45 protein-coding genes and 1 pseudogene (2 of these 46 only partly in view) are annotated in these 57671 nt (G+C 59.2%); 21 read left to right on the forward strand and 25 right to left on the reverse strand.

Features of this window, described 5'->3' with window-relative positions:
* On the forward strand, positions 1-471 hold the 3' portion of the coding sequence (gene gpgF / locus JFT91_RS12340) for a glucosaminyl phosphatidylglycerol flippase (protein ID WP_201228271.1). Its footprint begins 525 nt before the window's first position; 471 of the gene's 996 nt are visible here — the last part of the coding sequence; its start codon lies beyond the left edge, outside the window; the stop codon is at positions 469-471.
* Between the two features lie 40 nt (positions 472-511).
* Here the strand turns inward: gpgF and JFT91_RS12345 are convergent, their stop codons facing one another.
* Positions 512-688, reverse strand: a complete 177-nt coding sequence (locus JFT91_RS12345) for a hypothetical protein (protein ID WP_164979449.1) — start codon at positions 686-688, stop codon at positions 512-514.
* A gap of 87 nt (positions 689-775) precedes the next feature.
* Entirely contained in the window at positions 776-1624 is an 849-nt protein-coding gene (purU, locus tag JFT91_RS12350; RefSeq protein ID WP_201147048.1) for a formyltetrahydrofolate deformylase, read from the reverse strand.
* 339 nt (positions 1625-1963) lie between these two features.
* Between purU and mvaT the strand changes: the two genes are divergently transcribed.
* Complete coding sequence (mvaT, locus tag JFT91_RS12355; RefSeq protein WP_007933316.1) at positions 1964-2341, forward strand: histone-like nucleoid-structuring protein MvaT; 378 nt, start codon at positions 1964-1966, stop codon at positions 2339-2341.
* A gap of 100 nt (positions 2342-2441) precedes the next feature.
* Here the strand turns inward: mvaT and sbcB are convergent, their stop codons facing one another.
* Complete coding sequence (sbcB, locus tag JFT91_RS12360; RefSeq protein WP_201228273.1) at positions 2442-3872, reverse strand: exodeoxyribonuclease I; 1431 nt, start codon at positions 3870-3872, stop codon at positions 2442-2444.
* A gap of 181 nt (positions 3873-4053) precedes the next feature.
* Between sbcB and JFT91_RS12365 the strand changes: the two genes are divergently transcribed.
* The 6 genes from JFT91_RS12365 to JFT91_RS12390 all read left to right on the forward strand — a co-directional run bounded on the left by JFT91_RS12365 (position 4054) and on the right by JFT91_RS12390 (position 10838).
* Positions 4054-4779: an RDD family protein gene (locus tag JFT91_RS12365; RefSeq protein WP_201232517.1), complete on the forward strand. Its 726-nt coding sequence runs from the start codon at positions 4054-4056 to the stop codon at positions 4777-4779.
* On the forward strand, positions 4776-5753 hold the full coding sequence (locus JFT91_RS12370) for a stage II sporulation protein M (RefSeq protein WP_201232518.1): 978 nt from the start codon (positions 4776-4778) through the stop codon (positions 5751-5753). The genes JFT91_RS12365 and JFT91_RS12370 overlap by 4 nt, the downstream gene beginning before the upstream one ends.
* The gene (locus JFT91_RS12375; protein ID WP_201232519.1) at positions 5740-7287 is read left to right on the forward strand and encodes a DUF4129 domain-containing protein; all 1548 of its coding nucleotides are present in this window, start codon (positions 5740-5742) and stop codon (positions 7285-7287) included. The genes JFT91_RS12370 and JFT91_RS12375 overlap by 14 nt, the downstream gene beginning before the upstream one ends.
* Complete coding sequence (locus JFT91_RS12380; RefSeq protein ID WP_201232520.1) at positions 7284-8447, forward strand: DUF4350 domain-containing protein; 1164 nt, start codon at positions 7284-7286, stop codon at positions 8445-8447. The genes JFT91_RS12375 and JFT91_RS12380 overlap by 4 nt, the downstream gene beginning before the upstream one ends.
* Complete coding sequence (locus JFT91_RS12385; protein ID WP_201228278.1) at positions 8444-9445, forward strand: AAA family ATPase; 1002 nt, start codon at positions 8444-8446, stop codon at positions 9443-9445. The genes JFT91_RS12380 and JFT91_RS12385 overlap by 4 nt, the downstream gene beginning before the upstream one ends.
* 61 nt (positions 9446-9506) lie before the next feature.
* Complete coding sequence (locus tag JFT91_RS12390; protein WP_201232521.1) at positions 9507-10838, forward strand: DUF58 domain-containing protein; 1332 nt, start codon at positions 9507-9509, stop codon at positions 10836-10838.
* 63 nt (positions 10839-10901) lie between these two features.
* On the opposite strand, the gene JFT91_RS12395 is transcribed toward JFT91_RS12390, so the two are convergent.
* The 10 genes from JFT91_RS12395 to JFT91_RS12435 all read right to left on the reverse strand — a co-directional run bounded on the left by JFT91_RS12395 (position 10902) and on the right by JFT91_RS12435 (position 27395).
* Positions 10902-12608 (reverse strand): hypothetical protein, encoded by a 1707-nt coding sequence (locus JFT91_RS12395; RefSeq protein ID WP_201232522.1) that lies wholly within the window; start codon positions 12606-12608, stop codon positions 10902-10904.
* A complete protein-coding gene (locus JFT91_RS12400) occupies positions 12601-12783 on the reverse strand; it encodes a hypothetical protein (protein ID WP_201232523.1) in 183 nt (60 codons plus the stop codon). The genes JFT91_RS12395 and JFT91_RS12400 overlap by 8 nt, the downstream gene beginning before the upstream one ends.
* 95 nt (positions 12784-12878) lie before the next feature.
* Positions 12879-16382 carry a hypothetical protein gene (locus JFT91_RS12405; protein ID WP_201232524.1) on the reverse strand — a complete coding sequence of 1168 codons (3504 nt, stop codon included), beginning with the start codon at positions 16380-16382 and terminating at the stop codon, positions 12879-12881.
* The gene (locus JFT91_RS29955) at positions 16375-18207 is read right to left on the reverse strand and encodes a Tc toxin subunit A-related protein (protein WP_347340630.1); all 1833 of its coding nucleotides are present in this window, start codon (positions 18205-18207) and stop codon (positions 16375-16377) included. The genes JFT91_RS12405 and JFT91_RS29955 overlap by 8 nt, the downstream gene beginning before the upstream one ends.
* Before the next feature lie 44 nt (positions 18208-18251).
* Entirely contained in the window at positions 18252-20486 is a 2235-nt protein-coding gene (locus tag JFT91_RS29960; protein WP_347340631.1) for a neuraminidase-like domain-containing protein, read from the reverse strand.
* 37 nt (positions 20487-20523) lie between these two features.
* The gene (locus JFT91_RS12415) at positions 20524-24168 is read right to left on the reverse strand and encodes a Tc toxin subunit A (RefSeq protein WP_201232525.1); all 3645 of its coding nucleotides are present in this window, start codon (positions 24166-24168) and stop codon (positions 20524-20526) included.
* A 150-nt stretch (positions 24169-24318) separates the two neighbouring features.
* A complete protein-coding gene (locus JFT91_RS12420; RefSeq protein WP_201232526.1) occupies positions 24319-24765 on the reverse strand; it encodes a hypothetical protein in 447 nt (148 codons plus the stop codon).
* Positions 24738-25640, reverse strand: coding sequence for a hypothetical protein (locus JFT91_RS12425; RefSeq protein ID WP_201232527.1), 903 nt, complete (start codon positions 25638-25640; stop codon positions 24738-24740). Before JFT91_RS12425 ends, JFT91_RS12420 begins: the two co-directional genes overlap by 28 nt.
* Positions 25641-25702: 62 nt before the next feature.
* Positions 25703-26869, reverse strand: coding sequence for an Ig-like domain-containing protein (locus JFT91_RS12430; protein ID WP_201232528.1), 1167 nt, complete (start codon positions 26867-26869; stop codon positions 25703-25705).
* A 271-nt stretch (positions 26870-27140) separates the two neighbouring features.
* Positions 27141-27395, reverse strand: a complete 255-nt coding sequence (locus JFT91_RS12435) for a hypothetical protein (protein ID WP_201232529.1) — start codon at positions 27393-27395, stop codon at positions 27141-27143.
* 471 nt (positions 27396-27866) lie between these two features.
* Between JFT91_RS12435 and JFT91_RS12440 the strand changes: the two are divergent.
* A pseudogene (locus JFT91_RS12440) lies at positions 27867-28240 on the forward strand (DUF6124 family protein).
* Positions 28241-28334: 94 nt separating this feature from the next.
* Here the strand turns inward: JFT91_RS12440 and JFT91_RS12445 are convergent.
* Together JFT91_RS12445 and JFT91_RS12450 are read right to left on the reverse strand one after the other, a co-directional pair.
* Complete coding sequence (locus JFT91_RS12445; protein ID WP_201232530.1) at positions 28335-28694, reverse strand: PilZ domain-containing protein; 360 nt, start codon at positions 28692-28694, stop codon at positions 28335-28337.
* Positions 28695-28922: 228 nt separating this feature from the next.
* Entirely contained in the window at positions 28923-29309 is a 387-nt protein-coding gene (locus JFT91_RS12450) for a tetratricopeptide repeat protein (protein ID WP_201228283.1), read from the reverse strand.
* Between the two features lie 187 nt (positions 29310-29496).
* Here JFT91_RS12450 and pyk point away from each other — a divergent pair, with 187 nt between their 5' ends.
* Both pyk and JFT91_RS12460 read left to right on the forward strand, forming a co-directional pair.
* On the forward strand, positions 29497-30948 hold the full coding sequence (pyk, locus tag JFT91_RS12455) for a pyruvate kinase (protein WP_201228284.1): 1452 nt from the start codon (positions 29497-29499) through the stop codon (positions 30946-30948).
* A gap of 189 nt (positions 30949-31137) precedes the next feature.
* On the forward strand, positions 31138-32421 hold the full coding sequence (locus tag JFT91_RS12460) for a hypothetical protein (RefSeq protein ID WP_201232531.1): 1284 nt from the start codon (positions 31138-31140) through the stop codon (positions 32419-32421).
* A gap of 73 nt (positions 32422-32494) precedes the next feature.
* Here the strand turns inward: JFT91_RS12460 and JFT91_RS12465 are convergent, their stop codons facing one another.
* The 3 genes from JFT91_RS12465 to JFT91_RS12475 form a co-directional block, all read right to left on the reverse strand.
* Positions 32495-33244: an enoyl-CoA hydratase-related protein gene (locus tag JFT91_RS12465; RefSeq protein WP_201232642.1), complete on the reverse strand. Its 750-nt coding sequence runs from the start codon at positions 33242-33244 to the stop codon at positions 32495-32497.
* A 143-nt stretch (positions 33245-33387) separates the two neighbouring features.
* Positions 33388-34323, reverse strand: coding sequence for an iron-sulfur-binding ferredoxin reductase (locus tag JFT91_RS12470; RefSeq protein WP_201232532.1), 936 nt, complete (start codon positions 34321-34323; stop codon positions 33388-33390).
* Complete coding sequence (locus JFT91_RS12475; RefSeq protein WP_201228286.1) at positions 34316-35422, reverse strand: GGDEF domain-containing protein; 1107 nt, start codon at positions 35420-35422, stop codon at positions 34316-34318. The genes JFT91_RS12470 and JFT91_RS12475 overlap by 8 nt, the downstream gene beginning before the upstream one ends.
* A 520-nt stretch (positions 35423-35942) precedes the next feature.
* Here JFT91_RS12475 and JFT91_RS12480 point away from each other — a divergent pair.
* From JFT91_RS12480 to JFT91_RS12510, 7 genes are all read left to right on the forward strand, one after another.
* The gene (locus JFT91_RS12480) at positions 35943-37466 is read left to right on the forward strand and encodes a fumarate hydratase (RefSeq protein ID WP_160389258.1); all 1524 of its coding nucleotides are present in this window, start codon (positions 35943-35945) and stop codon (positions 37464-37466) included.
* A gap of 290 nt (positions 37467-37756) precedes the next feature.
* Positions 37757-42274 (forward strand): SpvB/TcaC N-terminal domain-containing protein, encoded by a 4518-nt coding sequence (locus tag JFT91_RS12485; RefSeq protein WP_201232533.1) that lies wholly within the window; start codon positions 37757-37759, stop codon positions 42272-42274.
* Positions 42271-44628 carry an RHS repeat domain-containing protein gene (locus JFT91_RS12490; protein WP_201232534.1) on the forward strand — a complete coding sequence of 786 codons (2358 nt, stop codon included), beginning with the start codon at positions 42271-42273 and terminating at the stop codon, positions 44626-44628. The genes JFT91_RS12485 and JFT91_RS12490 overlap by 4 nt, the downstream gene beginning before the upstream one ends.
* 33 nt (positions 44629-44661) lie before the next feature.
* Complete coding sequence (locus tag JFT91_RS12495; protein WP_201232535.1) at positions 44662-44973, forward strand: hypothetical protein; 312 nt, start codon at positions 44662-44664, stop codon at positions 44971-44973.
* Between the two features lie 141 nt (positions 44974-45114).
* Entirely contained in the window at positions 45115-46875 is a 1761-nt protein-coding gene (mifS, locus tag JFT91_RS12500) for a two-component system sensor histidine kinase MifS (RefSeq protein WP_201232536.1), read from the forward strand.
* Positions 46875-48206: a two-component system response regulator MifR gene (mifR, locus tag JFT91_RS12505; protein ID WP_201232537.1), complete on the forward strand. Its 1332-nt coding sequence runs from the start codon at positions 46875-46877 to the stop codon at positions 48204-48206. Before mifS ends, mifR begins: the two co-directional genes overlap by 1 nt.
* Positions 48207-48497: 291 nt before the next feature.
* On the forward strand, positions 48498-49817 hold the full coding sequence (locus tag JFT91_RS12510; RefSeq protein ID WP_201228289.1) for an MFS transporter: 1320 nt from the start codon (positions 48498-48500) through the stop codon (positions 49815-49817).
* A gap of 122 nt (positions 49818-49939) precedes the next feature.
* On the opposite strand, the gene JFT91_RS12515 is transcribed toward JFT91_RS12510, so the two are convergent.
* On the reverse strand, positions 49940-50695 hold the full coding sequence (locus JFT91_RS12515; protein ID WP_201232538.1) for a COG4705 family protein: 756 nt from the start codon (positions 50693-50695) through the stop codon (positions 49940-49942).
* A 342-nt stretch (positions 50696-51037) separates the two neighbouring features.
* On the opposite strand from JFT91_RS12515, the gene JFT91_RS12520 reads away from it, so the two are divergent.
* A complete protein-coding gene (locus JFT91_RS12520) occupies positions 51038-51271 on the forward strand; it encodes a hypothetical protein (protein WP_201232539.1) in 234 nt (77 codons plus the stop codon).
* Positions 51272-51531: 260 nt separating this feature from the next.
* Positions 51532-52161, forward strand: a complete 630-nt coding sequence (locus JFT91_RS12525; RefSeq protein WP_201232540.1) for a flavin reductase family protein — start codon at positions 51532-51534, stop codon at positions 52159-52161.
* A gap of 4 nt (positions 52162-52165) precedes the next feature.
* Here the strand turns inward: JFT91_RS12525 and JFT91_RS12530 are convergent, their stop codons facing one another.
* Both JFT91_RS12530 and JFT91_RS12535 read right to left on the reverse strand, forming a co-directional pair.
* Positions 52166-52408, reverse strand: coding sequence for a hypothetical protein (locus tag JFT91_RS12530; RefSeq protein WP_201228292.1), 243 nt, complete (start codon positions 52406-52408; stop codon positions 52166-52168).
* Positions 52409-52452: 44 nt separating this feature from the next.
* Positions 52453-52806 (reverse strand): putative quinol monooxygenase, encoded by a 354-nt coding sequence (locus JFT91_RS12535; protein WP_201228293.1) that lies wholly within the window; start codon positions 52804-52806, stop codon positions 52453-52455.
* A gap of 368 nt (positions 52807-53174) precedes the next feature.
* On the opposite strand from JFT91_RS12535, the gene JFT91_RS12540 reads away from it, so the two are divergent.
* Complete coding sequence (locus JFT91_RS12540; RefSeq protein ID WP_201228294.1) at positions 53175-54104, forward strand: AraC family transcriptional regulator; 930 nt, start codon at positions 53175-53177, stop codon at positions 54102-54104.
* Between the two features lie 127 nt (positions 54105-54231).
* Here JFT91_RS12540 and JFT91_RS12545 read toward each other — a convergent pair whose 3' ends face one another.
* From JFT91_RS12545 to JFT91_RS12560, 4 genes are all read right to left on the reverse strand, one after another.
* Positions 54232-55287 carry an ABC transporter ATP-binding protein gene (locus JFT91_RS12545; RefSeq protein WP_201232541.1) on the reverse strand — a complete coding sequence of 352 codons (1056 nt, stop codon included), beginning with the start codon at positions 55285-55287 and terminating at the stop codon, positions 54232-54234.
* Between the two features lie 13 nt (positions 55288-55300).
* A complete protein-coding gene (locus tag JFT91_RS12550; RefSeq protein ID WP_201232542.1) occupies positions 55301-56149 on the reverse strand; it encodes an ABC transporter permease in 849 nt (282 codons plus the stop codon).
* Positions 56146-57054, reverse strand: coding sequence for an ABC transporter permease (locus JFT91_RS12555; protein WP_201232543.1), 909 nt, complete (start codon positions 57052-57054; stop codon positions 56146-56148). The genes JFT91_RS12550 and JFT91_RS12555 overlap by 4 nt, the downstream gene beginning before the upstream one ends.
* 244 nt (positions 57055-57298) lie before the next feature.
* Positions 57299-57671, reverse strand: the end of a protein-coding gene (locus JFT91_RS12560) for an ABC transporter substrate-binding protein (RefSeq protein ID WP_201232544.1). Its footprint extends 731 nt past the window's final position; 373 of the gene's 1104 nt are visible here — the last part of the coding sequence; the start codon falls outside the window, past its right edge; the stop codon is at positions 57299-57301.

A 57671-nucleotide genomic window follows, 5' to 3' on the forward strand; every position in this document is an offset into this window, starting at 1 on the left:
CTGAGCGGGCGACTCTTGGCGAGGATGAACGTCAAGGCCGGCACCCGGCGCCGTTGGGCGCGCAAACTGCTGCACTTTCTCGCAGCGTTTACCGACACGTTGAAATTGCCCTGGCAAACCTTGGTCAAGGTGTTCGCCCTGACCTGCGTGCATTGGCTGCTGCGCTACAGCGTGCTGTATCTGGCGCTGCGCGGGTTGGGCGCGGACTTGCAGTGGGCGTGGAGTTTTCTGGTGCAGATGCTTTCGCTGGGCGCCGGGCAGTTCAGTTTGTTGCCGGGCGGTGCGGGGGCGGCGGAATTGACCTCGGCGGCCCTGTTGGCGCCGATGGTGGGAAAATCGACGGCAGCGGCGGCGATTCTGATCTGGCGGGTGGTGACGTATTACTTTTACCTGCTGGTCGGTGGCCCGGTTTTCCTATTGATGCTGGGGCGGCCGTTGCTGAGGAAACTGATGAAGGTGGGGCAAGCATAAAAGATCGTCCGAAGGCTCGGGCCGCGATCGGACGATCTTTTCAGGCATCCACTGTTTCGTCATCAGACTCCGGTTTGAGTTGTTCCCACAACTCGGCCGCACCGGGAAACTCGGTGCCATCCTCCGGGCTCATGTCCTCCGGGTCGTATCGACTCAAACACCCTTCGCCCAACGTAGCGGGAGCCTTGGAAGTGGCTTTGTCGAGTGGATCGCTCATCAGGCTTTTCCTCTGGGTAGAAACGGCGAAGGGCCTGGAGCGATTGAACGCCCAGACCCTTCGTTTTTCAAGCTCGCGCAGGTTCGATCAGAACACCACAGTCTTGTTGCCGTGCACCAGCACGCGATCCTCGAGGTGATAACGCAAGCCGCGGGCCAGCACCATCTTCTCGACATCACGGCCGAAACGCACCATGTCTTCAATGCTGTCGCTGTGGCTGACACGCACCACGTCCTGCTCGATGATCGGGCCGGCATCCAGCTCTTCGGTGACGTAGTGGCAAGTCGCACCGATCAGTTTCACGCCACGCAGGGAAGCCTGGTGGTACGGCTTGGCGCCGACGAACGACGGCAGGAAGCTGTGGTGAATGTTGATGACCTTGTGCGCGTATTCGCGGCACATGTCCGGCGGCAGGATTTGCATGTAGCGCGCCAGCACCACCACTTCAGCATCGTGCTGTTTGACCAGACGCGACACTTCGTTGAACGCCGGTTGCTTGTCCTGCGGATTGACCGGGACGTGGTAATAAGGAATGCCGTGCCACTCGACCATGCTGCGCAGGTCATCGTGGTTGGAAATCACGCAGGAAATTTCGCAGTCCAGCTCATCGCTGTGCCAGCGGTGCAGCAAATCCGCCAGGCAGTGTGATTCACGACTGGCCATCAACACCACGCGCTTCTTCTGCTCGGTGTCGGTAATGCGCCAGTCCATCGAGAACTCTTCAGCGATCGGGGCAAACTTCTCGCGTAATTCTTCAATACCGAAAGGCAACGAATCGGCACGAATCTCGTGACGCATGAAGAACCAGCCGACCTGATTATCCGAGTGGTGGCTCGCTTCGGTGATCCAGCCATTGTGGGCTGCCAGAAAATTACTGACTTTGGCAACGATGCCAACGCGGTCCGGGCAAGAAATCACCAGCCGAAAAGTGCGCATGAGGGGGAAACTCCAGAACTTCGCAAAGGCCGCCATTCTAGCGACTGCGCGGAAAAACTGCAGTATTGATGAGCGCCGGCCTGGCTCGCGCGTCAGAACACGGCTTTTTGACGGCGATAAACGTCAACGTGATGGCGCCGTAATGGCACCCACTCAACACATAATTGTGAATATGGGTGATGACTGCATCACACTATTTAACTGAACAATCAATTTACGGCTATTTCCCGCAACTAATTTAAATAAAAAGTCCGGTTAAATGTTTACTTGATGAAACAGCCTGACTATTATTGCGACACTGTCCCCTGCCATTCAACACCTCCACGTAAGGTAGTTCACATGTCCTTGATCAACGAATATCGCGCCACCGAAGAAGCTATCAAAGAGCTGCAAGCCCGTTTGAAGAACCTGTCGCAAGACGACAAACTGCAAACCGAGCTGGAATTCGAAGGCAAACTGCGCACCCTGATGGGCGAATACTCCAAGTCGCTGCGTGACATCATCGCGCTGCTGGATCCAGAATCGAAAACCAAAGCACCCCGTGGCGGCGCAGTAAAAACTACTGGCACCAAGCGTGCTCGCAAAGTTAAACAATACAAAAACCCGCACAACGGCGAAGTCATCGAAACCAAAGGTGGCAACCACAAAACTCTGAAAGAGTGGAAAGCCAAGTGGGGCGGTGACGTGGTTGAAGGCTGGGCTACCCTGCTGGGCTAAGCCGCAACGCCCGTCGCTGACCGATCAGTGACAAAAAAAGAAACGCCAGCAAATGCTGGCGTTTTTTTATGCGCGCCATTTGCGCTGAACATGTTCGATTTCAAACGTCCAAACGTTTGCGCAATGTCTGGACATAACTCTGCCATTCATTGAGCACCGCGCTCTGCATCGGCGTCGCACTTTGCAGCCATTGCTCCGCGGTTTCGATAAAAGATGACACGGTATTTGGCGCGCCCCACTCCGGCGCCGACAAACGCTGCCGGCAAAATATTCTCCAGCGCTCTTGCTCTTCAAAACTCAAGGTCTCGGGAAAGTTACGCGCTCGATATCGAAAGAGTAATTCAGGCAAACGTTCATCATCGAAAGGCCATTGCTCTTGTGCTAATTGTGCCGGGTCAGCCGATCTCACTTGCTCGCACAGGCGCCGATCTCGATCACCGATAAATCCGTCGTACAACTGTTGCTCCGGGTCTTCGCTCGGGGTGAAATCTTCGCTGGCATAAATCGCTGCGACTTTATCTTTCAAAACTTGTTGTGCGGCAGTTAGCCGCAGTGCGCGTTCCTCATACAGCGCCATGTCCAGGCCCAGTCGCTGTTGATCTTGCGCACGCAATACCGACAGCGGCGCAACAACCGGGCAACGGTTGATGTGAATCAGTTTGAGCGGCACCGGCAATTCGCCTTCCAGCAAATCATCGCGGCGCGTGTAGAGGCGCTGGCGCAGCGTCTGGGCGTCCAGATCGAGCAAGCCCTGCGGATCAAGGTGCAGGTCGCAGACAATCAGCGCATTGCGGTTTTTCGGGTGCCAGGCCAAAGGCATGACCACACCGACATAACTGCGCGCCGCCGAGAAACGCCCGGAGATGTGCACCATAGGCTGCAACAGGCGAATCTGATCCATCACCTTCTGTTTGCTGCGCAACTGAAACAGCCAGTCATAGAGCTTCGGCTGTTTTTCGCGAATCAGTTTTGCCAGCGCGATGGTCGCGCGCACATCCGACAAGGCTTCGTGGGCGTGCCCGTGATCAATATTGTTGGCGGCGGTCAGGCGTTCGAGCTTGAGCGTCACCCGGCCCTCGTCATCGGTCGGCCAGACCAGGCCGTCCGGGCGCAATGCATAAGCGGCGCGCACCACATCGATCAGATCCCAGCGACTGTTGCCGCCCTGCCATTCACGCGCGTAGGGATCGAAGAAATTGCGATAGAGGCTGTAACGCGTCATCTCGTCATCGAAACGCAAAGTGTTGTACCCGGCGCCACAGGTGCCGGGCGCGGCCAGCTGTGCGTGTACCCGGGTCATGAAATCGGCCTCGCTCAAACCTTTTTCGGCGAGCTGGCTGGGGGTGATGCCGGTAATTGCACACGCCGCCGGGTGCGGCAGGATGTCTTCGCTGGGTTGGCAGTAGAGGTTGACCGGCTCGTCGATTTCGTTGAGCTCATGGTCGGTGCGAATCCCGGCGACCTGCAGCGGGCGGTCGCAACGCGGATTGATGCCAGTGGTTTCGTAGTCGTACCAGAAGATGGAAGTCACGGGCGGTTCCTGAACTGAAGATCGGCAAAGTCTAGGCGTTCAACCCTTGTCGCGGCCAGCCTCGCGTCATTTCAGTACGTTGCTTCACACGCGGTGCAATACATAGTTATGTCGTTTCCCCCCGAGAGGCTGCTAGCATCGGACGCACTTGCACTCAGAACAGGCGAACATCAGGTAGCCCATGCTCGAGCCCACAGCACCGCCAAGGAAAGCACCGCTGGCCCCGCCGCTGGATACGCGGCATCAGGTCGAAACGCCGGAAGGCATCGACTTGCCGTTGCGCCCGGCCGGGTTGATGGTACGCGCCGTGGCCTTCACCATCGATCTGGGCCTGCGTGGTCTGATCATGGCTGTGCTGTTCATTGTGCTGGCGTTTCTCGGCAAGCTCGGCATGGGCCTTGGGTCGCTGCTGCTGTTCGCGATCAGTTGGTGGTACATGGTGCTGTTCGAAGTGCTGCGTCAGGGCCGCTCGCCGGGTAAACAGTGGATGGGCCTGCGCGTGGTGCACGATGACGGCACACCCGTGGGTTGGTCGGCATCGTTACTGCGCAACCTGCTGCGCTTCGTCGATCTGCTGCCGTTCGGTTACTTCCTCGGCACCCTCAGTTGCCTGCACCATCCGGCCTTCAAACGCCTCGGCGACATCGCTGCCGGCACCCTTGTCGTGTACAGCGAACGTCCGCTGACCCGCCCGCAACTGCCCGAAGTCGAACCTCGGCGCTCGCCCGTCATCCTCACGCTCAGCGAGCAACGCGCCGTGCTCGGTTTCGCCGAGCGTCAGGGCGAATTGTCACCGGCGCGGGTCAACGAACTGGCCGCCCTGCTCGCTCAGCCGCTGCATATCAGCGCGCCGAAAGCCGTGGCTGAACTCAACGCTATCGCTCGCGGTTTGTTGGGGCCGACATGAAGCAAAGCCTTTTCGAAAGTCGCCACAAGGCCGAATGGGAGCGTTTTGCGCTGGCCCTCGAACGCCTTGAGCGCGGCAAGGACACCTCGCAGGTCGCCGCTTTCCCCAAGGCCTATCGCCGACTTTGCCAGCATTTGGCGCTGGCACAGGAACGCGGCTACAGCAGTTTCCTGATCGACTCGTTGCAGCAGCAAGTGCTGCGCGGTCATCAGCAGCTGTACCGTCATCGCAGCCGCCTCGGCGCCAATCTGCTGAGTTTCATCCTCGCCGACTTCCCGCGACTGGTGCGTGCCGAATGGCCGTTTGTACTCGTCTCGGGCCTGCTGTTCTTCGGCAGCCTGATCGGCGTCGCTGTGTTGGTCTATGTGTTTCCCGAACTGGTCTACAACCTGATCCCCGCCGATCAAGTGCGCGAGATGCAAGGCATGTACGACCCCGTCGCCGGCCACCTGGGGCGCCCCGCCGACCGCGCCGCGAGCGAAGACTGGGTGATGTTCGGTTACTACGTGATGCACAACATCGGCATCGCCTTTCAGACCTTCGCCAGTGGCTTGCTGATGGGCGTGGGCAGCGCGTTCTTTCTGTTTTACAACGGGCTGGTCATCGGCGCCGTCGCCGGGCACCTGACCGAAATCGGTTTCGGCCAGACTTTCTGGCCATTCGTCATCGGCCATGGCGCCTTCGAACTGACGGCCATCGCCCTTGCTGGCGCGGCCGGTCTGAAACTGGGTTGGGCGTTGATCGCCCCTGGGCGCCTGACCCGCGCCGAGGCGTTGAAACACGCTGCGCGCAAGAGCGTACTGCTGATCTGCGGGGTCATGCTGTTTCTGCTGATCGCGGCGTTCATTGAAGCCTATTGGTCGTCGAAAAACAGTCTGGCACCGCAGACCCAATATCTGGTCGGCGCCGGACTCTGGGGTTTGGTGGCGGCTTATCTGCTGTTCGCCGGAAGGACGCGCCATGCGCCTGAGTGACGCCACTGTCGTGCTGCGGCCGCGCACCACCTGGGAAGCCATGGACCTGGGCGTGCTCATGAGCCAGCAGCATCGACGCCTGCTGATGACCAGTTGGGCGATCGTCACCCTGCCGCTGTTCGCTCTGCTGAGCATTGTGTTCTGGGACTCACCGTCGCTGGCGGTGTTTATTTTCTGGTGGCTAAAACCGGCGTACGAACGCCTGCCGCTGTACATCCTGTCGAAAGCCCTGTTCGGCGAAACACCGACGCTCAAACAAGCGTTGCGCGAGTGGCCACGCTTGCTCAAACCGCAACTGCTGGCCAGCCTGACCTGGCGCCGCCTGAGTTTGAGCCGCAGCTTCCTGATGCCGGTGGTGCAACTCGAAGGCCTCGATGGCAGTGCCCGCCAACAACGCCTGAACGTCCTGCTGCAGCGCAATGCCGGCGCCGCGCAATGGCTGACCCTCATCGGCGTGCACCTGGAAACGGCGCTGTGGATCGGCCTGATGGTGCTGTTCTACCTGTTGCTGCCGCAGCAGGTAGAAACCGATTGGGATTGGCAGTCGCTGATTCTCGCGGCGGATCAGGACTGGCGCTGGCTCGAACACCTGACCAATGCCTTTTACGCGTTGGTGCTGGTGGTCTGGGAACCGATTTACGTCGCCTGCGGCTTCAGCCTTTATCTGAATCGACGCACGCAACTGGAAGCCTGGGATATTGAACTGGTCTTCCGCCGCTTGCGCCAACGCCTGAACAACGGCGTACTCGGTCTGCTGCTGGCGGTCTGTCTGGTACTGCCGAACGCGCCCTCGGTCTGGGCCGCCGAAGCCGATACAGGCCCCAATGCACCGCGCTTGTTGAATCAGCCGCTGACCAGCCAGGCCTCACGCGACAACATCAAAGCCCTGCTCGAACAGCCGCCGTTCAAGAATAGGGAATCCGTCACCCGTTATCGCTTCGGTGACGACCCGGCAGCGCAGGCCAAAGAGACAAAACCCGGCGAAGCACCGCCATGGCTGAAAACCCTGCTGGGCTGGCTCGACGGCCAGCACCTCGACGGTCTGGCCAAGCTCATTGAGGTGCTGCTGTGGGGCATCGTGATTGCCGCGTTCGGCTGGTTGCTCTGGCGCTACCGCGAATTTCTGCAAGCGTTTGTCAGCCGACGGCCGCGCCTGCCGGCCAAGCCACAACGCACGCTGCCGCAACAAGCCTTCGGCCTGGACTTGAACCGCGACACGTTGCCCGACGACATTGCCGCCAGCGCCGAGCAACTCTGGCCCACCCAGCCACGTGCGGCGTTGAGCCTGCTCTATCGAGGCTTGCTCAGCCATTTGCTCCACGATTTTGATCTGACGCTGAAACCCGCCGACACTGAAAGTCAGGTACTCGCGCGCATCGAGCACTTGCAGCGCCCCGAACTGCTCACCTTCAGTCGCCACCTGACCACGCATTGGCAAAACATGGCCTACGGGCATCGGGTCCCGGCGGCGCACCTGCAACAGGAATTATGCGAGGGCTGGCGCGCCTTGTTCGGCCACGGAGCCACCCGTTGAGTCGCCGTACCCTGTGGTGCGTCGGCGCATTGATCGTCGCTCTGCTGGCGGCGTTGAGCATTTTCCTTTTCCTCAAGGCCAAGCCCTATCAGGAAGAAATCGATCACGGCCCCTCGCCTGATGCACAAGCCAATCCGTATCTGGCGGCGGAACTGTTTTTGCGTGAACGCGGCCTCAACGTCAGCCATGCCGAAAGCCTCGCGGTGCTGCCGGATATCGATCCGCGCCGACACACTTTGCTGCTGTTCAACGACCGCTCACGGATGACCCCGCGTCAGGTCGATCAAGTGTTGAACTGGACACGCGCCGGCGGGCGCCTGGTGTTCGTCGCCGAATCGCTGTGGGATGAGCAGACCAAACAAAGTAACGACCTGCTGCTCGATCGGGTGCAACTGCATCAATCCTTGAGCAAGGATCTCAAAGAGCCGCCCGCCGACCTCGAACAGGACCGCTTTCCCAAGCTGACCAAGCTCTATCTGGAAGACGAGGACGCACCGGCCTACGCCGGCTTCGACACCGATTTCCACCTCGACGACCCAAAGAATCTCGCTCAGGCCTGGGCCAACAGCGCCAAGGCCACGCACATGATGCAACTGCCCTACAGCCTCGGCTCGGTCACGGTGGTCACCGACGCCGATCTGTGGAAAAACAAAGCCATCGATCAATACGACAACGCCTGGTTGCTCTGGTACCTGAGCGCCGACACCAACGTCACGTTGATCTACAGCACTGAGCACGACGGGTTGCTGACCTTGCTCTGGCGCTATTTCCCGCAGGCCATCGTCGCCCTGCTCGCCTTGATCGGCCTGTGGCTGTGGCATGTCGGCGTGCGCCATGGCCCGCTTCAGGCACCAGCCCCGAGCGGGCGTCGGCAGTTGCAGGAACACTTGCGCGCCAGCGCCGATTTCCTCCTGCGCCACAACGGTCAGCAAGCACTGTTGCAAGCCTTGCAACAAGACGTGTTGCGCCGTGCGCGCCGTCGCCATCCCGGTTTTGATCGATTGAACGTTGCCGAACAATGGTTGGCGCTGTCGCGCCTGACCCGTCAGCCGACCCGCGCCATCAGCCAGGCCCTGAGCCCTGTGCCGAACCAACGCTTGTCCAGCGCCGAGTTCTGCCGTCAGGTCGCCCACCTGCAAATCTTGAGGAATACGCTATGAGTGAACAGACCGAGCCCGGCAGCGCCAGCCACGCCGCCCAGCAACGCCAGCGCGCCAGTCAACTGGCGCAAGCGGTTCGCAGCGAATTGCACAAAGCCGTGATCGGCCAGAGCGAGGTGATCGACGACGTGCTCACCGCGTTGATCGCTGGCGGTCACGTGCTGCTTGAAGGCGTGCCGGGGCTGGGTAAAACCTTGCTGGTGCGAGCATTGGCGCGTTGCTTTGGCGGCGAGTTCGCGCGGATTCAGTTCACCCCGGATCTGATGCCCAGCGACGTCACCGGCCACGCCGTGTACGACCTGCAGACCGAACAGTTCAAGCTGCGCAAAGGCCCACTGTTCACCAATCTGTTGCTGGCCGACGAAATCAACCGCGCCCCGGCAAAAACTCAGGCGGCGCTGCTCGAAGCCATGCAGGAGCGCCAAGTGACACTCGAAGGTCGTGCCTTGCCGATCGCTCAGCCGTTCATGGTGCTGGCGACGCAGAACCCGATCGAACAGGAAGGCACCTATCCACTGCCGGAAGCTGAACTCGACCGCTTCATGCTCAAGGTGCGCATGGATTACCCCGACGCCGAACAAGAACTGAACATGGTGCGTCAGGTCAGCCGCTCGACCCGCGCCGACATGCTCGATGTGCAGCCGCTGCGCACCGTGTTGCAAGCCAAAGATGTGCAAGCATTGCAGCGCATCGCCAGTGATCTGCCGCTGGATGATCAGGTGCTCGATTACGCCGTACGCCTGGCGCGCAGCACCCGCACGTGGCCGGGCCTGACGCTGGGCGCCGGGCCGCGCGCCTCTATTGCACTGGTGCGCTGCGCCCGCGCCCGAGCGTTGTTGCGCGGCGGCGAGTTCGTAATTCCCGACGACATCAAGGGCTGCGCGCTGGCCGTGCTGCGCCATCGCGTGCGCGTCGCGCCGGAGCTGGACATCGAAGGGCTGCAGGTCGATCAGGTGTTGCAGCAATTGCTCGACCAAGTCCCGGCACCGCGCCTGTGAATCCCGTTTTGAGCAGAAAAGATCGCAGCCTTCGGCAGCTCCTACTGGGGATCGCGTTGTCATGAAACCTTCGCGGCTGCTGCTGATCTGGCTGATCGTTCTCTTGGCCATCGGCATTGCCCTCGGCACCTTGCAGGCACTCGATATCGACATTCCGCCGAGTCTGCTGTCGATCAACTGGGGGTTGCTGCTCGCCCTGCTGGCCCTGGCGACAATCGACGCGCTGCGCCTCAAGCGCCTGCCCGCCATACGAGTCAAACGGCAAATGCCCGGCAGCCTCGCGCTCGGTCGCTGGGGCGAAGTGCGCCTGGAGATCGAACACGACTTCAGCGAACCACTGGAAATACAGCTTTTTGATCACGTTCCGGATGGCCTGAGCTTTGAAAATCTGCCGCTAGGCATCGAGCTGCAAGCTGGCCGGATCAGCCACGTGGGCTACCGCTTGCGCCCCCTCAAACGCGGGCACTTCAGCTTTGAACACTGCGAAATCAACCTGCCGAGTCTGCTCGGTTTATGGTCAGGCAAACGCCTGCTCGACGTCACCGACCACACTCGCGTCTACCCGGATTTCGCCCGGTTCTACGGCGGTGAATTGTTGGCGGTGGACAACTGGCTCAGCCAGCTCGGCGTACGGCAAAAACAGCGCCGTGGTCAGGGTCTGGAATTTCATCAACTGCGCGAATTCCGTGAAGGCGACAGCCTGCGCCAGATCGACTGGAAAGCCACCGCGCGGCAACGCACACCGATCGCCCGTGAGTATCAGGACGAACGTGATCAACAAATCATCTTCATGCTCGATTGCGGCCGGAATATGCGCAGTCAGGACGATGAACTGTCGCACTTTGACCATGCACTGAATGCCTGTCTGCTGCTCAGTTATGTGGCGTTGCGTCAGGGTGACGCGGTGGGGTTGATGACCTTCGCCAGCGATCAGCCGCGGTTTATCGCCCCGGTCAAAGGCAGCGCCCAGCTCAATGTGTTGCTCAATAGCGTTTACGACCTCGACAGCAGTCAACACCCGGCGGACTATCAGGCTGCGATCCGTCCACTGATCGCCCGGCAGAAGCGCCGGGCACTGGTAGTGCTGGTGACCAATGTGCGCGAGGAGGACGATGAAGAACTGCTGAACGCGGTCAAGCGCCTGAGAAAGCAACATCGGGTGCTAGTAGCAAGTCTGCGCGAAACAACACTCGACGCGTTGCGCCATGTGCCGGTGCAGACTTTGCCGGAAGCACTGGCCTATTGCGGGACAGTCAACTACCTCAATGAACGCACGGTACTGCATGAGCGAATAGTCGCCCACGGTGTTCCGGTGATGGATGTTCGTCCCGCAGAACTGGGGGCTGAACTGGTGACTCGGTATCTGGCGCTGAAGAAGGGTGGAGGTTTGTGATTGAAAAAACGCGCCTCGTTCAACTGAAAGAGGCGCGATCGTTAAACCAGAGCCGAATGGTGCCTAGACAACACTTCCGTCGTATCGATTCAAGATTTTAAACGTGTACTCGATGTCATTGTACGAGAGGACCGTTAATTCTCCATCTTCTCGCGTGCGTTGATACGAGGGGCCGGAATTTCCACTCGTAATAGTGACTTCAACAGAGGGTGACGGCAGGTCCAGATACCTGGATATCGCGCGAATCCCGAAGTAAGTCCATATATCCCCCGAACCCGCCTCGACTGTCTTCGTCCAGCGCTCAGCCCTTACCAGGTTATGTCCCAACGACATGGCTAACGGCAATGTGACCCATTGGTGATCCCCAGCCCTCAGCCTCAATGAAAACTCTGCGTTTTTGTGACTCTTAAAGTCAAACTTCCAGCTGAGCGAACTCTCGTCAAATATTTGCTCCCGTATTAGCGCGGGTGACACCTCCACGCCAAGACTCTCGGCGGTCTCTCCCTCCCACTCCAGCCTCACAGGACTGCCCATGAGCGGGCTATCGGGTTTCACCCCAACGAGTAAGGTATGAGTCGCACCATGGCAGGGATAGGCACTCCCTCCGAAGTTCGCGGAAAAAGAGTCGAACTTGACCTCCAGTTCCTGCGCTATATTCAGTGCTTTTCCCGATAACGTCGGTGAAGCCGGAACTGCGACCAATGGCAGAGAAAATTGCAATTCAAAAGCACCGCTTTGCGCCTGCTCGCTGGTGATCGTCCAACTCAAGGAAGTTGTGCCTTTGAGCATTTCACACAGTCTTCCTAATGGGGGATCAAAAACCAACCCCTGTCCTCCTGCATCCACTTTGTATTCGAGAGCAAGAAAACCAGCGGGATTACCAATCAACCAATTGCGTTTGAAATCCAGCCCCAGCTCGATTGTCTCTCCCGCTATCAGATCCAGCTTAACGTTGGGCCAATCCACTTGCTGTCCGTTAACAAGCGGTGAGAATCCTTCCAGCCAGCTGTCAATTAATCGTCCCGGCAATGATGGTGACTTCGGTACATCGGCAAACTTTGGCAGCGCAAACTGCAATTCAAATGGACCGCCTTGCGCCTGCTCGCTGGTGATCGTCCAACTCAAGGAAGTTGTTCCCTTAAGCATTTCACACGGCGTGCCCAATGGCGGATCAAACACCAGCCCCCGCCCCTCTGCACCCTGCATGTAATCAAGCGCAAGAAAACCGGCTGGATCACCAATCAGAGAGCTGCCTTCATAGCTCAGCGCCAACGTGCAAGTCTCACCCTGCATCAAGTCCAGCTTCACACCGGACCAGCTGACTCGCTGCCCGTTAACCCAGGGAACGAAGCCCTCCGACCAATTTTCAATAACTCGCCCCGGCACAGGCGGCGATTCCGATATTTGAGGGTCCCGTGGAAGGGTAAATTCCAGTTCAAAGACTCCGCCAGGGCCTTCTACGGCAGAAATAGTCCAGCTCAAGGAAAGGCTTCCATCAGCCATCTCACACTCCACCCCCAACGGCGGATCAGAAACCAGCCTCTGCCCCTCTTCGCCCGGTTTGTAATCCAGAACCAGAAACCCATCCGGCTCGCCGATGTAGTAGCTGAGTTCATACTCCAGCGCCAGCGTGCACTCCTTTCCCTTCATCAGCACCACGCTCAGATCATCCCAGCGCACTGGCCTGCCATTGATTTGGGGTCTGAATTCCTTCTTCCAGGTCAGAGAATCAGGCGTGGACGAATCATCTATTTCAATTGACTTATTCATTGACTGGCACCAATTCAAATTCAAGAAATTGAGCATCCCAACCCGCATACCCACCGCGCACGGCGGCTTGTAGCCAGGTACGCCTGATACCGGCCAATCGGAACCTCACCTCGGCGTTACCGTTCTCGTCGGTGTAGGTCGATTCAAGATTTCGGTCCGGGTATTTCCATTCCACTTCGACACCCTGCAATGGCTCACCAGTCGAGGCCGACACCACGTTAACGGTCGCTGATACCCACGCTCCCTCTGGTCCACCTGGCTGCGGGCTGGTCAGTGAATCGATTTTCCGAGGTTCATTGAGGAAAAACGGCAACGACACCGAGTCGGAATGCAGTTCTCCCCCACCGACGCCGTCAGTTCAAGCGGCCCGGGTGTCGTCGGTACAAAAGCAATCTTCGCCACCCCATAAAAATTGCTGGTCGATTGCTTCACGCCAAGATCCGGGCTGCGCCAGGTCACGGTCACCCCGACCATCGGCCTGCCGCTGATTGCCGAGATCACGGTGATCTGCTCCGACACCTCTGTGCCCCAGAGCAACGTTTGATGGGATCGCTGGCGCTCAGCGATTTTCAGCACCTGTTCGCCCTGGCCCAGCGACATCGCATTCACCGGTGACAAGCTGGCCAGGCGGGCGGACGAGAAGCGCAATCCAAAGCTTGCGTCCTTCAAATCGCCGGTCTTGAAGGAGTAGGTCTGTCCGGCTTCAGGAAATAATCTGGGCTCCCCAAGCCTCGGCTCTTCAAACCGCATGCCCAGTTCCGCGGGTCCGGTACCGGTCATTCCTAATACCAGGTCCTTATTGAACAGGACACTACCGGCCGGCGCAGTCACATCCAGCCAGTGCTGCGTATTGCGCCGCGGGAAGAACGTGTGTGTGCCCAAGGGCTGGGGCGGCTGTTTGTCGAAGCTGACCAGCACCTCCTCCCACGGATCGCTTGCCAGCGCTTCAACCGTCATTGGCTGAGTACTCGGATAATTGTCATAACGGCTGAGTACAGACGCTGTGACTAACTGATCTCCGACGATTTTCGGAGCAAAGTCGAAGCCGCTCCAGCCATCGACCGTGGTCTGGATAACTCGTGGGCCGGTGTCGCCGGTCCAGGTCACCGGCGCCTGATCCACGGGACGGTCGGTGTAATGCGAATACACCTGAACCCACATCCAGGCAGGTTCTTGACCAATGACTGGATCGACCGCCGCTCCCCGCCATGCCTCGATCCTGACTCTGTTATGGGCCAGCGTCATCGGCTTGGCGATCGCCTCGAATTTCAGCTGCGGTAACGCCAGGGTCAGGGCAAACTCGCCAGGCGCCGTACTGGCGGTAAAGCCCAGCGTCCAATTCACGCCACCGTCGCTCAGCACCTGTGGGCGATCGAGCGTGGGCTCAACCGTCGCCCCCAATGAGTCAGCCGGAACACCCGACCATTTCAATGATGCGTCCAGCCCCACCAGCGGGCTCAATACTTTGGGTAAAACCTTGAAACGGTGAACAGCCCCCAGACACGGATAAAGGTTCCGGGCATCCAGCTCCGCGTGAATCTGATCGAGCATCAGCGCCACTTCTTCCGTCAAATCCTCGGACAGCAAGCGTCCCGAAAGCTCTCGCACGCTGGCCAGGCCGGCCAGACGCAGCTCCAATTCAAACAGACCGCTACTGCTGTCGTTTTTGTTCGAAACGAGTTTCCACTCCACCCCGCCCGCCAGCAGAGTTTTCGGCGTTGTCAGGTCTTCGGGCGTTAATCCAATGGCCGGATCGTTTCCGCGCCAATGCAAGCTGATGTTTCGTCCGATCCAGTCACTGCCAGCCTTCGGCACGACTGTCAGCGCATGGGTCTGCCCACGTCGACAGAGCATCCCCAGCGGACTCTCAACTTTTACTGTGTCCAGGCGGATTTCGACTTCACCTTTCCATGGGCTCGTGGCAACGGGTTTGACCGTAAAATCCTGTTCCACAGCTGTATCGTCCGGGTGCGCCTTGAGATAGGCCGTGACTGTCTTGTCCCCCGTGCTTTTGGGCGTATAAAGCAAACTGGTCCAACCGCCCGCCCCCGTCACGTCATGCACAGCGTCACCGTCGGGGGTCACCCATTCGACCAGCGCATTGCTGACGGGATCACCATCGCCTGCGGTCAGATAATGGATCGCCTGCACCCGCAGCAGCACGCTTTCGTCTTCGTCGACTATGGGAAATTTGTTGGCCTCACGGACCTCACCCACCCGGAGCCGATTGCGTGCCAGCGACATGGGTTTGCCCGGTGATGGCAGCAACAGTTTCGAGCATTGCAGGCTCAGTTCGAAACGACCGTCGAGCCAATCCTCGCTGGTCAGCGTCCAGAGCACATCGCCCCCGTTGAATGGCAGCGGGGCCTCGAGCGGCGGATTGACCGTGACACCCAGTTGCTCATGCCCCTCGCCGCTCCAGTGCAGCGACAGAGCCGTTCCCAGCAAGGGACTATCGGCCGGCAAGCGCACGATGACGGGATGGTTGCTGCCCCGATTGGGGTAGCCAGTCGCCTCCCATGCTGTTTCTTGCGTTCCGACAACGGCCCGCAGAGCCTTCCACGGATCGGTCGCCAACACCTTCACGGCAAAATCGTGCGTCACTTTGCCTGTAGCGTAATAAGGGCTGTCGACCCAAGCCGTGATGACAACATCACCCGCCGTCTTCGGCTCGAAATCAAAGAAAACCCAGCCTTGCTCATCAGTGACACCCGCGCCCAGCACACCTTGCGCGGCACTCGTCCAGTTCACCGTCCGGCCATCCAGCGCCTGTCTGGTGTAATGGGAAACGATCTGCACACCCAGCCGCACACTCTGCGCATATCCAAGAACGGGGTAAAAGGTCGCTTTCTGCTCGTCGCCAAACGCCAGACGGTGATGCCCCAACGACACGTCAATCGGATAAGGCTCAGCGTCATACTGGTTGAACAGGATGATCGAGAACTCGTAGGTTTTGTCTTCCGCCATCCACGGGCAGTCGAGCGACCATGGCACTGTCAGCGTCTGATCAACGCCCCAGTCTGGCGCGGTCATGATCGCCTCCAACGGGTTGTCACGAACGGTCAACGCCATCTTTGTCCCCTGCCAGGCATTGCCATCGCGCGGTTCAAACGACAGATAGTGCTGCATGTAGAGCGGGTCATCCAAGCCGTTGCCCAGGGATGCGCCCAGGCACAGATACAACTTGCGATCCGGCACCAGGTCTTGCTCATCCAGGCGCAGAGCCTGGAGCTTCAGTGGCTCCAGTTTCAGTTGCAGGTCGATCCAGGTGATCAGCACACCCGTGCGCCTGTCCGATGGATTACTCGGCACACCGCGAACCTCGAAGGTCAGCACGTCGTCGCTATCAAAGGCCAGTTGATCCAATGATTGCCGATAGCGGATCGGGTTGAACTCCAGCGGCTGCCCTGCCGCGAGGCGAGCTTGATCTTGCTCAAAGCTGCGTGAATCGCCAGCCTTGAGTTCAATGCTCATCAACACATCGCTCCCGCTGAGGATGCACAACCAGCCGGATTCGCCCGACCAGTCAAATCCGGGGCGCAGTTCGCAAAGAAACGTCAATTCGTAACTGGCGCTCGCATCGGCTTTTTTAGGGACGACGACTTCCTGCCTGGCCGAGGCGCCGACGCCGACATGCATAAAAGGGATGAACTCAAACTCGTAAAACTCGTTCTGTATTGCCACCGTCCCTTTGTCAATCCAGTGGTTAAGCAGATCCTTGAAATCACCATTGCGCAGCAGGCTTTCTTTCGCCTGGATGATCGGTTCACTCATGACTGCCAACTCCTTCGACATGTTGGCTCAGTCTGGCGTTTTCAGCCCGGGTGACCAGGTCTTCAACCTTTCGCACAAACGGCGGCTCGCCAGCCTTGGCGGTATAGCGGATGCGCAGGATGCAGTCGGTCATCGATTCAAGCAGCGCGCTTTGCTGCGGTTTCTTGAACCACGGGAAATGCAATTTCCAACTGGAGATCGCGCCGGTGTTTTCGAACGGATTGAGCAGGCCTTCATCGGGTTTCATGGCCGTCAGGCCGTTGTCGGCCAGCCCGACCGACAAGGCTATCTGCTGAGCGGCGCGTAGATTGATCACCACATCCGAAGGCGCCCCGAGCCCAGGATTGTGCAGGTACTCGACCGATTGTGGAGTGGGCCGGGTCGCCGTCATGCTGCTGATCTGAAGCAAGGTCGCCCGCACATTCTCGAACGGCCCGGTCAATACCGGCAGATCGACCTCCACCGAACTGATCTGCCGACAGAAATGCCCCGGATGATCACGATCAAACAACAGCTGGGTCAGTCTGAATTCCAGCGAGCCAGTCTTTTGCAACTGATCCAGCGCATCGGCCCAACTATCGATACCGACCTGACCTTCAACCTTGTCGTCGAACAACTGCCGCAGGGAGATGGTTTTCACCAGTTCCAGCCGGCGTTCGTGGCGTTGCAGGTATTCACGTTCCAGCCGCAGCAGATGCCCACGCAATTGCTCACCGGCGGTCAGGCCATGACGGTGATCGAGCCAGACCTGAGGCAACGCGATCTGCGCATCGTAATCGCCGGTTTCGGCGGCCAGCGAAGCCTGGGCGCTGAGGCACAGGCTGATCACCGCATCGTAGGCCTGATAGTGCAATGCCTTGAGCTGGCCGAGCATCCAGCCGAACAACTCGGCATTGCTCGCACGCTTTTTCAGGTAGTTGTAAACCGTCAGCGCCTGAGTATTGGCCCTGAGGGTTTGCGCCAGATTGGACCGGGCAGCGGTGACCGCGTGATTCTGCGCAGCGATCTGCGCATCCATGGCCCGCACCTCGGCCAGCGCCTGATCACGTTGCAACGCCCAGTCACTGCGGCGACGACGGTAACCTTCCGTGGTGCTCTGTCTGTCGGCATCGATTTGCTGCAGTGACGAGGCGACTTCCAGACCGAATATCACCGCGTCCGCCAGCTTCTCGAGGCGATGCCCGCCGTTGGAAAAGCCAAAAATACTCGGCAACGAGGCCAGCACCGCGCCCGCCGGTTTGATCGACTTGGCCACCAGGGAGAACACCTTGGACTGATGCAGGCTGTCCATGACCTGATATTCAATCGTCGAAACGTTTTCGTCATAGCGTTTTGCGTAAGCATCGGCGCGTTCCTGCGCCACCGAACGGCTTTGCTGCAACGCCGTCACACTCGCCTCCAACTGAGCGATGGACTGCTCCTGCACCGTCTCGGCGTAGCTGCCCAGTTCCACCATATGGTTTTGCTGCAACTCTTCCTGCTCGGCGCGATCGCGCCGTTCAAGCAGGTTCAGCACCTGACTGCCGTTATCCTGCAACGCTTGCACTGCACGCAACGCGACCTCGAACATCACTCGCCAGCGGAACGCATTGACCACCAACCGCCCGCCCATCGGCCTCGGCCCTGCCACGCCACCGGACGCCAGATCACGCAGTAATTGATTGGGGTCCGTCGGCGGGCTGAACAGCGGGATGTCCAGCGGTTTGCCGTCGAGGGTGAGATTGTTGCGCAGGTTATGCAGGCGTTGATCCGGCGCTGCAAACAAGTCGAGCAACGACTGATTGATCGGAATTTCAAACGGCCCGCACGCCAGCAGCCCCAGCATTGGCGCGGTGTCGGAGGCGACCGGGAAATCCGCCAGGCTGAACTTCAGGTTTTTTCAAACTGTTCGAGCCTCGGCCGAGTGCTGCTTTGTTCCAGAAGGTCTTGAACCTTCAAGGGTTGCCAGCGTGTACCGGTGTTGGCGGTGGGGGCCTTGCCCATCAAAAACCCAGCCTGGACGTAACACAGCTTGGCGGCCACCAAGCTGTCCCGGGTCAGTTGCCGGTAATACCAGTCGCCCCAGGTCATCAGGTTTTTCACGTAGTTGGTGAACACCAGGATCTGGAAGTGCGCGGGGGCCGCGTAACCGATGGCATCCGGGTCCGTGGGGTTTTGCGTCTCACAACCAGGGTCGCCCGTTTCCTTGACGATATTCAGAGGCCGGCAGCGCCAGTACTTCGGCTTGGGATTGGGCCGAGGCGGGGTGGGTGGATCAGCAGGTGCCTGCGGATCGAACAGGTAATGCAGCCAGTTCTGTGCCTCCGGGAAGCGCTCTTCGTCGCGCAGGCGTGTGGCCATCAAATGCGGCAGGTGGAAAAAGATCTCCCAGAAGAACAGACCGTTGGCACCGTTAAAGGCACCACTGGGCTCATTGATCACCTGGCCGGTCGGCGGCGGCTCCGGGATGAACTGAGTATCCCAGTCCAGCACACTCGCCACGGAATAGTTCGAGCGCTGCACCAGCTCGGGACCAAACAACGAATTGAGCCGGGTGTATTTCAACGCCAGTCCGGTCTGGTTGAAAGACAGAAACTGTGCGGCATCAACGGTGTTTTTCACCAGGCTGGGCGGGACGAAGTCCGTAAGGTTGACAATCGTCAGGTCAAACAGCCTTCTTTGCAGACCCGGTTCGGTTGTTACAGGGCCCAGTGAGAATGTAGTCGGATTGGGCCATGAGCCTTTATCTCGCTCGCCTTCCCAGGGTCCGATGTTCCAGTCACCCGCGAGAGGCAAGTTTTTGGCCACTACCTCGTTTTCATTGTCAGAAGCAAACCCCAAACGCATGTCCGCAGTACCGGGATCATCAATTCCCGTAGGCCAGCAATAACCTTTGACCGTCAGCTTATCCTTGTCCCCTACCCGCAACGCCGTGACGTCCAGTTCCAGATACGGCGCTAATACCCCCTCTGCTGGACGGGGAACAACCGTCACCTGAGGGGGCAATGGATGTTGAACCGTTTCATTGCTGACAAACCGGTCGAGTGCTGCATCCAGCCAGGACCCAGCCCGCTGTACGGGGCGCATCAGCACGTCGTAAAAGGCATGCACTCTCAACGGGCCTCCATCCGTATCCTTGCCCGACACCAAAATGCCCAGCATGCCCTTGGGGTGACGAGTGTCGACTTGCACGCTCGCGATCAACCGGGTGCCCGGCAGAAGATCATGCTCAAGGTCCTTGATACTCACCGTCAGCGGTGCCAGCCACTGGCCGTTCTGCATCATGAACGCCAGCTTGACGGTCAGTTTGTTCGGGATGTATTCACCCGCCTCCCGGCTGGCAACCTTGTCTTGCCATTCGGTCCAGACCAGACACAAGCGACCATTCCAGAGCACCGGGCGGATGTTCAGCACCTTGTCAGCGCTGGGAATTTCAATGGCTTGCCATTCGCTCCACGCAGCAGGATTCACCGCCACACTTTCAGGGCCGAGTTCAATATCCGCCGAGCGCCAGTAGTACTGAAAAGGCTGCACCCGCTGACGCCCGACAAAATAGTATTTGGCGTTGGCAGGCGTCGTACCGTCCATGTAGCAACTGATCACCTCAAGGTCGCAGGTTTGCTCGAAGACTTGCAGATACTCTTGCAGCGCGGTCTGCACGGAATCGTTGTTCAAACGCGCCTGATTGAGGTTGTTTTCCAGGTTCTTGAACAGGCTGGTCTTGCGTTGACGCACAAAGGGATTGATGAAGTTTTCCGGGTAGCACGAAATCAGCTGCACTGCAGCCCAATCGGGGTAGTTGCTGTAGAGCGCCCACGCGGCAAGATCGTCCGGGTCGAACTCGTGCGACTCGAGACCCGGCTCAAGCTTGCGATACGCCGCATGAATGAATTGCTGCGTGCAACTGATCGCTTCTGCCACCTGGGAGCTCTGCACCTGATAGCTGTCCAGCGGATCCATGCGCAGCAGTTCGAACAGATCGGCCGGCGTTTTCAGAAAATTGTATTTTTTACTGCCGGCTTTGCCGATGCTGTACTCCAGCAGCGCCGAGCGACGCTTTTCCAGCAGCCCGCCAATATTATTCGATGCCATGATCCTGCTCCTTGGGCTATGCCCCGGGGACACGCGTTCGCCAAGAGATAACGCTGACCGCGTTATCTACTCAATCGAAGGTGATGGGTTTGACGAAGACGGTTTCACTCTCGCCAGACTGAGTTCTGACACGGAAAACAAAGGTGCCCCCCGTCGCGCTCGACACAAAGACCCGAGTGAGCCCCTGCTGGTCGGTGAACCCCTGCCTTGGCCGGATAATCGCGCTGGTGAATTCCCCGGGTGGGTAGGGTGTGGATTCCCATTCCACGAGCGAGTTTTTCCCAAGGTTGCCGTAGGCGTCCTCAAGCAGCGCATAGAGCTCGACTTCCTGACCTTTTGGCACAGTCCCCAACGGCGTTGGCGACAGTTCTGCCGGTGGAAAAGTCAGGGTATTGAACTCGACGACGATATTGATGGACGGGGCATACTCAGGCTCAAACAGATCCAGCCAGTACACGGGCGTGTCCGTGCCCGTGATCGCTCCCGGCGTGAAGGTGGCCAGCACCTCACCGTCCAGGTCAGTGGCGTCTGTTTCGATGCTGCCCAAGGTGGCTTGCCAGTAAACGTTGACGCCGCTCAATGCTTTCCCTTCGGCATCGCTGAGCGTCACCTTGTAAACGACTTTTTCTCCACGCTTTTTGGCCACCACCGTGTTTGAACCCACCACGGTGCACGTGATCTTGACCAGCGCCTTGAGGTCGCCCGGCACGTGCACAATGGGTGCGCGTAAACGTTGCTCACCCAGCAGAACGAGTTCAGCGGCATCGGCATAGGCTGTTTTGTCGATGCTCCGGGGCAAACTGCCGACCAGGAAAATCGTCAACGCGTCCATGCCGGTTTCAGCCGACAGCACACGAACGCGCATCAACACATCGAGTTGACTGAGGTTCTTCAATATCTTGAGGTCGGTGGTGTCGATGCGGCTGACGCACTCGCGCACTTCCTGCACACTCCAGCCAAAATAATCGGCCAGCTTGATGGCGGCGGCCTGTTGCGCCAGCCTCCGCGCATCGCCCGTGACAGCGGGCAATGCATTGACCTGACGCAGATAATCCAACAGCTTTTGCGCCGGTTGCTCGCTTAAGCCGAACGCCCGAGTCAACGTTGTCAGGTAATACAGTGTGCGCACCGACAACTCATGTTTGCTGGCCTGATCGAACCAGGCGTGGTGCCCATACTCCAGATAGTCCAGCAACAGCGAGGCACTCAAGCCCAGCGTCGAAACGACCTCGCTGCGCCGCCGTACCTCAGCAAGCAGATCAAGTAGTGGGCTGACATTGCGGTGTGCTGTTCGGCTCGATGCCTCGGCGCTCACGTCGAACTGCTCAAGCACCTGTTGCAACAACTCATGGACTGTGGAGTTGGCCCAATTCAGAACGGGTATGGCCAGTTCCACACCGACACCGGCATAAACCGCCAGCGTCTCTTTGACCAGCGACACCTGAGCGTCCCGTACCTGCATAACCACACCGAACATGGTATCGGCGATGGACTGGCGCAATGGCGCATCGATCGCCCCCAAGGCGGTATCGACGGCCCAGGTGACTTTTGCACGAACAAGGGCCGAGTAATACTCCGGTGTCCCGTCAAAAGGCAAAACCAGACCATCGACGCCGACAACCGGCTCAACATGACCTGCGGAGGTCGCCAGGAACTCGAGCCAGTCGGCAGCCCCGGCCGGCGGCACGCCCGCCATCAAAAAAGTGCTGTTGGACAACAGCGCTGTCGGCAGCAAATTGCGAATCTGTTCAAAAAACTGCAGATCCTGCTCGGACGGCTCCAGTGCCGGTTGCGCTGCGACCACGTGTTGCAACGTCCACAAAATCGATGGATTGTTTTGCGTCGACCACTGTTCACAGCTGCGCATGGCTTCGATCAGTTCCAGCACATCCGGAGCGCCACCCGGCACGGTGTGGATAAGTGGAATGCCTGCCAGGCCGTTAACCCATGCATCCCCGCCGAGTACCGACAGCATCAGCACACCTTCAACCGGTGTGATGCTCAGCAACCGCGGCAGTCTGACCAAACGGTAAAAGCTTGAGATGATCGCCGGACTGCGCCTCAGCGTGTCGGTCAATCCATGAGCCTTGGCCACCGTGGTTGCCAGATAGAAATACGTCTGCAGGTCGATCGCCAGACCGCTGCACAGTTGGCTGATCGTCAAATCGACCTGGCCCGGCGCCGGTAACAGGGGAAACGGACCATTGTCGAGCACCAGCGGTTGAAGATAACCGTTCTGACCGTTGAAGATCTGGTCGAACTGCGAGAGCGCTTCGCCGCGACCGTACAGTGACAGCTCACCGATAAACACGGCAAAGTCAGCGGCGGTGCAGCCATAGCGCTCGTTCAGGGTCTGAAACAGCCCCAAGGCGCGAACTACGCCGGTGGATATCAACATTTCATCCGGCACAGGGAGTTTCGGGCGACTACCGCGCTCTACCGCCCTGATGGCGGCCACCAGCAACGCATCGACCTGGTCGTAAGGCAATCCCGTCCAGTTGGCCAGACGGATCATCCGGTTCATCCGGTCATAGTGATCGAAGCCGGTTTCCGTTTCGGGGTCTGCTGTCAATTGGAAATCCGAGCCCGACACATCAATGCGTACTGTGGGTATGGTGTTGTTATTGATGTAGACCGAACCCGAACGCTCACTTTCACGCTCAGGGTCCTCTGGGAGGTTGCCGGGGTAGGTCTTCACGTTGGGCGAGCGCACCGGAGCAAAATCGCTGATGGATAGCAAGGCTTCGACTTGCGTGCTGTTCAACTTTGTTCGCTCGGCGAAATACGCTACGTCGATCAGTGTCTTTTCCTCATCAGGGTCAACTGGACCAAAATTGTCGAGGTAAAATTTTTTGCGGTTTGCAAAGCTCTCACGCGCCTCGGTCAGCAATTGCCGCTGATAAGGGCCGAGCCTTGAAGCCTTGGCGAAGCCGCGACCGGTATTGGCGCCACGGGCATTGACTTGCAGAAAATAGGGGTATGCCAGGTCAACTTTGTGATCGAAGTCCCCGACCGACAGCCCCTGCAACTGCACAACGCCGTCAATCGTGACCCAGTGCTGGTAATACGGCAGGCCATTGGGGTAGCGGGCTTCGATCAAGCCATCCTCGATCGACGTCTCTTGCAGGTTCTCGGTGATGAACGCCTCCAGCACCGCAATGATGATGTCCACCGACGATATCGACTGATACACCGCGTTGAAGTCGACCTGCAGGGGCATCAGATCCATACGCCGCTCATTCAGTCGAAATTTTTGCTCACGCCCTGGAATAGACTCGATGCGGTCGCGAATCCAGCGCAACAGTTCGATCAGGTAGGCCACCGGCGACAAGATCGACTCCAGCGCATCCACCGGACACAACTTGGCAAAATCAGTGCCGATCAGATTGTGATAATCGGGACCTTCAACCATCGACAACAAGCCGCTCGAAGGGCGTGCCGCGGCCGTTTTGTCGCCCGTCAGGGTCTGCTCGATAAACTGGCGACGCACATACGTGGCCATGCTGTTGGCCCTGCGCAAAAACCGCTTTGCGTCATCCGGGCGCAATTCAAGCTCCCTGACCAGGCCTTGAACGCCCTTCTCCACCAGAGGAAAAATCGACCCCTCCTGCTCAAGGTAGGACTGCAGCTTTTTCAGCCCGGTGTTTTGTACGTGTTGGCCCTCACCAAACAACTGAGCGAACAGTTGCAGGGCGGGACGACGCGAATCAGCCATGATCAGGTTCCTTGTGTCGACAACTGGCCCGAACAGCCCGGCGTCTTCGCCAGGCTGTGCTTTCAGTGAGTACGATTTGGCGCTTGGATGCGGTCCGCGTCTACTGTCAGATATGACAGGTTCTAAGACCGTTCGTCGGGAAACGCAGACTCAGTTATCGACCGAAGGCGGCTGCGCGGGCTCGACTTCAAAGCGTGGGCTGTCGACCCAATCGGAAGCCGTTGCAGCGTCCGCACCGTCGGTGATGTCCTGCTGGAATCGGTACCAGTTGCCCGCGCCCGGCAAGGACTGCGTCGACTCGCCGGACCATTTGTCATTGGCGATGGGCACCTCCGGCACCCATTTCACGTCCGGGTTGTACCAGCTCACTACCTGGCCCCTGCCCTTGCGGCCGCGGCCGGCAAACTGCAGCGGATGCCTGACCCAGCGGCCCGCCGCCGGCTGGTCGAGGGTGGGCAGATAAGTCCCCAGCACGACCGGTCGCGTTGCGGCGAGCGAGGCAAACTCACCCAGCGATGCCACCGCTTCAAGGGTGCGCCGCCCACCTACGAGTGAGCTGAAATCCCGCGTCACCGACCAGGAGCGATCCTCCAGCACGCGTGCATTGGCCTGTATCGAACGCCCCCGGCGGCCAGCGTCACCGTGACACTGTCGCCCGGCACACCGAAGCCTGACACCACCGTCAACCGCCCGATGTGGCCGTCCGCGACCGGAGTCTCGATAAACGGCGCGGCCGGGACGACGTCATAGTTCAACAACGCGGTAATGTCCGACTCCCGCAACTTGCCGCCTTCATCAACAAACGTTTGCCGCGCCCAGATGGTTTTGCTGCCCACCGGTAACGTCACTTCAGCTTCCCATACGCCGTTCCAGCTCACCAGAATGTCAGTGAGCCAAGGCCCGTTGTGCCCCTCCAGAAAAACCTCGACGCGGCCGTTTGCCATACCGTGCCCCTCAAGCTTCGCCGTGCGGGGCAGTTTGCCATTGGTCTCCGGCTGAATAATGTCCGGGGGCAGCAACACCACTTCAAACCTGTGCAGATCACTGCGCTCAGAAGGCCGGCCCTCGAGGGTTTGCTGGGCGTCGATGGTGTAGCGTTCAAATTTCAGTGGGGGCAGGTCAATCGACCAGACGCCGTCCTGACTCAGTACTTTGGGCGCACCGAGATCACTATCAAAACGGACATCTCGCAACTGTAGTGTCGCGCCCGCCATACCGTTTTCACCCTCGACAGTGACCACACGACCGACTTTCGAATCGGCATCAGGCTTGGTGATTGTCGGTTTCAGCATGACCACGGAAACAGTAAAGGTTTTGCTCGCTTTTTCTGATGTTTGCTTGCCAACGATCTGAAAGACCTCGACGGTATGCAATATATCCGGAGCGAATTCCTTGGTTCGCTGAAAAGCCCAGTTGCCGTTCGAGACGGTTGCCAGATGCTCTTCGGGGCTGTCACTGAATTTGACCTTCACCACCGCTCCCGGCCAGCACGCGCCGCTGAACTTGGGTGACTGACCATCCTCGACCGGGTCATTCAGGCCCGGGGCCAAGGGGGGATGGTGACGGTGTGATTAATGCCCGTGGTCAGTTCCAGGCCGAGGGACTGTTTGATCAGAAGGACGCGCTCAAACGTCGGGCCCCATTCCGTCGGCGCCGTGCTTGACCATTGGTTATTCCTCACAACGACGTCGGGCAGGTCTGTGATGCTCCCATCGCCGTTCAACAACTTGACCGTAGCGCCGTCCGTGCCTGTACCGCTGATGGCCGGCTTATAGCCGGAGGTCGATTTCACGTTGCTGACTTCAGGCAGAACTTTGCTGAAGCCGGGTCTTATGGGTGCCGAAGGGATCCAGCCGCTTGCGCCGTCACCCACCTTTTGAATGATGCTGAGCGTGTAACTGCCGAAAGGCCAGTTGGTCGCCGTGGCCTCCCACTTGCCATCCACCACTGGAACAGAAGGTATCGCAGGTGCATCAGGCCCACTGACACGAGTTATCTCGACGGTTGCCCCCGAGTATCCGCTCCCCGCAAATTTTATTGAGCCGTCAGAGGGGGTGTTTATTGAGACATTCGAGACCGGCGCGGGGCGGACTTTGAACGCTCGCGGATCAGTTCTGTCGGAGTGATCGGCGACGCCAGCGACAAACTGTTCTGCCCTCAGACTCAGAGGGCCCGGCGTCATGTCCGGGACAGTGACACGCCATCCTTCTGTGCCCGCTATAGTCGAGCCAGTGGCAACAACACTGTGCTCAACCGTATCGCGCAAAATCTCGACAGTAGCCCCACGCATGCCTTTTGAACCTTCAATTGTGAAGGTTGTATCCACCACTGCGCCTGCATCAGGGGAAAGAATCAAGGGTGTCTGGATGACATCAACCCATACCGGATCGGACTCAATTACAGTGCTATCTACTCGCGCTTTGACAAGCAGCCGAACCGAACCTTCTGGCAAATCGGCATTTGGCGTTATGCTCCATTGACCATTGCTAACGAAAGCATAGCCGTACTCCTTGGTTCCGCCCGGTTCAGTACTGTAAAGAGTGACGATTGAACCGTCCAAACCATTGCCCCGAACTATCGGCGTTTTTCCCACAATCGTACTGTTGGTGGGACTTTCAATATGCGGGGTCAAACGCCGCACCGTAAAAAGGTCAGACCCGTCACTGGTCACGTTTTGAAACCAAACGACAGATAAGCTCATGTTTCTCGGCCTCCCTACCATCGAGACCGGAAATTCAAAGTTGCCGAGCCCATCAGCTCTACCCTCTCCAATAACATCACCAGTCTGGAAGTGTTTACATATCACCCTCTCACGGACCGGGCATCTACTCCCCTTCAAGGAGAATACGTCTCCCACAACCTGGTTGTTATGTTTCGGGTCGAGGACAGGGGCGCGACGTTATAAAGCGTCCACACCTCGGAATACCTATAAGAGTCCGGATACATCACCCATTGCAGAATCCGAAATTGGTTTATCCCGGGGGCAGGATATCTCTGAACGTCAGTTCAAATGACCCATCTCCGCCCATTTGCCGCTCATCACCCAAGTCTGTGTCATTGTAGGCCCCGATAATTTTTACGTTGCGTCTCGCATGGCCACCGCCAGTGACCTTGACGGGGTTTCTCACGCGCTCACCGTAGGAGGGTGTAAGGATGTAAGGCGGTGAGTCGAGGGTTTCGGCATCATCGGATGCACCGTTTACAGGCTCTTCCTCAAAGGTCGCCATGGTCAGTTCCTTCTTGTGGGGGGGCGGGATGGCTTGCCGGAAGCCTTTAAATACGCCCCCGCCCCTGCGCTACGCACCTGTAAAATCTGACAGTCCCGACGAACGGTCACGTACGAAAAATGCCGTTTTGCCCACACCGGCAACGTCCTCATCCGCAGGCTACGCCGGGTTGCGCCTTTGCCTACACATCCCTCAGAATCCGCCGGCTTGTGCGCTTTGCCGATGCCCCGTAACTTGATCCGTGCCGCTGCCAATCAGTGGTCGGGTTTAGTCGCCCGGTGGGTATACGAAGGTGCATAAGCGTCATCAAGTCGGGTATTCCCTATCCCCGCACTCGATGGTGGCTGTGCGCAGGGCGCCCTCGGGCGCGCCGGTTTTTTCGTATTCCTCCCGGTCGACTAACCTGCGTCCAGCCGCCACCCCCTCGTTTAGTCGCGAGACGGTGGCAGCCCCATTAAAAGGAAATACGACATGTGCAAAGAAACGCCGAATCCCCCGAAACCGACGACTCGGTTTCCCCCTACAAATCAGCTCAATCGAAAAAACTCCATGAAGCCGCAGAACGCGCCCTCGACCACTACCTAAAACCCGAACCGCCCTCCCGCAACTCCGTCGATCGCGCCATGCAGATGTTCATGGTCGCCCCCGACATTAACTCCGAAGCCATCGCCATCCAGACCTACGAAACGTTTTCGTCGGTGAGCATTCTGTTGCTGGATCTGGCGGACAGCTTGGAAGACAAGCCGCGGCATCTGGCGATGGCGATTTATCACTTGAGCGAGATGGGGTTGTTGCTGGCGGAGAAGACGCTGGACAGTGAACGGGCGATTGCTATAACCGTTTGAAGATCAAAAGATCGCAGCCTCCGGCAGCTCCTACAGGGTTTACTTCAATCCCATGTAGGAGCTGCCGGAGGCTGCGATCATTTGCTTTTGCAGTTCAGGCCGAGGCCGGCAGCGGCTGAAAACTGAAGTATTGCTTCAAGGCCTGCACCAGTTGCCCATACTCCGGCGGCGGCCGGTGCAGGCTGAAACCCGCGTCGTAATGTTGCGGAGTCGCGTCTTCATGGCACCACAGGCAAAAGGCCGTCAGGTCGATGACCTGTTGGCAGCCTTCATCCATGGGAATTTTCAGACGCAGGGTGAAATCGACACCGGTCATCATCGGCAACTGACTGATGAGCATCAACCCGTCTTCAGACACGTTGCCGAGAAAGCCGATCGGTTTGTCGGTGACGCTGTTGAACACTCTGAGAAAGTACGGCAATTGATGCCGTTCGATTCGGCGGTGGGTAAACATGCGCGGTTCGCCATGCAGGGCTCCATCACAGAGCCGCACTGTGCTTCGGAACGAACCTGTCTTGCAGGTACGCTCTCCCCGCTTCCGGTGTGACGGTCGCCATGACGCCGTCACCTGACTGCTGCCAGTCGCAGGTGTTGCCCCGGTTTAGAGGCCAGGCTCTAAAACGGGGTGATTCGACTATAGCTCAGCTTGTACACGCGGACAGCGTTTGTATGACAACTGCCATCAGAAACGCGTCGGGCTGACCACCGCAGCAGCACTGCGCGTTGGGTAATGGCCCAGGCTCTGCAAGGTTTCCAGGCGGGCACGGGCCCGGTAGGCATATTCGCTGTTGGGGTACGAGGCCATGATGAACTGATAGGTCTGCGCAGCATCGACAAACATTTTCTGCCGCTCAAGGCACTGGCCGCGCATCATCGACACTTCCGGCCACACGTACGGGCGGGCACGGCTGGCGCGCTCGACCTTGGACAGTTCGAGCATGACCTGCTCGCAGTTGCCGCGATCATAAGCGCTGTAGGCGTTGTTCAAATGATGGTTCATCGACCAACGGGTGCAGCCCGTGACGGCGAGGACGCTGAGGGCAAGGGCGGCAATGGGTACGAATCGCATGAGGGTTCTCCTGTCTTGAGCTCTGTATCGACCCTGCGTCGAAAATCTTCAGAACCGTTTGCGCCGATTATCGCGTCGGTGTGGTCGTCGCGTTCAATAAAGAAAACAATAAGTAGTGCAAACGAACAATGACTACACCAACGGAGCATAGTAGCCTCTGCTAGCGCTTGAACTCAGGAGTCTTTGCATGTCCGTCCGTCGTACCAAAATCGTCGCTACCCTTGGCCCGGCCAGTAACTCGCCGGAAGTTCTCGAACAGCTGATTCTGGCTGGTCTGGACGTCGCCCGTCTGAACTTCTCCCACGGCACCCCCGACGAGCACAAGGCTCGCGCGAAGCTGGTGCGTGACATTGCTGCCAAGCACGGCCGCTTCGTTGCCCTGTTGGGTGACCTGCAAGGCCCGAAAATTCGTATCGCCAAATTCGCCAACAAGAAGATCGAGCTGAAGATCGGTGACAAGTTCACCTTCTCCACCAGCCATCCGTTGACCGAAGGCAACCAGCAAGTGGTCGGCATCGACTACCCGGATCTGGTCAAGGACTGCGGCGTGGGCGACGAGCTGCTGCTCGACGACGGTCGTGTGGTCATGCGCGTTGATACCCAAACTGACGACGCATTGCATTGCACCGTGACCATCGGCGGCCCGCTGTCCGACCACAAAGGCATCAACCGTCGCGGCGGCGGTCTGACCGCTCCGGCCCTGACTGAAAAAGACAAGGCCGACATCAAGCTCGCCGCGGAAATGGAAGTCGACTACCTCGCCGTGTCCTTCCCGCGTGACGCTGCCGACATGAACTACGCCCGTCAACTGCGCGACGAGGCCGGCGGTACTGCCTGGCTGGTGGCGAAGATCGAACGCGCTGAAGCCGTGGCCGACGACGAAACCCTCGACGGTCTGATCCAGGCTTCCGACGCGGTGATGGTTGCCCGTGGTGACCTGGGTGTGGAAATCGGCGACGCCGAACTGGTGGGCATTCAGAAGAAAATCATTCTGCACGCACGCCGCCACAACAAGGCTGTGATCGTCGCGACCCAAATGATGGAGTCGATGATCCAGAACCCGATGCCAACCCGCGCTGAAGTGTCCGACGTGGCTAACGCCGTGCTCGACTACACCGACGCCGTGATGCTCTCGGCTGAATCCGCTGCGGGTCTGTACCCACTGGAAGCTGTGCAAGCGATGGCGCGCATCTGCGTCGGCGCTGAAAAGCACCCGACCGGCAAGACGTCCAGCCACCGTATCGGCAAAGTCTTCGAAAGCTGCGACCAGAGCATCGCGCTGGCGGCCATGTATACCGCCAACCACTTCCCGGGTGTGAAGGCGATCATCGCACTGACCGAAAGTGGCTACACGCCGTTGATCATGTCGCGCATCCGTTCTTCGGTGCCGATCTACGCGTTCTCCCCGCACCGCGAGACTCAAGCGCGCGCGGCGATGTTCCGAGGCGTGTACACCGTGCCGTTCGACCCGGCATCGCTGCCGCCGCACGAAGTCAGCCAGAAAGCGATCGACGAGCTGGTCAAGCGCGGCGTTGTGGAGAAAGGCGACTGGGTCATCCTGACCAAAGGCGACAGCTACCACACCACCGGCGGCACCAACGGCATGAAGATCCTGCACGTAGGCGACCCGCAGGTCTGAGTGATCGGCCGCTGAAAAACAAAAGCCCCGGCATGTGAATGCCGGGGCTTTTTGTTTTCTGAGGTAGGAGTTGCCGAAGGCTGCGATCTAGTGCATTTCCTGCTGCTGTCTACTGTCAGGTCTGACAGTAGACGAGGCCTGTATTCGGGCAGCTACTGAGTCGACAATCGTCCACTCAGGGAGAGCCCCATGAATCAGTCAAATCGCTCTGCGCAACAGGCAGGAACACTTGATGAAAGCTTTGCAGACGCCGGCATTTTCCGCCTGAGCCTTCCGTCTCTGGGACGCGAAAGCCTTTTGGCTGGCATCAAGGTCGATATCACCTCCACACGCCTGTATTTCTCAGGCCAGACACGCTCTGGAGTCACTCAGCGACCTTATGTGCTGGGCCGTCTGACACCGGATGGGGAGTTGGATACTGGCTTTGGCAAGGAAGGAATCGCCAGCGGATTTTTTGCCGGCAGCCGCGAGTCCATGGCGCGTTCGATTACCCTTACGAGTGATAGCAAAATTCTTCTGACCGGCACGGTCGGGATGCGCGAACCCGCGTTGGCGCGGTTTTCAACCGACGGTGTGCTCGATACCGGTTTTGGCGATAAGGGCTATGTCATCCTCCCACTGCCCAAAAATGTTGGCGAAGACGCTGTCGTGGAGTCCGTTGACGGCGAACAAGCTTCATCGGGGAACATCGTGCCACTGGACGATGGAAAAACTCTGGTGGTGAAAACCTATGTCATTACGCACCAGGCAGACACTCGGGCCTTCGTCTACTTGCTCAACAATGACGGCTCTCTGGACACCTCCTTCAATCAGAAAGGCTACGTCGAGGTGACTTACCCGGGTGCCACGCCCAGCGACGTGAAACTGCGCAGCGGCTTGATCGATCAGGATGGCAAGATTGTGGTTTGCGGCCAACTGGCACCACGTTCCGGTCTGTCCACCGCCCTTTTTGCGCGCTTCACTCGTGAAGGCAAGCTTGATGCGGATTTCGGCAAGGACGGCTTTGTGACTGTGTCGTTGGCGGATTCCGCCAGTCTCGAATCGATCATTCAGCAACCGAACAATCGACTGCTGGGCATCGGCAGAACCGACAAGTCTGAGGGCCTGCTGATCAGCCTCGAACCGGATGGCACTGCCAATATCCAGTTCAATCGCGGCCAACCCCTGCTGACTCGATTGGACAATGCCCTGACCTATTGGCAAAACGGGGTCATGCAACCGGACGGCAAGATCGTGTTGATAGGCAAATATCAACTGCCGGATAACACTACCCCGGCCGTCGTCGCCAGACTGCTCAGTGACGGCACGTTTGATTCAGCGTTCGCCGGTGTCGGCTGGGTGGGCACCCTTGTTGACGGAACAACGACCTTCAGAGATGTCGCGCTACAGACGGACGGGAAAATCGTCGTTACAGGAGAGCATTTCTCCCCGGATGTTCAAGGTCTGGTTCTGCGCTTTCACGCAAGCAGCTGACTGAAAACCAAGCGTCCTGTCATGTGACTGGCAGGGCTTGCTCCCGAAGACGCCGGTGCAGTCAGCGAAGATCTCAATGCCGTTTGATAAACCCGGTCAACGCCGCCAACGCCTCTGGCGAGCGTAGCCTTTGGGTGAACAAAGCGCCCTCCTCCTCAATCACTTTGCGCAGCAACTCGCGGTCCGGCGCTTTCATCAGTTGTTTGCTGATGCGCACTGCTTCGGCTGGTAACTCGTCGAAACGCAATGCCATTTCCCGCGCCTTGCTCAACGCAGCAGCGCCGCTGCCCAGCGCCTCGGTCGCAATCCCCCACTGCGCAGCCTGTTCACCGCTGAAGCCCTCACCGAGCAACAACAACTCCGCCGCTTTGGCATGCCCGAGCAAGCGCGGCAGGATCAGACTGGAACCAAACTCCGGGCACAAACCAAGATTGACGAACGGCATGCGCAACCGTGCATCGCGGGCCACGTAGACCAGATCGCAATGCAGCAACAACGTGGTGCCGATGCCCACTGCCGCACCGGCCACGGCGGCAATCACCGGTTTGCGGCATTCAAGCAGGTTGAGCATGAAATGAAACGCCGGGCTGTCGAGGTCGCTTGGCGGTTGCTGGATGAAATCAGCGATATCGTTGCCAGCGGTGAAGCACTCGGCGCTTCCGGTGATCAGCACAGCGTTGATTTCGGGGTCACTGTCGGCCTGCTTCAGCGCCTCGGCGAGGCGGTTGTACATGGCGCGGGTCAGGGCGTTTTTCTTGTCGGGGCGGTTGAGGCGCAGGGTGAGCAAACCGCGTTGGCGTTCCAGCAGGATGGCTTCGGTCATAGGCGTCACTCAACATTCCAGGCTGACAAAGTTCAGTGGCGAGGGGATTTATCCCCGCTGGGCTGCGCAGCGGCCCCAACATTTTGTGAGCGCTGCGCACTCAAACGGGGATGAATCCCCTCGCCACACAGTAGTTTCAGCGTTCAACCACGACTGAGGAACACATCGGCCAGCAGTTGATTGCGCGGTAATCCGGCCAGGTACAGACGCTTGGCAAAGGCGTCGACACTGGCGGTCGAACCGCAGACTAAGGCCAGGGTTTGTCGGGAGACAAGGCGCAGTTGCGCCAAAGCGGCGGCTGACTCGGCCGCCGTCCATAGATCGACATTCAGGTTTTCGCGCTGGGCGGCCAGTGCCGCAAGGGGTTTTGCCAGATAGTGCTCTCGCGCATCATGGGCCAGGTGAATGATGCGGATCGCGCCTTGGTGATCCTGGCGCAGAGCTTCGCGCAACACCCCGAACAATGGGCCCAATCCGGTGCCCGCCGCCAGCAGCCACAGCGGTCGGGTGTGCCAGTCCGGGTCGTAATGCAATGCGCCGCCACGCAGTTCGCCGAGGCGGACCGGGTCGCCGATCTGCAACCGCCGCGCCGCATCGCTGAACTCACCCGGCTCGCGGCAATCGAGGTGGAACTCAAGAAAGCGGTCTTCTTCCGGCAAGCTCGCCAACGAATAAGGCCGGGCGATGTGGTTGATCCACAGCACCAGATGTTGCCCGGCGCTGTAGCGTAATGGCCGTTGTGGGGTCAGGCGCAGACGCAGGACGTTGTCGCTGAGCCAGTCCAGTGCTTCGACCACCGCCGGGCGACCATCGGCGACCGGGTCAAAGGTGTGCACGTGCAAATCTTCAACCACCTGACACTGACAGGCCAGGCGCCAGCCCTGCTGCCGCTGCTCGGCGCTCAAGGCATCCGGACGATTGTCTGCCGGCAAGCCTTGTACGCACTGCACCAGACACGCGTGGCAACTGCCGGCGCGGCAGCTGTATGGCACGGCCACGCCGTTTTGATTGAGGGCATCGAGCAGATTGCTGCCCGGCGCCACCGACCACAGCCGCTCACCGACGCGAAGTTCAGGCATCGACGTTCTCCCACGCGGCCGCACAGCGATTGCGCCCGTCACGCTTGGCCCGATACAGCGCCTGATCGGCGCGCTGCAAAGCGTCGTCCAGATCATCACCCAAGGCCAACAGCGTCATACCGGCCGACAGGCTGAGATTGCGCACACTAAGGCCAATCAACTCAACATCGGTGAAGGCTATTCGCAAACGCTCACAGCAAGCGGTCAAGCGTTCGGCGTCGCAATCGGGCAGCAACACGACAAATTCTTCACCACCATAACGCGCCAGCACGTCGCCATCGCGCAGACACGCCTGCGCGACAGCGGCGAACGCCTGCAACACCTGGTCTCCGGCGGCATGGCCGTGCAGGTCGTTGATGCGCTTGAAATGGTCGAGGTCGATCAACGCCAGGCCATGCACCACATCGCTGTCCAGCGCATTCAGCTCACGTGAGGCCAGGCGCAGAAAGTGCCGGCGATTGAACAGCCCGGTCAGTTCGTCAGTGGCGACCAGGTCTTCGAGTTGGCGCATCATCCCGCGCAGGGTGTCCTGATGCGCCTGCAAGGCAAACCGGCGCTGGCGCATGCGTTGCCGCGAGGTCTGTACAAAGCGCGCGTAAAGCACCAGCCACGCCAGCACCATCGCCAGAATGCCCACCTGTAATGCAGCCAGCGCCGGCTCTGGCAGAAGAAAGTGGTAACCGTCCCAGAGCGTGATCGCGCAGAAACTGAAAAACACCATCAGCGCGCAGCGAATGAACGCGCGTCGACTGAGGTGAAACAGGCCAAACAGCAGGATCAGTACATAAAAAACCAGAAAAGCGCCGCGCGCCTCATCCAGATGGGCAATCAGCCAGGTCTGCCAGCCGAGGCCGAGCAGTACTTGCACTTCGGTCAGGCTGGGGTCGGCGTAACGTTGGTTGCGGCCGGTCCAGAACATCACAAACAGGGCCGCCTGAGTGATCACCACCAGTGCGCTGCCGATGGCTACAGCACTGAGGGTCTGGTCGTAATGCCCGGTAAAAAACGCCAGCCACAGCAGCAGCAGAGCCAATCCGTAGGTGGCCGCAGCAAGGGCAAAACGTTTGAGCAGAAGACGTTGAATAGCGTTATGGGTCAATCGTTGACTCACCGTGCGATAGGAGGCTGACCGAGTGTCCTACTCTACAGACCGGCTGCCACTTTAGTGGCGTAGTCGATAAATGACCACCGATTTTCGGGCTCGAAATTTGACGTCAAAAGTGCGGCCTGCCTCACTTGAAACACGGCCAGTATGAGGCTCCCTGTGGCGAGGGGATTCATCCCCGATGGGCTGCGCAGCGGCCCTCCGAGATCTTTCAGGCAAACCGGGTGCACAGTATTTACGACTGCTGCGCAGCCGGACGGGGATAAATCCCCTCACCGCAACGGTTATCCGACCAAAAGCCAATGTGTGCGCCTCACCGAGGCGCGGTATACTGCCGCGCCTTTTTAGCGTCGCGCCAGCAGCCCCGGCGTGCCCGGCCCAAAGGGCCAGCTTCAAGTTGCAAGCTCCAAGCCGCCAGCTCAAGCAGTCCGCGTACTGCTTCAACTTGCCGCTCAAAGCTTGATGCTCAAAGCTGCCCCATAGAATGTTCCCGTCTTTTAGAGGAGCGCGACTCATGACCGTGATCAAGCAAGACGACCTGATTCAGAGCGTTGCCGACGCCCTGCAGTTCATTTCCTATTACCACCCCGTGGATTTCATCCAGGCGATGCACGAAGCCTACCTGCGCGAAGAATCGCCAGCAGCCCGTGACTCGATGGCGCAAATCCTGATCAACTCGCGCATGTGTGCCACCGGCCACCGTCCGATCTGCCAGGACACCGGTATCGTTACCGTGTTCGTGCGCGTCGGCATGGACGTGCGTTGGGATGGCGCCACCATGGGCCTGGACGACATGATCAACGAAGGCGTGCGTCGCGCCTACAACCTGCCGGAAAACGTCCTGCGTGCCTCGATCCTCGCCGACCCGGCGGGCGCTCGTAAAAACACCAAGGACAACACCCCGGCCGTCATTCACTACTCCATCGTCCCGGGCAACACCGTGGAAGTGGACGTGGCGGCCAAGGGCGGCGGTTCCGAGAACAAGTCGAAAATGGCCATGCTCAACCCGTCCGACTCGATCGTCGACTGGGTGCTGAAAACCGTTCCGACCATGGGCGCCGGCTGGTGCCCTCCGGGCATGCTCGGTATTGGCATCGGCGGCACCGCCGAGAAAGCTGCAGTGATGGCCAAAGAAGTGTTGATGGAATCCATCGACATTCACGAGCTGAAAGCCCGTGGCCCACAGAACCGCATCGAAGAAATGCGTCTGGAGCTATTCGAGAAGGTCAACCAGTTGGGCATCGGCGCCCAGGGCCTCGGTGGCCTGACCACCGTGCTCGACGTGAAGATCATGGACTACCCGACCCACGCCGCCTCCTTGCCGGTGTGCATGATCCCGAACTGCGCCGCCACCCGTCACGCGCACTTTGTGCTCGACGGTTCCGGCCCGGCCTCGCTGGAAGCGCCACCGCTGGACGCCTACCCGGAAATCGTCTGGGAAGCCGGCCCATCGGCCCGTCGCGTCAACCTCGACACCCTGACCCCGGAAGACGTGCAGAGCTGGAAGCCGGGCGAAACCGTCCTGCTCAACGGCAAAATGCTCACCGGTCGCGACGCGGCGCACAAGCGCATGGTCGAGATGCTCAACAAGGGTGAAACCCTGCCGGTAGACCTGAAAGGTCGCTTCATCTACTACGTCGGCCCGGTTGATCCGGTCGGTGACGAAGTGGTGGGCCCGGCAGGCCCGACCACCGCGACGCGGATGGACAAGTTCACCCGTCAGATCCTTGAGCAAACCGGCTTGCTGGGCATGATCGGCAAATCCGAGCGCGGCCCGACCGCGATCGAAGCGATCAAGGACAACAAAGCCGTGTACCTGATGGCCGTCGGCGGCGCTGCTTACCTGGTCGCGCAAGCGATCAAGAAGTCGAAAGTGCTGGCGTTTGCCGAACTGGGCATGGAAGCGATCTACGAGTTCGAGGTCAAGGACATGCCGGTCACCGTTGCGGTGGACAGCAAAGGTGAATCGGTACACATCACCGGCCCGGCGATCTGGCAGAAGAAGATCAGCGAAAGCCTGGCGGTAGAAGTGCAGTAAGCGTTTCGCAGCCATAAAAGGCCGGCCGTCACCCGACGAGCCGGCCTTTTTTATCCCTGCCATCCCGTGTAGGAGCTGCCGAAGGCTGCGATCTTTTGATTCTGATCTTAAAAACATAATCAAAAGATCGCAGCCTTCGGCAGCCCCTACATTTGGCATCAGCCATTTGACGATAAAAACAACGACAAAGCATACAAAATGGTCTTGCGCACCTGTCAGATCTGACAGGTTACGACCACACATATTCTTGCTAGCGTCAGTCCACACGCATGTGCGCAATGGAATGACTCATGGCCGACCAAGACCTCAGCATCAGTACACCCGCTATCGCCAAAAGCTCATCGATTGCCACGATCGGCACGAGCTGGGGGGCGGCCGGCCCGACAGGCGCAGCCTCATTCGAGCTGCCCTTGCCAACATCGCCGGGGCGAGGCTTTGACCCACAGCTGTCGCTGACCTACAGCAGCCAGACCGGCAACGGGCCGTTCGGGCTTGGTTGGGATCTGGGGGTGAGTCAGATCAGCCGGCGCACCAACAAGGGCGTGCCGCGTTACACCGATCACGACGAGATCATCGGCCACGATGGCGGGGTGTGGATGCCCGAGCTTGCAGCCGACGGCTCGATCAAGTCGCGTGTCGAAACCCATTACGGCAAAGGCGAAGGCGAAGGTGACGACGACACCAACATCGGTCCCCACCGGGTGGTGCGTTATTGGCCACGGGTCGAAAGCGATTTTTCCCTGCGCGAGCTCTGGCAGCCAACGGACGATCAACCGCCCTTCTGGCTGATCCACGGCGCCGACGGTTCGCTGCATCTGTATGGCAAGACGCCTGACTCACGTCGCGCCGATCCGGATGATCAAGCCAGGATCAGCGCCTGGCTGCTTTGCGAAAGCATGAACGCCCGCGGCGAACACATCTGTTACCTCTACAAAGCCGACGATCAGGATCCTGACCCGATCAATGATTACCGCGCCCAGCGCTATCTGGAGCGGGTGTGCTACGGCAACTTCACCGCGAGCAAAGACCTCTACGCCTGGACGGTGGAAAACCCGACCGAGCTGGATTGGCATTTTCAGTTGTTGTTCGACTATGGCGAACGCACCTTATCGTTGACCGAAGTCCCGGTGTATGGCGGCGACACGTTGCTGCCTTGGCCCGTGCGTCGGGATCCCTTTTCCACCTACGGCCAAGGCTTCGAAATCGGCACCCGTCGACTCTGTCGACAAGTGCTGATGTTTCATCACTTCCCCGTCAGCCTGCGCGGCAAACCGGTGCTGGCCCGACGCCTGTTGCTGGAATATACCGAGGCCACACCCACCTGGTCGTTCAGCCAGATCAGCGCCGCGTTTTATCAGGCCTTCGATGCCAGCGGCAGCGTCGAGGATTCGCCGCCGGTGGAGTTCGCCTACTCGGCCTTCGAGATCAACAAAACCCCGCAGCGCCTGCTTGAATCGGAACATCAGCCAGGCATCGAAGATGGCGGTTTCTATCAGTGCGTCGACCTCTACGGCGAAGGCGTGCCGGGGTTTCTCTGCCGTTACGACCAAAGCTGGTATTACCGTCAACCGCTGCGCGCAACGGCGGGAGGCGATGAAATCGGTTACGGCCCCTGGACAGCGCTGGAGCAGATTCCCGTAGCCAATCGCAGCCGAGCGGTGCAGCAACTGCTCACTGACCTTACCGGTGACGGACGCCTCGACTGGGTCACCGCGCAACCGGGCGCCAGTGGTTTGCGCAGCCTGAATGCGTTGCGTGAGTTCGGCGACTTCACACCCTTCCACGCCTTCCCGCTGGAGTTTTTCCACACGCTGTCACAACTCGGTGACTTCAGCGGCGACGGGCTCAGTTCAATCGCCTTGATCGGGCCGAACTCGGTGCGTTTGTACGCTAACCGACGTGAACACGGTTTCGCCGCGGCAGAAGACGTACCGCATGCCCCTGCCGAAGATCGCCTGCCACTGTTCAGCAATTCGCCCAGCGAACTGGTGCTGCTCGGTAATCTGTTGGGCAGCGACATGCCCGAACTGTGCCGCATCCGCCATGACCACATCACCTGCTGGCCGAACTTGGGCCACGGCCGGTTCGGCAAAGGTCACAAGATCAGCGACCTGCCCTTCACCTATGAACAGTTCGATTCGTCGCGGGTGCGCATCGCCGACCTCGACGGTTCCGGCGCGCCGGCGCTGATCTATCTGAAATCCGACGCGTTCGACATTTATCTCAACCGTGGCGGTAATGGCCTGGTGCAAACGCCGATCAGCGTGCCGTGGCCCGAAGGCGTGCGCTACGACCGTTTCAGCCAGGTGAGTTTTGCCGACCTGCAAGGCCTCGGTTGCGCCAGCCTGATCCTGACCGTGCCGTACATCAAACCGCAGCACTGGCGCTACGATTTCGTCGCCGCCAAACCTTGGCTACTGACTTCCAGCAACAACAACATGGGTTGCAGCGCCAGCGTGATCTATCGCAGTTCCGCGCAGGAATGGCTGGACGAAAAACAGCAAATACTCAAGCTCAAACGCCTGCCGGTTTCGCATTTGCCGTTCGCGGTGGCCGTGGTCAAAAAACAACAGCAACTGGATGAAATCACCGGCAACTGCCTGACTCAGACCTTCACCTGGCGCGAGGGGGTTTACGACGGCCGGGAACGCGAGTTCCGTGGTTTTGGCCTGTTGCAGCAAACCGACAGCGAAAGCGCCACCGGCGATGATGACGTCGGCTTCAGCCAACCGGTGCGGGTCCACACCTGGTTTCATACCGGGCAAGCGATGGATCGGCCGCGTGATGGCTATTTCAGTGAGGACGCGCACGCCGTCGCACTGGGCAACACACTGTTCAGCTGTTACCACGCCGGTGACGAAATCGATGAGCCGATCGCCCCACACGATGCCGACAGCCAATACCAGATAGCCCGAGCGCTGGTCGGCTCGGTCAGCCGCATCGAAACCTATGCCGATGCGGATATGGATCAAGCGGACATTGCTACACCTTATGCGGTGCAAGAGCGGCGTTATCTGGTGCGCGAAGTCCGGCCCAAAGGGCCATACGAGGCCGCCGTGTTGCTGCCGCTGGTACTGGAAACCATCAGCTATCAGTACGACCGGTTCATCGACGATCCGCTGTGCCGTCACGAGGTCAATCTGCGCTGGAACGACTACGGCCTGTCGACCCATGCGTTGGCTGTGAGCTACCCCCGCAGGCTAGTCGACTCGGATACCCCGCCGTTCAGCGATCCCGATGAACAACAGTGGTGGCGCGACGCCCATGACGAGGCGCAGCAATCTTTCTACATCAGCGAAACCCGCGCGAAATACATCAACCTCTACAGCAATCGCCAACAGTGGCGGCTGGGCCTGCCGTGGCAGCAGCGTGGCAACGCGCTGGTCTTGCCGAAAGGCCCATTGCCAGAGGGACTGTCGGCAAGTGAGGTGTGTTTCGAACAACTGGTGTTGCATCAGGATTCGCCGTACTGGAACACGCAACGGGTTCTGACAACACAGTCGGTGCAGCGTTATCTACAGGCGGATGGCTCGCCGCTGGACGACGGTGTCGCCGAGTTCGAAGCACTGGCCGGGCCGCTGGAACTGGCGCAGATGGACAAGACCGCACTGGATGCCTACAACGTGCTGCCGCCACCGTTCGATATCCGGGCCGAACTGAAAAAGATCGGTTATACGGCCATGCCGTTGCTGTTTGAAACCGAGCCGGACGATGCCGAAGAAAATCTGTGGTCATCGACATTCGGCTACGCCGGGTACGCCGACCTCAAAGGGTTTTATCAGGTACACAGCTACCAGGAAACCCCGAGCCATGGCGTCACCAAAGCCGAGCACGACGACTATCGGCTGGCGATCACCCGCGTCGAGTTGCCGGATGGCTGCACCACCCAGGTCGCCTACGACTACCACGCGCTGCAACCCGTGCGCATCATCGACGCCAACGAGAATATCGAGGAGGCGATTTACGAACCCTCCGGTCAGCCGCTGGCCACCAGTTTCCACGGTACCGAAAACGGTATGACTGCCGGTTTCAAATCGTTGAGCGAGTACCGCCGCCCCGAGGATCATCGCCCGGAGACGGCGATCGCAAATCCGCAAGAGGCGTTGCAAAAAGCCGCCAGCACCGTGCGCAAGGACCTGTTCAGCTGGATGGGGAAAATTGCGCCCGACAACCGCGCCAGCGGCGAATGGATCGCCAACGGTTACATGCTGCCCAGCGGCCATGTTCGTGCCAGCGCGCGCCGGCGACTCGCGCGAAGCGGCAGTCTGCCGGCGGCAGAACAGAACTTGCGCGAAGCGCTCGCAACAACCCGCCGCATGCCGGTGCACAGCGTCGTCCTCAGCGCCGACCGCTACCCCGATGACCCCGTGAAGGCACAGATCCACATCACCAAGGCCTGCGTCGACGGCTTTGGTCGGCCGCTGCAAACCCAGCAATTGGTTGATCCGGGCCTGGCCTATGCGGTGGACGCCGACGGCTCGCTGATCGTTGAAGACGGCCAGTTCGTTGAGGTTCATGCCGATCCACGCTGGCGTATCAGCGAGCGGGTCGAATACAACAACAAAGGCTTGGCGGTGCGACAGTTCCGGCCGTTTTTTGCCAATGCCCACGGTTACATCAACGACCGGTCGCTGCACGATCTGGGGTATTTCGATCAGTTGTTCTATGACCCGCTGGGGCGTGCGGTCAAACGGGTCAACGCCCAGGGCGACTTCTCCCGCGAAACCTATCATCCGTGGTATCACGCCAGTGAGGACTTCAACGACACCGCTGAGCCGGTGCCGCCAGAACGGACCTCACGGCGATGACCGCCACCGTACATGCGCGCACACCCGCACTCGCAGTGAGTGATGGCCGTGGCCTGCCGATTCGTCAGGTCGCCTATTTGCGCAGTGTCGCGGGCAAAGAGGCGACGGCGCTGATAAGCCGTCAGACGCACGATGTACATGGACGGTTGGTGGCGCAATGGGATCCGCGCTTGCCGGTTTCCAGTATCTCGACGGTTCACGGGCTGGCCGGCGAAGCACTGAGCGTCGCCAGTGTCGACGCCGGCTGGCGCCTCAGCCTGCCGGGGCTGGCCGCTGAGCCGCTGCACCGCTGGGACGAACGCGGCGGTCATTGGCGTTCGACCTTCGATGATCAGTTGCGAATAGTGGCGGTCGAGGGCCGTGATGCAACCGATGTCGACACGTTCATTTACGCCGATGCCAGCGCCGATGCCGGACTCAATCTTCGCGGCCAAATGCTGGAACAGAAGGATCCGTCCGGCGCGTTACGCGTGAACAGCTATGCCCTGACCGGCCAACCGTTGAGTGAAACCCGCACATTTCTCGATGGCGAAGCCTTCACCAGTCAGCGCGTTTTCAATCCGTTGGGGGCGGTGCTGGAACAGATCGATGCCGGCGACCATCGCCAGCAATCGAATTACGGTCAGGCCGGGCAGCTCAGGCAGTTGCTACTGCTGGTCAAAGGCCAGACAGAGGAGGAAGCAGTATTGCTCGACGCGCAGTACAACGCCGCCGGGCAGATCATCGAACAACTGGCGGGCAATGGGGTGCGCAGCCGCTGGACTTACGATCCGGCCAATGGTCGCTTGCGCAACCAGTCCAGCCGCAAAGACGCCAAGGCCCTGCAAGATTTCGAATACTTTTACGACCCGGTCGGCAACATTACCCGAATCGACGACCACGCCTTTGCACCGAGCTGGTTTGCCAACCAGCTCGTCGACGGCCACCGCGATTTCAGCTACGACTCGCTGTACCGGCTGATCAGCGCCAGTGGTTACGACGACGGCCCGCTCTCGGACATTCCCGGGCTGCCGCAGCCTATCGATCCGAAAAACCGCCTCAACTACACCCAGATCTACACCTACGATACGGGAGGCAACCTGACTGAACTGGTCCATGAGCGAGCCGGTGCCGGCTACACGCGCCAGATGCGCATTGCCCCGACCAGCAACCGTGGCGTGCGCTGGCAACCGGGCGACCCCGAACCTGTCTTCGACACATTGTTCGACCGCCACGGCAACCTGCTGGCCGTACAACCCGGCCAGCCCCTGCAATGGAACGCCCGCGACGAACTGCAAAGCGTCACCCTGATCCACCGCGAAGGGGGTCAGGATGATGCTGAGTATTATCAATACAGCCAGGGTCAGCGGGTGTTCAAACGCCATGAAACCTTCAGCGACAGTGCCGGACATTTTACTCAGGTGCGCTACCTGCCGGGTCTGGAAATCCGCAACAAGGACAATGGCGAAGAACTGCACGTCATCAGCGTCGGCAATGCACGCTGCCTGCACTGGGCGCAAAAGCCCCCCGCCGACATCGACAACAATCAACTGCGCTACAGCCTCGAAGATCACTTGGGATCCTGCACGATGGAACTGGATCACAACGCGCAAACGATCAGCGAAGAAGGCTACTACCCGTTCGGTGCCACGGCGTGGATGGCTGCCCGTTCGGCGATCGAGGTCAGCTATAAGTTCGTGCGTTATTCGGGCAAGGAAATGGACGTCAGCGGTTTGTATTACTACGGCGCCCGCTACTACGCACCGTGGTTACAGCGCTGGATCACTGCCGATCCGGCGGGTGATGTCGATGGGCCCAATTTGTATGGATTCGTTGGCAACAATCCGCTGCGCTACATCGACGAGTCAGGCTTTGAAAAAACCGAAGCAGAACAGCGCAAGGAAATTGAAGCACTGAGGAAAAATATTAAAGCGGGCTACAAAATAGTCGACAGGGAAGACCAACTGCTCGCCCATCTGTTTTATCCGGAGGACAGGCATGAACAGATAATCAAAAGCACTGTATCCACCGTAGTGACTGGCGCTGTGAAAGCAGGTGCCGGTGCCGTCGGAGCAGCCGTCGGGATGTTGGCAGGGACTATTGTTCTCCCAGGTCCAGGCACAGTTGGCTTCGGCGCCGCTGGAGCGTTCGCCGCCAAAGAAGCCGCCTCCGAAGGCATGAAGCGCCTTGCTAAAAAGACAGGCATGGAGACATCCATTACACCCAAGGCAAAAAACATCTCCTGGCAGAAAGCCAAGGAAAAAAATGTCGAAATGCTCTCTGTTGATTACGCGTCCAATAAAGTCACGGAGTACAACCCGCGATCCAGTGAAGGTCAAAAAACATTTTTAAAAATGGCAGTAAAGAAAGCCTGATCCAAACTGATCGACTTCGGCACGGCTGAACTGATGGAGCTTAAATTTATTGCCGATGAAGCCCAGGATGGTGAAGAAGGTCTGAGCCCAATGAAACTTAAAGCTTTGGACGACGCATTGGTGACATTGGAAAAAGACGCAGAGAAGGACTTTCAAGCAGTAATGGACATCTATGATGAGGAAAACATAGTCATATACAAACCTGCAGGGTTACGCAGCAAGGAAAAGCAGATCACCGCACAAAGCATTACCCAGGACTGGAGTGATTTCCGAAACATTATTCACAAGGCCCGAGGCAGAATTGCCAATTACAAAGTGCATAAAGGTCAGGCGAGTATCAGTTAAGAGGGTGCCCGACGTCAGAAGCAGGGCAACAGCCGTGGAGAAAAAGTACGGGCACTCAAAGCGCTAATTTTTTCCGAGACGCAAGCCAGCGATGATGGCGTGCTATCGTGCCAGCCCCTTACTGCTCGCCTGTTGCCTAGCATGCATGCATCTGTCCGCACTTTAAGACTGTTGACCTTCATCCTGCTGATCATCGCCGGTGCGGCCCTTGCCGCCACGCTTGCCATCCGCCACGCCGAGCGTCAGGCGATGGTCGAGGACGCGGCTCGCGCCAACCAGCAACTGGCGTTGTATGCCAACTCGCTGCACACCCTGATTGATCGCTACCGCGCCCTCCCCGCCGTACTCGCGCTGGACCCGCAATTGCGAGCAGCGTTGGCCGGCCCGGTCGATGCAGAGCAGCAAGCGGCACTCAATCTGAAACTGGAAAAGATCAACGGCGCGGCGCAGTCCTCGACCCTTGAACTGCTCGATCACACCGGCCTGGCCGTGGCGGCGAGCAACTGGCGTTTGCCGAGCAGTTACGTCGGCCACAACTATGGCTTCCGCCCCTATTTCAGCCAGACCCGCACCCAAGGCAGCGGGCGTTTTTATGCCGTCGGCGTGACCAGCGGGATTCCCGGTTATTTTCTCTCCAGCGCGGTACTTGGCGATAACGACGAGTTCCTCGGGGCGATGGTGGTCAAGCTGGAATTCCCCGAGCTGGAACGTGAGTGGAGCCAGGGCAGCGACACCCTGCTGGTCAGCGATGCGCGCGGCATTATCTTTATCGCCAATCAGCCCGGTTGGCGCTATCGCCTGCTGCGCCCGTTGAGCGCCGCCGATCATGCCGACATCAAAGCCACGCGGCAGTACGACAAACAAGCGTTGGCCCCTTTGACGCATCTGTCGTTGCGCCGCTTCGATGACAACAGCGATCTGCGTCGCGTCGAAGGCCCTGAAGGCACGGCGGATTACCTGTGGGAATCATTGCCGCTGACCGCCGAAGGCTGGACGTTGCATCTGCTGCGGCATCCGCAGGTGGCCTTCGAAGATTTACGCAACGCCGGGCTCGCCGCTGCCGGCGTGTGGCTGGCGCTGGTGTTTCTGTTGCTGTTCCTCAACCAGCGCTGGCGTCTGGCGAAGCTGCGCCAGCGCAGCCGTGAAGAGCTGGAGCAACTGGTCGAAGAACGCACCCGCGATTTGCGCACGGCGCAGGACGGTCTGGTGCAATCGGCCAAACTGGCGGCGCTGGGGCAAATGTCCGCGGCGCTGGCCCACGAGATCAATCAACCGCTGACCGCGCAGCGCATGCAACTGGCAACCCTGCGTTTGCTGCTCGACCATGGCCGTGTCGATGACGCTTATAAAGCGCTGAAACCGGTGGATGACATGCTCACGCGCATGGCCGCGCTCACCGGCCATCTGAAGACCTTCGCGCGCAAGAGCCCCAGCGGATTGCGCGAGCGTCTGGATCTGGCGACGGTGGTCGATCAATCCCTGCAACTGCTCGACGCGCGGATGCGCGATGAACAAGTCAGCCTGGTGCTGCACCTGACGCGTCCGGCGTGGGTGCGCGGGGACGCGATTCGCCTCGAACAGGTGCTGATCAATCTGCTGCGCAACGCCCTCGACGCCTTGCAGGGCAAGCCGTGCAAACGTCTGGAAATACGTCTGGAGGCCGACGAGCAACTATGGCGACTGAGCGTCAGCGACAATGGCGGCGGCATCGCCGAAGAACATCTGAACCAGGTGTTTGATCCATTCTTCACCACCAAACCGGTAGGCGACGGCCTGGGTCTTGGGCTGGCGGTATCCTTCGCTATCGTGCATGAATCCGGCGGGCGCTTAAGCGCAGAGAATGGCGACAGTGGCGCGGTGTTCAGCCTGACCTTGCCGATCGATCTGGAGGCGCATATCTGATGCTCAATTCGGTGATGGTGGTCGATGACGAAAGCAGCATTCGCAACGCGGTAGAGCAGTGGCTGAGCCTGTCGGGGTTCGAGGTGCAGTTGTTCAGCCGCGCTGAAGAATGCCTCGCCGCCCTGCCCGCGCACTATGCCGGGGTGATCCTCAGCGACGTGCGCATGCCCGGTATCGGCGGGCTGGCGTTGTTGGCTGAAGTGCACAAGCGCGACGCCGATCTGCCGGTGATTCTGCTCACTGGCCACGGCGATGTGCCGATGGCGGTCGAAGCGATGCGTGATGGCGCCTACGACTTTCTGGAAAAACCGTTCAGCCCGCAAACCCTGCTGGGCAGCTTGCGCCGGGCCCTCGACAAACGCCGCCTGGTCCTGGAAAACCGTGCCCTGCACGAGCAGGCCGACAACCGCGCCAAACTCGACACGACGCTGCTGGGGGTTTCCCGTGGCTTGCAGACGCTGCGTCGGCAGGTGCTGGATCTGGCGGGGCTGCCGGTCAATGTGCTGATCCGTGGCGAGACCGGCAGCGGAAAGGAACTGGTTGCCCGTTGTCTGCATGATTTCGGTCCACGGGCGGACAAGCCCTTTGTGGCGCTGAACTGTGCGGCGATCCCTGAGCAATTGTTCGAGGCCGAGTTGTTCGGACATGAGAGTGGCGCCTTTACCGGCGCCTCCGGCAAACGGATCGGCAAGCTGGAATACGCCGATGGCGGCACGCTGTTTCTCGATGAAATCGAAAGCATGCCGTTGGCTCAACAGGTGAAACTGCTGCGGGTGTTACAGGAGCAGAAGCTTGAACGCTTAGGCTCGAACCAGAGTATTCGTGTCGACTTGCGCATTGTGGCGGCGACCAAACCTGATCTGCTCGATGAAGCCCGCGCCGGACGCTTTCGTGAGGATCTGGCGTATCGACTGAACGTCGCCGAACTGCGTTTGCCGCCGCTGCGGGAGCGGCGTGAAGACATTCCGTTGCTGTTCGAGAACTTTGCCCAGAGTGCGGCGCAGCGCCTCGGCCGGACTTTCCCGCCGCTAACGGGCGCGCAGTTGAGTCATCTGCTCAGCCATGACTGGCCGGGCAACGTGCGTGAACTGGCCAACGTCGCCGAACGTCAGGTGCTGGGGCTGGATGAGCCGGCACCAGGGATTGATCCCGGCCAGTCGCTCGCGGCGCAGCAGGAGGCATTTGAAGCGCAGTGCTTGCGCGCGGCGCTGACACGGCACAAGGGCGATGTGAAAGCGGTGCTTGAAGAACTGCAACTGCCGCGCCGGACCTTTAATGAAAAGATGCAGCGGCATGGGTTGAGTCGGGAGATGTTTGTTTCAGGCAGCTGAGTTTTTCAGCGCGTTATCCGGCCTCTTCGCGAGCAGGCTCGCTCCCACTTTGGAAATGCATTTCCCTGTGGGAGGGAGCCTGCTCCGAAGACGTCAGCAGATCCCCGCAAATGCTCAGATGCATAAGCAAATTTCCGCTCACCAGTAGTATCCCATAAGCGGATTTCCGCTCAACAAACTCCCTCACCCCCTCTAAACCGGCCTTCTCCTCGTTGGCACAGCTCCTGCTATAGCCCCCACAGGCTGCGTTTCTACGCGCTCCACAAAAACAATTAAACGAAGGATCCTTCAATGGATAACTCCAACGCCCTGCCCCTTGGGTCGGCTGCCGTGCCCGCCAAAGAAAGAACCACCGCCAACCGAATCAAATCGATCTTCAGCGGCTCCGTCGGCAACATGGTCGAGTGGTACGACTGGTACGTTTATGCCGCCTTCTCGCTGTACTTCGCCAAAGCCTTTTTCCCTAAAGGCGACACCACCGCCCAACTGCTGAACACCGCTGCGATTTTCGCCGTAGGTTTCCTGATGCGTCCGATCGGCGGCTGGCTGATGGGCTTGTACGCTGACAAGGTCGGCCGCAAGAAAGCCCTGATGGCCTCGGTTTACCTGATGTGCTTCGGCTCGCTGATCATCGCGCTGAGCCCTGGTTACGAAACCATCGGTGTCGGCGCGCCAGTCCTGTTGGTGTTTGCGCGACTGCTGCAAGGCCTGTCGGTCGGCGGCGAATACGGCACCTCGGCAACCTATCTTTCGGAGATGGCGACCAAAGAGCGTCGCGGCTTCTTCTCCAGCTTCCAGTACGTGACATTGATCTCCGGCCAGCTCATCGCGCTGGGCGTGCTGATCGTGCTGCAGAACTTCCTCACCACCGAAGAGCTGTACGCGTGGGGCTGGCGTATTCCGTTTGCCATCGGCGCGCTGTGCGCAGTCGTGGCGCTGTATCTGCGTCGCGGCATGGAAGAAACCGAGTCGTTCACCAAGAAAGAGAAGTCCAAGGAAAGCGCGATGCGCACCTTGCTGCGTCACCCGAAAGAGTTGCTGACCGTGGTCGGCCTGACCATGGGTGGCACCCTGGCGTTCTATACCTACACCACGTACATGCAGAAGTATCTGGTGAACACCGTCGGCATGAGCATCTCCGACTCGACCACCATTTCCGCTGCCACGCTGTTCCTGTTCATGTGCCTGCAACCGATCATCGGTGGCCTGTCGGACAAGATCGGTCGTCGCCCGATCCTGATCGCCTTCGGCGTGCTGGGGACGATTTTCACCGTGCCGATCCTGATGACCCTGCACACCATTCAGACCTGGTGGGGTGCGTTCTTCCTGATCATGGCGGCGCTGATCATCGTCAGCGGTTACACCTCGATCAATGCCGTGGTGAAGGCTGAACTGTTCCCGACCGAAATCCGCGCACTGGGCGTTGGCCTGCCGTACGCGCTGACCGTGTCGATCTTCGGCGGTACTGCCGAATACATCGCGCTGTGGTTCAAGAGCATCGGCATGGAAACCGGTTACTACTGGTATGTCACGGCGTGCATCGCGGTGTCGCTGTTGGTTTATGTGACCATGAAGGACACCCAGAAGCATTCGCGCATCGTGACTGACTGATCGGGTTTTCACAGCCACTGCAACGGTGGCTGTGAGGGCCTCTTCGCGAGCAAGCTCGGCTCCTACAGGGGAACGCATTCCAAGGTAGGAGTGAGCCTGCTCGCGATGAGGGCAACTCGGTATCAGCTCATTTCAACAGCTTGCTGCTTGCCATAGCGCTTCTGCGCATACGAAGCGCCAACGATCATCACCAGCAGAATCCCCGCCAGCACCGCTGAAGATCCAATGGTGCCAAAGTCCAGCCCGCCCTTCTCATGGGGCTTGGTCATCAGGTCGCCCAGGGTCGCGCCAAACGGCCGGGTCAGCACGAACGCCAGCCAGAACAACAGCACCGTCGAAATCTTCGTGAAGTATTTGAGCAGCACGACCACCGCGATGGTCGAGCCAATCAGCAGCGCGCCACCGGCAAAACCCAGCCCTGAATCATCGGCCAGATAATCACCCAGCGCCGTGCCGAGGGTGTTGGAAAACAGAATCGCCATCCAATAGAACATCTCCCCACGAAAGCTCTGCACCTTGCTGACATTCAGCGAATCGCCACTCAGGCGCCACGCGGCGAAGATCGCCAGCAGAATGGCGATGAGAATCATCGAACCGGTGGCGTAACCCAGGCCAAGGGTGCGATCCATGAAGTCCGACATGGTGGTGCCGGCGGTGCTGGTCGAGAGGATCACGATCCAGTAAAGCAGCGGCTTGTAAGTCTTGGCCATCAATTGCGTGATCAGCGTCAGCACGAACACGCTGATCAGAATCAGCGAACTGATCGCGTAACCGACATTGAGCGTCATCGACAACAAATCCCCCGCGGTTTCCCCGAGAGTCGTCGCGCAGATTTTCATGACCCAGAAGGCCAGGGTGATTTGAGGAAGTTTATTCATCGCAGGTAACGCTCCAGTGTGTGACGGCCGGTTGTTGGTTTTCTGGCCGAGGGCAGACTGGCGTTGCGGCGGTGAAAAAGCGGTCGGCAAAGCATGAAAAATCTGTCACACGCGGCGAAACCGCGATTAATCGCGAATTAATGCTCGCGCTGCATCCTGCACCTACCTGATCGATGACCTGCGCGACGTTCGCTCCAACGACGAAAGCGAATTAAATACGCCGCCCTTAATATCAAGTTAATCGATTGTTTTTAGCATTATTTTGCGCTTTTCAATCAATTTAGTTGGCGTAGCATGAAACCCATGCAAGACACACCCGCCAACAAATCTGGAGTCACGAACATGAAAACCAAACTGATCCTCGCTCTCGCCCTGTCGGTACTGGCTGCCAACACCTTTGCTGCCGATGGCTCGGACAAAACCAAATCCGCTGACTTCATCAACGGTGCCAGCGCCGCCATTGAAACCAGCCACACCGGCACCTATGCCGCAGACGGTTTCGATAAAACCAGCATTGGCAAAGCCGTCGCTGCCGATGGTTTCGATAAAACCGGTACTGCCGCAGCCATCAGCTAAGCATCAGCATTCCTTCCACAGCCCGGCCTTGGCCGGGCTTAGTCATTTCTGCGGGATCACAATCCTCTCAAATCAACACAAACCCCTGTAGGAGTGAGCCTGCTCGCGATCGCGGTGTATCAGTCACCCAATGCGTCGGCTGGTATGACGCTATCGCGAGCAGGCTCACTCCTACACAGGGATCTTCGTCTGGCTGGAAATATGCGGGGCGTCCTTGCACTATGGCTGATCCGAAACGCAGTCTCAGGAATTCACCCGCCATGCCCGATGACATCCACTTCTACGAACCCGCCAATGGCCACGGCCTGCCCCACGATCCGTTCAACGCCATCGTCGGCCCGCGCCCTATTGGCTGGATCTCTTCGCAGGATGCCAATGGTCAGCTCAATCTGGCGCCGTACAGCTTCTTCAACGCCTTCAACTACATTCCGCCGATCATTGGTTTTTCCAGCGTCGGGCGCAAAGACAGCCTGAACAACATCGAGCAGACCGGCGAATTCGCCTGGAACCTCGCCACTCGCCCATTGGCCGAGCAGATGAACCAGAGCTGCGCGATGGTCGCGCCTGAGGTCAACGAATTTGAATTGGCGGGATTGACGACCGTCGCGTCAAAAGTGATTTCGGTGCCACGGGTCGCCGAAAGCCCGGTGTCCTTTGAATGCAAGGTCACGCAGATCATTCAGTTGCAGCGCGCCGATGGCGAAACCGTGCCGAGCTGGTTGATCCTCGGTGAAGTGGTCGCCGTGCATATCGCCAAATGGCTGTTGAAGGACGGCATCTACGACACCGCCGCGGCAGAACCGATTCTGCGCGGCGGCGGGCCGGCGGACTATTTCCAGCTGGGGCCCGAGGCCCTGTTCAAGATGTGGCGTCCGGGCGCAAACAAGTAAGGCGTTACCAGATCAACTCGGCGTCAGCAGTGACGCCCTGCAAACGGTCCAGCTCTTGGGTGGCAGCTTCATCGGCGGCGATGGCGCCGGGGAAGATCTGATCATTCAGCAGTTTGTGAAAGCGTGGTGCACCGCCATCGACCAGGGCCTTGACCGCGATTGCCGCGTGATAACCCTTGTTGCCGCCCAACTCGACGGGGACGACTGCGGAGACTGCTTCGAAGTGTTCGAACTCTTTACGTGCCATGTCACAGATCCCGGCTCAGACAAATTAAGCCGGACATTAAACCCTCAACCGGCGAGTTTGTGTACCGGCGCCGGGCATTGACCGAGGGCTTGCGCAGCCGACACGTCCTTGAAGGTGTGGAAGTCGAGGCTGTTGACCACCAGTTCCTGCACCAGCTCGGCGAAAATTTCCATCGACGGGCTGTTGAAGTAGTTGGTCATCATCTGCTGACTGCTCCAGAACCCGGAGACCAGCCACAACTCGGGATCACACTGCGAATGCTGCAAGGCAAAACTCAGGCAACCGGGGGCGGCGCGAGACGGATCGATCAATGCGCTCAGGCGCACACCGAGTTCCGCCGAACGCCCGGCGCGCGCTCGGACGAAGGCCATATGACTGACGGGAATCTGCTTGGACATGTTCAACCCTCCCAGGGAGTCGCGTGGCAGCCGGGTGGAGGCTGCGACAGGATCCAAGGTTAAGGGCCTCGCGCCAGACGCCGTTAGTCGATTCCTGCCGCCGCGTTGCACAATCCTGCGAGACTTGCCTGAACCTGATTTCACACACATCCCATGTTGGCGCTGCCGAAGGCTGCGATCTTTTGACCTTAAAGACAAAAATCAAAAGATCGCAGCCTTCGGCAGCTCCTACAGGTGGGCGTCGCGTCGATGTTGAGCAATAGCGCGGTGCAGAATCAGGCAAGCATTTCGCAGGATGTGTCTACCGCTTGCGCTTGCACAAACATATGCTCTGCCCCATTCCACCTCCCCTGCCGAGGATGCCGTGCATGACGTCATTCGATCGTTTTCAAGCCGAACCCACTGCTGACATGGAAAAGCAGCGCGCGGAACTGGCGGCGATCATCCGCCGCAACACCACGGACGATGGCAGCTACGCGACCGCCATCGGTTCGCTGTACATGTCACGCCACACCCAATCCCACGACTTTGCCCCGGTGCTCGCGCAACCGGCGCTGTGCATCATGGCGCAAGGTCGCAAAGAGGTGCGGCTGGCCGATGAGTACTTCAATTACGATCCGCTGAATTATCTGGTGGTGTCGGTTTCGATGCCGCTGAGCGGGCGCGTGGTTAACGTGTCGCCGGAGAATCCGATCCTCGCCGTGCGCCTGGACATCGACCCGGCAGAAATCACCGCGCTGATCGCCGACGCCGGCCCCATGGGCGTGCCGACGCGCCCGACCGGGCGTGGTTTGTATGTCGAGCAGATCGACAGTTCGATGCTCGATGCGGTGCTGCGTCTGGCGCGCCTGCTCGATGCGCCGAAAGACATCGCCATGCTCGCGCCGCTGATTCGCCGGGAGATTCTCTACCGTCTGCTGCGTAGCCCGCAGGGCCATCGTTTGTATGAGATTGCGATTGCCAACAGCCAGAGCCATCGCATCAGCCAAGCGATCAAATGGCTCAACGGCAACTTTGAACAGCCGCTGCGTATTGATGATTTGGCCAAAGAAGTGAATCTGAGCGTGTCGACGCTGCATCACCGGTTCAAGGCGATGACGGCAATGAGTCCGTTGCAATATCAGAAGCAGTTGCGCCTGCAAGAGGCGCGGCGGTTGATGCTCGCCGAAGGGCTGGAAGCGTCGGCAGCGGGGTATCGGGTGGGGTATGAAAGTCCGTCGCAATTCAGCCGCGAGTACAGCCGGTTGTTTGGGGCGCCGCCGTTAAGGGATTTGGCGCGGTTGCGGCTGTCTGTCTGATCCGGAATTTGCAGTGAGGCTTACTGACCTATCGCGAGCAGGCTCACTCCTACAGGGGAACGCATTCCAACTGTAGGCCTTCGCCTGCTCGCGATGGCGTCGGCAGGGCCGACATCAAATCCGGATCTCAAGCCCCCAACACCCGACACGCCTCACTCGGCAACGTCACCGACACCGGATGCCCGATCGCCAATCCGATCCCCTGACACGGCGTACTCAACGCCGTGAACGTCACCCCGGAACACTCCACCGTGGTCTCGATGGTCGCGCCGATATCACGCACGAACGTCACTTTGCCCAGCAGACGATTGCCCGCCGTAGCCTGCGGCGCGGACAGTTGCAGGTCTTCCGGACGGATCAGCATTTTCACTTTCTGCCCCACCACAATGCTGCTGCAAATTGGCACTTGCAGCGCATCGCCACCCGGCAGGCTGACCTTGCCGTCGCCCAGCGCAGTGGCAGGGAAAATGTTGCCTGAACCGATGAAGTCGGCGACGAATTCGTTGGCCGGGTGCCGATAGATTTCAATCGGCGTACCCACCTGCTGCACCTTGTGCTCGCCCAGCACCACAACGATGTCCGCCATGGTCATGGCCTCACGCTGATCGTGGGTGACCATAATTGTGGTGATGTTCAGGCGTTGTTGCAGTTGGCGAATTTCCACCTGCATCGACTCGCGCAATTTGGCGTCGAGCGCCGACAGCGGTTCGTCGAGCAAGAGGATTTTCGGGTGCGAAGCAATCGCCCGGGCAATCGCCACGCGTTGGCGTTGACCGCCGGAGAGCTTGGCCACCGGTCGGTCGATCATCGCCTGCAACTGGATCAACTCCAGCAACTCAACCACGCGTTTTTGCTGATCAGCCTTGCTGACACCGCGCAGTTTCAGCGGGTAGGCGATGTTCTCGCCGACGGTCATGTGCGGGAACAGTGCCAGTGACTGGAACACCATGCCGAAGTTGCGCAGGTGCGCCGGAGTATGGCCGATGTCTTCGCCGTCCAGGCGAATCTCGCCGCCGCTGAGGGTTTCCAGCCCGGCGATCATCCGCAACAAGGTAGTTTTGCCGCAGCCCGAAGGGCCGAGAAAACACACCAGTTTGCCCTCCGGCAAATGCAGGTTGACGTCTTGTACCGCGCAAGCCGAGCCGTAGAATTTCTCGACGTTTTCCAGAATCAGACCAGTCATGTTGCACCTCAAATCAAAAGGAAACGCCGCCCTCGCCCACCAGCTTCTCCAGCGCCCAGATCAGGACGAAGTCGATCAGCACGATCAGCACGGCAAACGAGAACACGGTAGGGTCGAGCGATGACACGGTGCGGCTGTACATCCAGATCGGCACGGTCATGACATCGATGGTGTAGAGGAAATAGGTCACGGTGAATTCGTTGAACGAAACGATGAACGCCAGCAGCATGCCCGCCAGAATCCCCGACTTCATCAACGGCACCACCACATCGACAATCGCCCGCAACGGTGAGGCGCCGAGCATCCGTGCGGCCTCTTCGACTTCGCTGCCGATGGACAGCATCGCGGCGGTGCAGTTTTTCACCACGAACGGCAGCGCCAGAATCACGTGGGCAATCACCAGCCGCGAGGTGGTGATGTGGAACGGCAGGCTGTCGAACACCAGCAGCAACGCCAGGCCCAACACCACCATCGGAAATACCAGCGGCAGCGACATCAGTTGCAGCGCCACGGCTTTGCCTCGGAACTCGCAGCGGGTCAGCGCGTAGGCCGCCGGCACCGCAATCAGCGTGGCGAAGATCATGGTCAGGCACGACACCAGCAAACTGGTGGTCATCGCCTGACCGAGGCTCAACACATCACTGGCATCCGGCGACACGAAGGTGTGCCACGCCGCTTTGTACCACTGCAGGCTGTAGCTGCTCGGCGGGAAGTCAAGGTTCGACGCGCCGCTGAATGACATGACGATCATGGTCAGGATCGGCAACACCGCCAGCAGCAAAATGAGCCCGGAAAGGATCCCGGCGAACTTGCCGGTATCGCCCGGCAGCAGCGCCATGCGCTTCTTGGTCAGGGCACTCATTGCGAAGCCTCCAGCAAACGGCGACGGCGGCCGGTGATGTATTCGGACAAGGTCATGATGGCGAGCGTGGTGATGATCAGCACCACCCCGGCCGCCGACGCGGCGGGCCAGTTCATCAGCGGGGCGATCTGGTCATGCACCATCACCGCGAGCATCGGCACGCGCCGACCACCGAGCAGCAACGGCACGACAAAACTGCTGGCGTTGTAGGCGAAGACCAACGTCGCGCCGGTGATGATCCCCGGCAGACTCATCGGCAAAACCACCTGACGGAACACTTGAAAACGACTGGCGCCGAGGGTCGCGGCGGCCTCTTCGTAAGACCGTGCAACGCCGCGCATGGCGCTGGCGATCGGCAGCACAGCCAGCGGGAACGCGGTCTGCACCAGGCCCATCAACACGCCGTTCTGGTTGTACAAAAGCATGATCGGCCGCTTGATCAGGCCCAGCCCCATCAGCGCCTGATTGAGCATGCCGGCGGGGCCGAGAATCACCAGCCAGCCGTAGCTTTGCAGCAACAGGTTGACCAGCAACGGCAACAACACCGCGGCAAGAAAAATCCGCCGCAGGAATGGCGAGGTCAAACGCGACATGGTGTACGCCACCGGGATCGCCAGCACCACGGCGATCACCGCGCTGATCAGCGCCAGCCGCAAGGTCAGCAACAAGGATTTGAGGTAATAGGGTTCGAGCAATTGCGCGTAACTGGCCAGGCTGAAACCCGTCCACTCCGCGCCTTTGGTGCCGACGCTCATGCGCAACACCAACAGGCTGGCGGCAATCAGCACACCGAGAAACAGCATCGACGGCGTGAGGAATAACCACGCCCGGGCAGTCGGCGAAACACCGCGCGCCGGGCGCACGTCAGCGGCGCCGACCGGTTGGGTCAGGGATTGATGTTCCATAGCAATGATCTCGTCAATGGAAAGCAAATCTCGCAAGCACCACCAATTCCCTGTGGGAGCGAGCTTTTGTGGTGAGGGGATTTATCCCCGACCGGCTGCGAAGCAGTCGCAAAACCACCGTATGCGGAACATTTGATGCACCGTATTGGCTGATCTTGGGGCAGCTGCGCTACCCATCGGGGATAAATCCCCTCGCCACAGGGCTCGCTCCCACAAGGGGTCTGTGGTGTTTGGAAGGACGGCGTCAGGAAGAAAAGATTTCCGTATAGCGACGAATCCATTGGTCATGCACGGTGGCCAGGAAGGCGTTGTCGTGCATGATCGCCTTCTCCGCGATCTGCTCCGGCGTAAGGATGAACGGGCTCTTGCGTGCTTCGGCGGAGATGATCGCCTTGGCGTTGACCGGGCCGTTGAAGATGTCTTCGGCCATCTTGCCCTGCACCAGCGGGTCCAGAGAGTGGTCGATGAAGGCGTAGGCCAGATCAGTGTCGCCCGGACGATTTTTCGGCATCACCGAGAGCATCAGGTCGGTGTAGAAACCTTCCTTCATGCCGAACGTGGCGCCGAGGCCGTAGTTCGGATCGCGGATCTGTTTCGGGAAAAACGCCGGGGCGTAC

Source organism: Pseudomonas sp. TH08 (genome assembly GCF_016651275.1).
In the GTDB taxonomy this organism is placed as follows: domain Bacteria; phylum Pseudomonadota; class Gammaproteobacteria; order Pseudomonadales; family Pseudomonadaceae; genus Aquipseudomonas.

What these genes read in the sequence shown, in the direction of transcription:
- JFT91_RS12345 (WP_164979449.1), bottom strand. Translation starts at nt 688, where the DNA reads ATGAGCGATCCACTCGACAAAGCCACTTCCAAGGCTCCCGCTACGTTG.
- purU (WP_201147048.1), bottom strand. Translation starts at nt 1,624, where the DNA reads ATGCGCACTTTTCGGCTGGTGATTTCTTGCCCGGACCGCGTTGGCATC.
- mvaT (WP_007933316.1), top strand. Translation starts at nt 1,964, where the DNA reads ATGTCCTTGATCAACGAATATCGCGCCACCGAAGAAGCTATCAAAGAG.
- JFT91_RS12365 (WP_201232517.1), top strand. Translation starts at nt 4,054, where the DNA reads ATGCTCGAGCCCACAGCACCGCCAAGGAAAGCACCGCTGGCCCCGCCG.
- JFT91_RS12370 (WP_201232518.1), top strand. Translation starts at nt 4,776, where the DNA reads ATGAAGCAAAGCCTTTTCGAAAGTCGCCACAAGGCCGAATGGGAGCGT.
- JFT91_RS12375 (WP_201232519.1), top strand. Translation starts at nt 5,740, where the DNA reads ATGCGCCTGAGTGACGCCACTGTCGTGCTGCGGCCGCGCACCACCTGG.
- JFT91_RS12385 (WP_201228278.1), top strand. Translation starts at nt 8,444, where the DNA reads ATGAGTGAACAGACCGAGCCCGGCAGCGCCAGCCACGCCGCCCAGCAA.
- JFT91_RS12390 (WP_201232521.1), top strand. Translation starts at nt 9,507, where the DNA reads ATGAAACCTTCGCGGCTGCTGCTGATCTGGCTGATCGTTCTCTTGGCC.
- JFT91_RS12395 (WP_201232522.1), bottom strand. Translation starts at nt 12,608, where the DNA reads ATGAATAAGTCAATTGAAATAGATGATTCGTCCACGCCTGATTCTCTG.
- JFT91_RS12405 (WP_201232524.1), bottom strand. Translation starts at nt 16,382, where the DNA reads ATGAGTGAACCGATCATCCAGGCGAAAGAAAGCCTGCTGCGCAATGGT.
- JFT91_RS29955 (WP_347340630.1), bottom strand. Translation starts at nt 18,207, where the DNA reads ATGCTGGGGCTGCTGGCGTGCGGGCCGTTTGAAATTCCGATCAATCAG.
- JFT91_RS12415 (WP_201232525.1), bottom strand. Translation starts at nt 24,168, where the DNA reads ATGGCTGATTCGCGTCGTCCCGCCCTGCAACTGTTCGCTCAGTTGTTT.
- JFT91_RS12430 (WP_201232528.1), bottom strand. Translation starts at nt 26,869, where the DNA reads ATGAGCTTATCTGTCGTTTGGTTTCAAAACGTGACCAGTGACGGGTCT.
- JFT91_RS12435 (WP_201232529.1), bottom strand. Translation starts at nt 27,395, where the DNA reads ATGGCGACCTTTGAGGAAGAGCCTGTAAACGGTGCATCCGATGATGCC.
- JFT91_RS12445 (WP_201232530.1), bottom strand. Translation starts at nt 28,694, where the DNA reads ATGTTTACCCACCGCCGAATCGAACGGCATCAATTGCCGTACTTTCTC.
- JFT91_RS12450 (WP_201228283.1), bottom strand. Translation starts at nt 29,309, where the DNA reads ATGCGATTCGTACCCATTGCCGCCCTTGCCCTCAGCGTCCTCGCCGTC.
- pyk (WP_201228284.1), top strand. Translation starts at nt 29,497, where the DNA reads ATGTCCGTCCGTCGTACCAAAATCGTCGCTACCCTTGGCCCGGCCAGT.
- JFT91_RS12460 (WP_201232531.1), top strand. Translation starts at nt 31,138, where the DNA reads ATGAATCAGTCAAATCGCTCTGCGCAACAGGCAGGAACACTTGATGAA.
- JFT91_RS12465 (WP_201232642.1), bottom strand. Translation starts at nt 33,244, where the DNA reads ATGACCGAAGCCATCCTGCTGGAACGCCAACGCGGTTTGCTCACCCTG.
- JFT91_RS12470 (WP_201232532.1), bottom strand. Translation starts at nt 34,323, where the DNA reads ATGCCTGAACTTCGCGTCGGTGAGCGGCTGTGGTCGGTGGCGCCGGGC.
- JFT91_RS12480 (WP_160389258.1), top strand. Translation starts at nt 35,943, where the DNA reads ATGACCGTGATCAAGCAAGACGACCTGATTCAGAGCGTTGCCGACGCC.
- JFT91_RS12485 (WP_201232533.1), top strand. Translation starts at nt 37,757, where the DNA reads ATGGCCGACCAAGACCTCAGCATCAGTACACCCGCTATCGCCAAAAGC.
- JFT91_RS12490 (WP_201232534.1), top strand. Translation starts at nt 42,271, where the DNA reads ATGACCGCCACCGTACATGCGCGCACACCCGCACTCGCAGTGAGTGAT.
- JFT91_RS12495 (WP_201232535.1), top strand. Translation starts at nt 44,662, where the DNA reads ATGGAGCTTAAATTTATTGCCGATGAAGCCCAGGATGGTGAAGAAGGT.
- mifS (WP_201232536.1), top strand. Translation starts at nt 45,115, where the DNA reads ATGCATGCATCTGTCCGCACTTTAAGACTGTTGACCTTCATCCTGCTG.
- mifR (WP_201232537.1), top strand. Translation starts at nt 46,875, where the DNA reads ATGCTCAATTCGGTGATGGTGGTCGATGACGAAAGCAGCATTCGCAAC.
- JFT91_RS12510 (WP_201228289.1), top strand. Translation starts at nt 48,498, where the DNA reads ATGGATAACTCCAACGCCCTGCCCCTTGGGTCGGCTGCCGTGCCCGCC.
- JFT91_RS12515 (WP_201232538.1), bottom strand. Translation starts at nt 50,695, where the DNA reads ATGAATAAACTTCCTCAAATCACCCTGGCCTTCTGGGTCATGAAAATC.
- JFT91_RS12520 (WP_201232539.1), top strand. Translation starts at nt 51,038, where the DNA reads ATGAAAACCAAACTGATCCTCGCTCTCGCCCTGTCGGTACTGGCTGCC.
- JFT91_RS12525 (WP_201232540.1), top strand. Translation starts at nt 51,532, where the DNA reads ATGCCCGATGACATCCACTTCTACGAACCCGCCAATGGCCACGGCCTG.
- JFT91_RS12530 (WP_201228292.1), bottom strand. Translation starts at nt 52,408, where the DNA reads ATGGCACGTAAAGAGTTCGAACACTTCGAAGCAGTCTCCGCAGTCGTC.
- JFT91_RS12535 (WP_201228293.1), bottom strand. Translation starts at nt 52,806, where the DNA reads ATGTCCAAGCAGATTCCCGTCAGTCATATGGCCTTCGTCCGAGCGCGC.
- JFT91_RS12540 (WP_201228294.1), top strand. Translation starts at nt 53,175, where the DNA reads ATGACGTCATTCGATCGTTTTCAAGCCGAACCCACTGCTGACATGGAA.
- JFT91_RS12545 (WP_201232541.1), bottom strand. Translation starts at nt 55,287, where the DNA reads ATGACTGGTCTGATTCTGGAAAACGTCGAGAAATTCTACGGCTCGGCT.
- JFT91_RS12550 (WP_201232542.1), bottom strand. Translation starts at nt 56,149, where the DNA reads ATGAGTGCCCTGACCAAGAAGCGCATGGCGCTGCTGCCGGGCGATACC.
- JFT91_RS12555 (WP_201232543.1), bottom strand. Translation starts at nt 57,054, where the DNA reads ATGGAACATCAATCCCTGACCCAACCGGTCGGCGCCGCTGACGTGCGC.